This window comes from Vibrio sp. ER1A (assembly GCF_000733315.1).
Lineage (GTDB): Bacteria > Pseudomonadota > Gammaproteobacteria > Enterobacterales > Vibrionaceae > Vibrio > Vibrio mediterranei.
The window spans coordinates 1446463-1500534 of record NZ_JPJA01000086.1 but is presented as its reverse complement, the minus strand read 5'-3'; the positions used below and the strand labels follow the sequence as shown (position 1 = coordinate 1500534).

44 protein-coding genes (1 of these 44 only partly in view) are annotated in these 54072 nt (G+C 43.2%); 29 read left to right on the top strand and 15 right to left on the bottom strand.

Annotation, left to right across the window (positions count from 1 at the left end):
• Positions 1–191: 191 nt before the first annotated feature.
• Entirely contained in the window at positions 192–941 is a 750-nt protein-coding gene (locus HW45_RS13625; RefSeq protein ID WP_006070325.1) for an FCD domain-containing protein, read from the top strand.
• Positions 942–1037: 96 nt separating this feature from the next.
• Positions 1038–2219: a mannonate dehydratase gene (uxuA, locus tag HW45_RS13620; protein ID WP_038227448.1), complete on the top strand. Its 1182-nt coding sequence runs from the start codon at positions 1038–1040 to the stop codon at positions 2217–2219.
• Between the two features lie 61 nt (positions 2220–2280).
• Here the strand turns inward: uxuA and HW45_RS13615 are convergent, their stop codons facing one another.
• Positions 2281–3012 (bottom strand): sulfite exporter TauE/SafE family protein, encoded by a 732-nt coding sequence (locus HW45_RS13615; protein ID WP_006070327.1) that lies wholly within the window; start codon positions 3010–3012, stop codon positions 2281–2283.
• Between the two features lie 243 nt (positions 3013–3255).
• Positions 3256–3399, bottom strand: coding sequence for a hypothetical protein (locus tag HW45_RS29745; RefSeq protein WP_006070328.1), 144 nt, complete (start codon positions 3397–3399; stop codon positions 3256–3258).
• A 255-nt stretch (positions 3400–3654) separates the two neighbouring features.
• On the opposite strand from HW45_RS29745, the gene HW45_RS13610 reads away from it, so the two are divergent.
• Positions 3655–4311 (top strand): cupin domain-containing protein, encoded by a 657-nt coding sequence (locus tag HW45_RS13610; RefSeq protein WP_038227447.1) that lies wholly within the window; start codon positions 3655–3657, stop codon positions 4309–4311.
• A gap of 45 nt (positions 4312–4356) precedes the next feature.
• Here HW45_RS13610 and HW45_RS13605 read toward each other — a convergent pair whose 3' ends face one another.
• On the bottom strand, positions 4357–5076 hold the full coding sequence (locus tag HW45_RS13605; protein ID WP_038227446.1) for an SDR family oxidoreductase: 720 nt from the start codon (positions 5074–5076) through the stop codon (positions 4357–4359).
• A gap of 232 nt (positions 5077–5308) precedes the next feature.
• Between HW45_RS13605 and HW45_RS13600 the strand changes: the two genes are divergently transcribed.
• Positions 5309–5812 (top strand): L,D-transpeptidase family protein, encoded by a 504-nt coding sequence (locus tag HW45_RS13600; RefSeq protein WP_235225470.1) that lies wholly within the window; start codon positions 5309–5311, stop codon positions 5810–5812.
• Between the two features lie 87 nt (positions 5813–5899).
• Here HW45_RS13600 and HW45_RS29595 read toward each other — a convergent pair whose 3' ends face one another.
• Positions 5900–6040 (bottom strand): hypothetical protein, encoded by a 141-nt coding sequence (locus HW45_RS29595; protein ID WP_156020191.1) that lies wholly within the window; start codon positions 6038–6040, stop codon positions 5900–5902.
• A 185-nt stretch (positions 6041–6225) separates the two neighbouring features.
• Here HW45_RS29595 and HW45_RS13595 point away from each other — a divergent pair, with 185 nt between their 5' ends.
• Positions 6226–8004, top strand: a complete 1779-nt coding sequence (locus HW45_RS13595; protein WP_038227445.1) for an SgrR family transcriptional regulator — start codon at positions 6226–6228, stop codon at positions 8002–8004.
• On the opposite strand, the gene HW45_RS13590 is transcribed toward HW45_RS13595, so the two are convergent.
• Positions 7974–8600, bottom strand: a complete 627-nt coding sequence (locus HW45_RS13590) for a hypothetical protein (RefSeq protein ID WP_051868067.1) — start codon at positions 8598–8600, stop codon at positions 7974–7976. The two genes, HW45_RS13595 and HW45_RS13590, sit on opposite strands and share 31 nt — an antisense overlap.
• Before the next feature lie 98 nt (positions 8601–8698).
• Entirely contained in the window at positions 8699–9574 is an 876-nt protein-coding gene (locus HW45_RS13585; protein WP_038227444.1) for a DMT family transporter, read from the bottom strand.
• Positions 9575–9799: 225 nt separating this feature from the next.
• Here HW45_RS13585 and HW45_RS13580 point away from each other — a divergent pair, with 225 nt between their 5' ends.
• Positions 9800–10285 carry a GNAT family N-acetyltransferase gene (locus tag HW45_RS13580; RefSeq protein ID WP_038227443.1) on the top strand — a complete coding sequence of 162 codons (486 nt, stop codon included), beginning with the start codon at positions 9800–9802 and terminating at the stop codon, positions 10283–10285.
• Between the two features lie 20 nt (positions 10286–10305).
• On the top strand, positions 10306–11190 hold the full coding sequence (locus HW45_RS13575; RefSeq protein ID WP_038227803.1) for a LysR family transcriptional regulator: 885 nt from the start codon (positions 10306–10308) through the stop codon (positions 11188–11190).
• Between the two features lie 25 nt (positions 11191–11215).
• Here HW45_RS13575 and HW45_RS13570 read toward each other — a convergent pair whose 3' ends face one another.
• Positions 11216–11692, bottom strand: a complete 477-nt coding sequence (locus HW45_RS13570) for an SRPBCC domain-containing protein (protein WP_038227441.1) — start codon at positions 11690–11692, stop codon at positions 11216–11218.
• 280 nt (positions 11693–11972) lie between these two features.
• On the opposite strand from HW45_RS13570, the gene HW45_RS13565 reads away from it, so the two are divergent.
• Positions 11973–12851: an NAD(P)-dependent oxidoreductase gene (locus HW45_RS13565; RefSeq protein ID WP_006070339.1), complete on the top strand. Its 879-nt coding sequence runs from the start codon at positions 11973–11975 to the stop codon at positions 12849–12851.
• A 201-nt stretch (positions 12852–13052) separates the two neighbouring features.
• The gene (locus HW45_RS13560) at positions 13053–14075 is read left to right on the top strand and encodes an MBL fold metallo-hydrolase (protein ID WP_038227440.1); all 1023 of its coding nucleotides are present in this window, start codon (positions 13053–13055) and stop codon (positions 14073–14075) included.
• Positions 14076–14125: 50 nt separating this feature from the next.
• Here the strand turns inward: HW45_RS13560 and HW45_RS13555 are convergent, their stop codons facing one another.
• Positions 14126–14782, bottom strand: coding sequence for an HAD family hydrolase (locus HW45_RS13555; RefSeq protein ID WP_038227438.1), 657 nt, complete (start codon positions 14780–14782; stop codon positions 14126–14128).
• Between the two features lie 471 nt (positions 14783–15253).
• Between HW45_RS13555 and HW45_RS13550 the strand changes: the two genes are divergently transcribed.
• From HW45_RS13550 to HW45_RS13485, 14 genes are all read left to right on the top strand, one after another.
• The gene (locus HW45_RS13550; protein WP_038227802.1) at positions 15254–17146 is read left to right on the top strand and encodes a PTS mannitol transporter subunit IICBA; all 1893 of its coding nucleotides are present in this window, start codon (positions 15254–15256) and stop codon (positions 17144–17146) included.
• 131 nt (positions 17147–17277) lie between these two features.
• Entirely contained in the window at positions 17278–18426 is a 1149-nt protein-coding gene (locus HW45_RS13545) for a mannitol-1-phosphate 5-dehydrogenase (RefSeq protein WP_038227437.1), read from the top strand.
• A 50-nt stretch (positions 18427–18476) separates the two neighbouring features.
• Positions 18477–19010, top strand: coding sequence for an MltR family transcriptional regulator (locus tag HW45_RS13540; RefSeq protein WP_088879014.1), 534 nt, complete (start codon positions 18477–18479; stop codon positions 19008–19010).
• 268 nt (positions 19011–19278) lie between these two features.
• Positions 19279–20046, top strand: coding sequence for a DeoR/GlpR family DNA-binding transcription regulator (locus HW45_RS13535; RefSeq protein ID WP_038227436.1), 768 nt, complete (start codon positions 19279–19281; stop codon positions 20044–20046).
• A gap of 73 nt (positions 20047–20119) precedes the next feature.
• The gene (gene glmS / locus HW45_RS13530) at positions 20120–21952 is read left to right on the top strand and encodes a glutamine--fructose-6-phosphate transaminase (isomerizing) (RefSeq protein WP_038227434.1); all 1833 of its coding nucleotides are present in this window, start codon (positions 20120–20122) and stop codon (positions 21950–21952) included.
• Between the two features lie 134 nt (positions 21953–22086).
• Positions 22087–22908: a heteromeric transposase endonuclease subunit TnsA gene (locus HW45_RS13525; RefSeq protein ID WP_038227432.1), complete on the top strand. Its 822-nt coding sequence runs from the start codon at positions 22087–22089 to the stop codon at positions 22906–22908.
• The gene (locus HW45_RS13520; protein WP_038227431.1) at positions 22898–24979 is read left to right on the top strand and encodes a Mu transposase C-terminal domain-containing protein; all 2082 of its coding nucleotides are present in this window, start codon (positions 22898–22900) and stop codon (positions 24977–24979) included. Before HW45_RS13525 ends, HW45_RS13520 begins: the two co-directional genes overlap by 11 nt.
• Positions 24972–26555: an ATP-binding protein gene (locus HW45_RS13515; protein WP_038227430.1), complete on the top strand. Its 1584-nt coding sequence runs from the start codon at positions 24972–24974 to the stop codon at positions 26553–26555. Before HW45_RS13520 ends, HW45_RS13515 begins: the two co-directional genes overlap by 8 nt.
• A gap of 56 nt (positions 26556–26611) precedes the next feature.
• Positions 26612–28153 carry a TnsD family Tn7-like transposition protein gene (locus tag HW45_RS13510; RefSeq protein ID WP_038227429.1) on the top strand — a complete coding sequence of 514 codons (1542 nt, stop codon included), beginning with the start codon at positions 26612–26614 and terminating at the stop codon, positions 28151–28153.
• 481 nt (positions 28154–28634) lie between these two features.
• Positions 28635–29714, top strand: a complete 1080-nt coding sequence (locus HW45_RS13505) for a hypothetical protein (RefSeq protein WP_235225465.1) — start codon at positions 28635–28637, stop codon at positions 29712–29714.
• A gap of 95 nt (positions 29715–29809) precedes the next feature.
• Positions 29810–31420, top strand: coding sequence for a type I restriction-modification system subunit M (locus HW45_RS13500; RefSeq protein WP_038227426.1), 1611 nt, complete (start codon positions 29810–29812; stop codon positions 31418–31420).
• Positions 31417–32595 (top strand): restriction endonuclease subunit S, encoded by a 1179-nt coding sequence (locus HW45_RS13495; protein WP_038227425.1) that lies wholly within the window; start codon positions 31417–31419, stop codon positions 32593–32595. Before HW45_RS13500 ends, HW45_RS13495 begins: the two co-directional genes overlap by 4 nt.
• 35 nt (positions 32596–32630) lie before the next feature.
• The gene (locus HW45_RS13490) at positions 32631–36263 is read left to right on the top strand and encodes a DEAD/DEAH box helicase family protein (RefSeq protein WP_038227424.1); all 3633 of its coding nucleotides are present in this window, start codon (positions 32631–32633) and stop codon (positions 36261–36263) included.
• Between the two features lie 69 nt (positions 36264–36332).
• On the top strand, positions 36333–40181 hold the full coding sequence (locus HW45_RS13485) for an RNA-directed DNA polymerase (protein ID WP_038227422.1): 3849 nt from the start codon (positions 36333–36335) through the stop codon (positions 40179–40181).
• Positions 40182–40886: 705 nt separating this feature from the next.
• On the opposite strand, the gene HW45_RS13480 is transcribed toward HW45_RS13485, so the two are convergent.
• Together HW45_RS13480 and HW45_RS13475 are read right to left on the bottom strand one after the other, a co-directional pair.
• On the bottom strand, positions 40887–42440 hold the full coding sequence (locus HW45_RS13480) for an alpha-glucoside-specific PTS transporter subunit IIBC (RefSeq protein ID WP_038227420.1): 1554 nt from the start codon (positions 42438–42440) through the stop codon (positions 40887–40889).
• A 57-nt stretch (positions 42441–42497) separates the two neighbouring features.
• On the bottom strand, positions 42498–43826 hold the full coding sequence (locus tag HW45_RS13475; protein WP_038227418.1) for a 6-phospho-alpha-glucosidase: 1329 nt from the start codon (positions 43824–43826) through the stop codon (positions 42498–42500).
• A 184-nt stretch (positions 43827–44010) separates the two neighbouring features.
• Between HW45_RS13475 and HW45_RS13470 the strand changes: the two genes are divergently transcribed.
• Entirely contained in the window at positions 44011–44718 is a 708-nt protein-coding gene (locus HW45_RS13470; RefSeq protein WP_038227417.1) for a GntR family transcriptional regulator, read from the top strand.
• A 163-nt stretch (positions 44719–44881) separates the two neighbouring features.
• Positions 44882–46141, top strand: a complete 1260-nt coding sequence (locus HW45_RS13465) for a metal-dependent hydrolase family protein (RefSeq protein WP_006070347.1) — start codon at positions 44882–44884, stop codon at positions 46139–46141.
• Between the two features lie 106 nt (positions 46142–46247).
• Here HW45_RS13465 and ykgO read toward each other — a convergent pair whose 3' ends face one another.
• Together ykgO and HW45_RS13455 are read right to left on the bottom strand one after the other, a co-directional pair.
• A complete protein-coding gene (ykgO, locus tag HW45_RS13460; RefSeq protein ID WP_006070348.1) occupies positions 46248–46391 on the bottom strand; it encodes a type B 50S ribosomal protein L36 in 144 nt (47 codons plus the stop codon).
• A gap of 9 nt (positions 46392–46400) precedes the next feature.
• Positions 46401–46658 carry a type B 50S ribosomal protein L31 gene (locus HW45_RS13455; RefSeq protein ID WP_038227414.1) on the bottom strand — a complete coding sequence of 86 codons (258 nt, stop codon included), beginning with the start codon at positions 46656–46658 and terminating at the stop codon, positions 46401–46403.
• A gap of 179 nt (positions 46659–46837) precedes the next feature.
• On the opposite strand from HW45_RS13455, the gene HW45_RS13450 reads away from it, so the two are divergent.
• Together HW45_RS13450 and HW45_RS13445 are read left to right on the top strand one after the other, a co-directional pair.
• Entirely contained in the window at positions 46838–47281 is a 444-nt protein-coding gene (locus HW45_RS13450) for a DUF2753 family protein (RefSeq protein ID WP_006070350.1), read from the top strand.
• A 234-nt stretch (positions 47282–47515) separates the two neighbouring features.
• Positions 47516–47806 carry a hypothetical protein gene (locus tag HW45_RS13445; protein ID WP_038227408.1) on the top strand — a complete coding sequence of 97 codons (291 nt, stop codon included), beginning with the start codon at positions 47516–47518 and terminating at the stop codon, positions 47804–47806.
• An 81-nt stretch (positions 47807–47887) separates the two neighbouring features.
• Here HW45_RS13445 and HW45_RS13440 read toward each other — a convergent pair whose 3' ends face one another.
• Positions 47888–48454 carry a hypothetical protein gene (locus HW45_RS13440; RefSeq protein WP_038227406.1) on the bottom strand — a complete coding sequence of 189 codons (567 nt, stop codon included), beginning with the start codon at positions 48452–48454 and terminating at the stop codon, positions 47888–47890.
• Positions 48455–48593: 139 nt separating this feature from the next.
• The gene (locus tag HW45_RS13435) at positions 48594–50192 is read right to left on the bottom strand and encodes an isocitrate lyase (protein ID WP_038227404.1); all 1599 of its coding nucleotides are present in this window, start codon (positions 50190–50192) and stop codon (positions 48594–48596) included.
• A gap of 173 nt (positions 50193–50365) precedes the next feature.
• Here HW45_RS13435 and HW45_RS13430 point away from each other — a divergent pair, with 173 nt between their 5' ends.
• A complete protein-coding gene (locus HW45_RS13430) occupies positions 50366–51319 on the top strand; it encodes a LysR family transcriptional regulator (protein WP_038222008.1) in 954 nt (317 codons plus the stop codon).
• 113 nt (positions 51320–51432) lie between these two features.
• On the top strand, positions 51433–53619 hold the full coding sequence (locus tag HW45_RS13425; protein WP_038227403.1) for a malate synthase G: 2187 nt from the start codon (positions 51433–51435) through the stop codon (positions 53617–53619).
• 323 nt (positions 53620–53942) lie between these two features.
• Here the strand turns inward: HW45_RS13425 and recQ are convergent, their stop codons facing one another.
• A protein-coding gene (gene recQ / locus HW45_RS13420) for a DNA helicase RecQ (RefSeq protein WP_038227801.1) crosses the window boundary here: on the bottom strand, positions 53943–54072 show its 3' end. It continues 2003 nt past the right edge of the window; 130 of the gene's 2133 nt are visible here — the last part of the coding sequence; the start codon falls outside the window, past its right edge; it ends in the stop codon at positions 53943–53945.

Genomic DNA, 54072 nt, shown 5'->3' with positions numbered 1-54072 from the left:
AGCTCGCGGGTGAATAGTTACTCATCTCGAATGACAAATTTACGAAAAAAGAGTCATTTACGCTACTTGCTGACTTCTATGGCAAGTTGAAACAAGAAAGCTTGAAATGACATATAATTGGTCAACCAATTGGTTGACCAATTTAAACCAAGTGATATTATTAACCTAAGACCAATTTATAAGACGATGCTATGAATATCGCTATTACTGCACCTAAAAGACTGTATCAAGAAATCGGACTTGCGCTTCAAGAGCGTATTCAATCAGATGAATTCAAAATAGGGGACAGACTGCCTCCTGAACGTGATATCGCTGAAGAGATGGAAGTGAGCCGATCTGTGGTGCGTGAAGCGATTATCATGCTAGAGCTGCAAGGATTAGTTGAAGTTCGCAAAGGCTCAGGCGTTTACGTCAACGCAAAGCCCTCTGCTGATGCTCAGCAATCTCAATTGGCAACGCTTAGGGCAAATTCTGATATTGGTCCTTTTGAATTACTTCAAGCTCGACAAGTACTCGAAAGCCAAATCGCCAGTTTTGCAGCGATGCATGTGACGAAAAACGATATCAGTCGCCTCAGAGAGGCATTAGATACTGAGCGTCAACAGTTGGAAACAGGTCATGGGGATTACGATGGTGATGAACTATTCCATTTAACCATTGCAGAAGCGTCTCAAAACAGTGTTCTTAGTGATATTGTTAAAGATCTTTGGATGCGCCGCGATGAGAGTTCAATGTGGAGACAGTTGCACTCACGTATCACTAACATGAATTATCGTACCGCTTGGTTAGACGATCACGAAAAAGTGTTGCTTGCCCTTCAACGTAGAGATCCTGAAGGTGCAAGAGAAGCAATGTGGCAACACTTGGAAAACGTAAAACAAACGTTATTTGAATTATCTGACGTAGATGATCCGCAATTTGACGGCTTCCTTTTTCGTTAGTTAAAAATAACAATTTAGCTCTTCAATAATAATAACGACTAGTGAGTATGAAATTATTCGCTACGCACTAGTCTTGTCCAAAGATAGGTAATTAATATGGAACAAACATGGCGTTGGTATGGCCCTAATGACCCTGTATCACTAGATGATATTAAACAGGCGGGAGCAACTGGTATTGTAAATGCTCTACACCATATTCCAAATGGTGAAATTTGGACAAAAGAAGAAATACTAAAGCGTAAAGAAATAATTGAAGCAAAAGGCTTTGTTTGGTCGGTTGTAGAAAGTGTACCAGTACATGAAGAAATTAAGACTCGCTCTGGTAATTATCAACAGTGGATTGATAACTACAAGCAATCGCTAATCAATCTTGCTGAATGCGGTATTGATACGGTGTGTTATAACTTCATGCCGGTATTAGATTGGACGCGTACAGATTTGGAATATGAATTAGCTGATGGCTCAAAAGCACTGCGTTTCGACCAAATCGAGTTTGCAGCGTTTGAACTATTTATTCTCAAACGTCCAGGCGCGAAAGCTGAATATACCGAACAGGAGCAAGCGGATGCCAAGGCGTGTTTTGACGCTATGTCTCAAGCTCAGATCGATAAGCTAACGTCTAACATCATTGCTGGACTGCCTGGTGCCGAGGAAGGGTACACACTTGAAGAGTTTCAAGCGCGCCTAGATACCTATAAAGGCATCGATAAAGAGAAGCTGCGCGAACACATGGTGCTGTTCTTACAAGAGCTGATTCCAGTTTGTGAGCAGTATGGACTGAAGTTGGCGGTTCACCCTGATGATCCACCGCGTCCGATTCTTGGCCTACCACGCATTGTGTCGACGATTGAAGATATTGAAGCGTTAACGACGGCAGTGCCGAGTAAAATGAACGGTATCACGATGTGCACAGGTTCGTATGGTGTTCGTGGTGACAATGACTTGGTGAAAATGATCGAATCATACGGAGATCGCATTTACTTTACGCACTTACGCTCTACTCAGCGTGAAGATAATCCGATGAGTTTCCATGAGGCAGCTCATCTGGAAGGCGATGTCGATATGTACAATGTGATCAATGCGTTGTTGAAAGAAGAGAACCGTCGACTAAGCACCGGCGAGACTCGCATGATTCCAATGAGACCAGACCATGGTCATCAAATGATCGACGATCTGAAGAAACAAACCAACCCAGGTTATTCTTGTATCGGTCGTTTGAAAGGGCTGGCTGAGATCCGTGGTGTGGAACTCGCTTTGAAGCGCGCATTTTATATGTAATGGCTCCACCATTCGTATACTAAAAAAGAAGGAGGCGTTTGCCTCCTTTTTTGTTTTTTTGTTAATGAATTAGACCTTGAACAATAGCGGTAACACCACTGAGTGAACATAATGCCAGTGCGCCAATACGGATCTTCTCTTTTGGTAGAGAATGAGTAGTCATTAAAGCCAACTTATAGCCTAACCATGCTGCTGGGATAAGCGGTACTGTGATATACAAATGATGTAGTGTTAGGAAGCCTATCGGCGCTTGCACGACTAATGACATGATCGAACTGAATACAAAGAAAGCGGACAAATTGCCTCTTAATTGGTTCGCCTCTTGGTGCTGGAGTAACAAGGCCATCGGTGGCCCTCCAATGGCACTACTGGTACCAAAAAAGCCGGAGAAGAAGCCAGCGACCCCCATTCTGGTAGGTGTTGGTTCTATTCTGAAGGGCAGTAGGCTAACTACAACGGCGAATACTACCAATACCCCTAACCACAGGGATAAAACCTGTGTGGAAACGTACAGAAGCAACGCAGCTCCTGCAATCGAGCCCGGTACACGACCAATCATGGCCATTTTTAATCCGCCGATTGCAATATTAGAGCGATGTTTCGCAGCATTAAGTAAAGAGATAAATAAGGCAACCAAGCAGATAGGGGCCGGTACATAGTCAGGAGATACTTGGAACAGCAGTGGTGCAGCAACGATCGCTAACCCAAATCCAATGGCAGTTTGTACAAACGAACCCAAAAAGATCAGCAACATCGCGATAAGTGCCGTGTGACTAAACCAGTCAGCGAGCATGGGACTTCCTTTATAAAGAACAACATTACAACAGCGGTGCTGCTATTGTATACAATTGTCATCACGTAGACACGCTAAAAGTAACAAAATATTTAAAATAGATGATGTTAAGAATTATTATACGAAGTGATATGAAAAATAAAAAAGGGAGCAATAATGCTCCCTGAAATATTAAGCAACTAAAAGAAGTTAAAAATGAATGCCGCTAATATTCCTTTATTCCTTGCGAAGTATAGTTATGTCCTATTCAGAGCTTTCTAACCCAGTGCAGAGTAGTAATTCTGTCGCTAAAGCACCAGTACTGAAAGTAATACCAGCTACAAGTAGTACAATGGCATATTTGCTTGCTATGATGCATAGGCCAATGGTATTAATTATCTTCTCCATATCGCTTCTCCTTTGAAACGTGAACAGTATTTATCTGCTATCTATTTTATGTCATTGGTAGAATATTAATTGCGACGTCAAGCTATATATTGAACTTTATCTTTGAACTAATTGTATAAAAAGCGAGTAGGTCATAAATTTACAACTGCTTACAATGACAAGTCTGGGAATGTAATTTGATATATTGAAATGTTTGTACGTGTTTTGAAACAAATATCTTATAATTAAATCATCAATCAACAAGGGATACGTTGTATGTTGAATATGGATTTCTCCCAAAGAGTTGTTATCGATACATTGACTATGGAATGGATCGCTTCTCCTGCAAATGGTGTTAATCGGAAGCCTTTAGAACGAGAAGCCGCTGAGTCAGGTCATGTTACTAGCATCGTTGAATACCTCCCAGGAACTCGGTTTAGCCAGCACTCGCATCCACTGGGTGAAGAGATATTTGTATTAGACGGTGTGTTCTCGGATGAAATGGGAGACTACCCAGCAGGCACATACCTTCGAAACCCACCGGGTAGTTCACACGCGCCATATAGTAAGCAAGGGTGTGTCATCTTGGTGAAACTCAATCAGTTTGACGAGAATGATCTTAAGTCTGTCAGAGTTGATACGACCCAAGCAGAATGGCTGCCGGGGATAGGTCAAATGGAAATTTTGCCTTTGCACTCCTTCAATCAGGAGAATGTTGTGCTACTGCGTTGGAATGGTCCGGATAACTACCATTCACATGGTCATTTTGGTGGTGAAGAACTGTTTGTTATAGAAGGGGCGTTGATAGACGAACACGGAGAGTACCCCAAAGGAACATGGACGCGAAGCCCTCACGAAAGCCAACATACACCTTATGTAAAACAACCGACAACTATTTGGTTTAAGACCGGCCATTTACCAATCAAAAAATAAGGCGACAATAGATTGCCGCCTTACGCTTTTCAACAGCAAGTCTTATTAAGGCTGTTGACGTGTTGGTGCTAATACGATTTCACGAATACAGACATTTTGAGGTTGTGAGTAAGCAAACTCAACCGCACGAGCCACATCATCTGCAGCTAACACGCCACCCATCACTTCTTTCCACTCATCGTAACCGTCTTTAATCTCTTGAGAAGTAGTATGTGAAAGAAGCTCAGTTTCTACAGCGCCGGGTGCAATAGTAACAACACGTACGTCTGATTCTGCTACTTCTTCACGTACGTTTTCTGATATTGCGTGAACGGCAAATTTAGTACCACAATAAGCAGCGTGATTGCCGAACGTCTTGCGACCTGCAATGGAACTGATGTTGATAATAGTGCCAGAGTTACGAGCTTTCATTGGTGCTAGCACCGCTTGCATGCCGTTTAGTAGACCTAGTACATTAACGTCAAACATGGTTTTCCATTCTGCAGAGTCTTGCGTATCGATCTGGCCAAGTAGCATCATGCCGGCATTGTTGATAAGAGCATCGGCAGGACCAAACTGTTCTTCAGCTTTAGCGATTGCAGCTTCAAACGTAGCTTTGTCAGTGATGTCGACTTTTTCACACAGCGTGTTAGGGAGTTGCAGTGCTTCAAGTTTTTCTACACGACGAGCCAAAAGCAATAGTGGGTGACCAGCGTCACTTAAACGACGAGCAATCGCTTCACCAATACCAGAACTCGCACCTGTAATTACAATCAGCTTTTTCATTTGTTCACCCTCTAAGTGTTATTTGTGATTAGACTTCTTTTTCGAAGATTTGTGTATTGTAGTAGATGAATTATTGTTGATATATGGGGATTTAATTGAAACTGTGTTGCCATATGGCAACAATAAAAACTAACCTTCTGTTCCTATACTAAAAAGATATGCACCTAAACACCGCGTTGGATCGTGTGTCAGAAAGGGTTAAAATTCCTGTCAGTTGTTAGGGGACGAACTGATGTATAAGTGGTTATTAGTTGTATTGGTTATAGTGGGGCTACCATTTCGATCTTTTGGTCTGGAGATCTCTCCAGATGTCAACATTGATAGAGTAGAGGTAAAGAAATCAGCAAGGCGAATGTACTTGATGGATGGCGATACTGTTATCCGTGAATATAGGATAGCGCTTGGTAAGAATCCGAGAGGACATAAAATCCAAGAGGGTGATAATCGAACGCCGGAAGGAAAGTACTATCTCGATTTTGTTATGGACGATTCCGCTTTTTATCGCTCCATGCACATTAGTTATCCTAACCTAAGAGACAAAAATCGTGCAAAGAGTTTGGGTGTCGCGCCTGGCGGCAACATTAAAATTCATGGGTTGAAAAACGACAATACTAAGCCACCTCAATTCGTACAGAGTTTTGATTGGACTAATGGTTGTATTGCCATTACTAATGATGAGATGGATGAGCTTGTTTCTTTAGTGAAAATAGGCACGCCTATTTATATTCGATGGTAATGAAGTTAGTCGGAATAGCGGCAGCAAGCTTATGATTGCGGGGGTGGAGCATAAACATAATGGATCTTGCCGCCGCTAAATTCTTGGTTACATGTAGTTGCAGGTTTGTGCCAGTCGAATCAGTATTTCTGATTTGAATTTAGATTTACTGCCGGCAAGTTGAGCCAAGTAGTAGTCTCGCAATGGGCGTTTTGCATCTTGTTTTGCTTTAGGCGTAGTGTGTTTCATTATGTTCCTCCAGCCTGAGTTTGCTTCAGAATCTGAATTCATTGTCGGTTAAAATACGGCAGTTAAAAACAGAGTAAATTTTCTCTTAAATATTCCCTATAAGTGAGTTTTTGGCGATTAACCTATGAATGCGGGTTTAAATTGCTAAAATAAGGAACATTGCTAAGACGAATTGGTACCTGTTTTTGGAAAGTATTAACCTTTACCGATACTTTAAGCGCCTAGAGGCTTTTGAAGTCGGTCATCAGCACGCAGTGACGCTTTCCGACGTCGCGGAGCGTTTCTTTTCTAGCCCAAGGCACACGCGTTCGATCCTAAAACACCTAAGTCAAGCGGAATGGATTACTTGGGTGCCCAGAGCGGGCCGAAACCAGCGCTCTACACTCATTCGATTATTGTCTGAAGGGGAGGTTAAACGTCGCATTGCTTCTCAATGGGTTAAAGAGGGTAAGTATGATCGGGCTCTGGAATTTTTAGAAAATGATCGTGTGGTGTTTGGTCAACTGCTGCAACAAACCTCAGGTGCTAAGATCACTGAAGGGCGTGTCAATGTCCAACTGACCTATAATCGGCCATTAACTCGATTAGTTCCTCATATTCCACATCGAAATAGCGAACGATTCTTGAATCGTCAACTCTATAGTTGTCTGGTTTCAATGGATAAATCTGGAGAGCTAAAGCCAGATGTAGCGCATCATTGGGAAGTAGATCCGTCGTTTCAAACGTGGACGTTCTATATTCGACCCTCCGTGTTTTTTGATAACGGTGACCGGGTTGATGCCGAGACGATTGAAAGCCTATTATTGCATCTCCAACAACATCGCTACTATGCGAATGAGCTCGACCATTTGGAATCCATAGACGTTAAGCCCCCCTATGTGATGACCATCAATCTCAGCCGTCCTGACAGAGGGTTTGCCGCACTGCTCACTGATCTTAAGTATTCGATACAGCCGCCTGAGCAATTGACACAAAATGATCGAAACATAGTCGGTAGTGGAGTCTTTTCTCTAAATAACCATTCAGAACAGGTACTCTCTCTCGTTGCCAATGAGCAATACTTTGGATTAAGAGCCTTAACCGATAATGTTACGATTTGGTCTTTGGATGGCAGTGTCGAGAAAGTAACGGAGCGTGACGCAGCATGTGCGCACAGTGTTTCTCCTACCATAAAGCGTATAGAGCCCTCATCTAGGTCGACTATCTCCCATCCCGCCATTGACTTTGATCAGAATGAATTGGTCAGTACTACTTCACGAGCAAGAATTGAAGACGGTTGTCTATTTCTCCTCTTTAATCAGCATGGTAGAGCACTGACTTACCCGCAACGACGTTGGCTTAGCGAAACCTTGAGCGGTGAAAATGTCTGGCATCAGTTAACACTGGATCAGCGTACCTTCGGTGCGGAAATTGCGAGCAATTTCTTTCCTTTCTGGCACAACGTGAAGCGAATTCAAAGTACCCAGCCAGTTGACCTACCTGAAACTATTCAGATCGCATTCTATGCTCATCCCGGTGTTTTACGAAGCGCTGATGCCGCGAAGAAAATTCTTGAGCGACAAGGGGTGAAAGTACAACTCAATTTGTACAAGTTTCATGAGTTTATTGAAAAAGCTATGGCAGAAGGGTTTGAAGAAGAGCTTATTATGAGCAGCTTAAACTTAGATGATAATAGGCAGGTATCGGCTTTATTGTTTTTCCTTAGTGACCCCGTACTTCATTCTGCAATTGGTAAACAAGCCAGTGATTGCCTTATCTCGGAAATTGACAAGATTAGGGCGAGTTCAAAGCCAAGTGATTATTTAAAGCAGTTAGAGCAACTGGGTTCGCTTTTAATACATGAAGGGTTAGCCAGCCCAATGTTTCATCATCGTCAAACATTGAGCTTTCATGGCATCTTGAAAGGTGTGGAAATCACAACTTGGGGCTGGCCTCAATTACGTGATGTTTGGTCTGTAGATTGAACCTCGTGCGCTGCTAAGCGTTCGGTTAGCACTTTTTGATTGGCTGTGGTCGTTTCTAACGATTCTGCCGTTTGATGAATCGCACTGGCCATTTTGGACACGTTTCGTGTGGCGTGAATAATGGTGCCTTGCATGGGACGAAGAATTAACCAGTACGCTGCAATTAAAGCCAGAACAATGGCTAAGACAAGCAGAGCAAGCAATAACAACACATTAAATCGAACGTCGTAGGCAAATTTTTTGGTGCTGCTGGCAATGGAGTTTTGTGATTGCTCTAAAGCGCCCGGTAAGGCAATAAGCGACTGTTTGGACATCTCAGTGAGTTCGTTGATGTTATCCATGGTATCAACGAGCACTTGTCGTTGTTCCTCATTCAGGCTTTCATTTTTTGACAGTAAAGTTAACGATGTCGCCAAATTATCGATGGCAACTGCAGAGCGCTCAATGGACTGTTCGATTCCCTTAAGATCTAGCATCATTTTAATATTGACTAATGGCTCGTCTAGCTCGCTCGGCTCTGTAGTTTCTGAGGTCGCGGCAAAGACGCTTTGCAATGGTAATAAAAGGGTCAGGGCGATAGTTAATAACGTTTTCATGGGTATCCCAAGCAGAATAAGTGACTATTTTAATGCTACTAACTTAGTTCAACTTTAAGGTAGATACCAATTAACGTTTTGTATCCTATCTGTATTTTCTATTTACGTTGCAACTTAAACCAAGACACTAAACCTATTCCGCCCAATATAAGAAAGGTTGATAGGAGTGACATGGCAGACACGGTTTCACCGATAAATAGCCAACCAAGAACCATAGCAATAACAGGGACTGTTAGTTGCAGTAATGACGCATCAAGCACATCGATCTTCGGAAGCAGTGAGTACCATAAAAAGTAACCCACAGCAGAGGCGAGTGAACCCGATAAAGCGGCGTAAAGAACGCCAGACGCATTAAATAGAATCGATTCTGAACTAACAAATAGGCTCAAAATAAAATAGAGAATCATGAATCCACTGGCCACGAGAAAACCTTGTTTAGTGGCTAAGATAGGAGATGGGACGCTTTTCCCTAATACTGTGAAGATACTCCAGCAAACCCCAGATAAGACCATCAACACAGTGCCGACAACAGAAGGTTGAGATGCGGACGGCAATAGTAATGAAGCAAAACCGGTTAACGCGATGGCAATACCCACCATCTCTAACTTGGATATTTGATGGCCACTGATTCGGTGATAAGCGATCAGTGCCAATTGTACGGTGCCAAACAAGATTAAGGCGCCAGTCCCAGTATCAAGCGTGATGTAAGCAAAAGAAAATAGTAATGCATAGCCAAAAAGTGACAAGCCTAGGGAGAGTGATTGACATTGACTGAGCTTGGGTGAACTTTGGTTTTGTCGTTGGTCGTCCAATAGATAGCTAAGGGCAAGCAAGGTGACGGCTCCACTGACTAAGCGAATTAAAGTAAACCCTACTGGATCGATGACCTCGGTTCCCAAAGCGAATCGACAGAATAGAGAGTTAAGCGCAAATGCCGTCATGGCAGTGAGCGCCAAAGGGAAGTTTTTGTTCATCGGGCTTCAATCAGTTATAACCAGTCATTATCCTAACGGTCAGACTCCTTTCACGGAATAACCAATAACTTATATATTATGTTTTTCACTTCCATCTAATCAGAGTTACTCTGCTTAATCGTATAACTATCACTTTTTATCATGATTAACTAAACTAAATATCACTTTTATTGGCCTTTTAAGCGGCATACAGTGAAAGGACATTTAATAGAAGTAGAGAACATTATGAAAGTCGAAATAGTAAGTGCAATGCCAAAGTACGATGAGGCGTTGTGTGCTGTGATTCAGTCCGTGGGAGCCGAGTTTGGCGCAGTGGGCGAAGGGTTTGGTCCTTCGGATCCAGAAGTGTTAGCAATGAGCGAAAACTACAGTGAAGTAAATCGCAGTTTGTATCTTGTTGCGTTGGTGGATGGCAAGGTAGTTGGAGGTTGCGGATTAGCACCATTTGGTGAGCATCAAGACGTATGCGAGCTAAAGAAACTTTTCTTACTACCTGAAACTCGCGGGCTTGGATTAGGTAAGGAGTTAGTGCAGCAATGTTTAGCGTTCGCGACTGAACAAGGCTACGCATCTTGCTACTTGGACACACTCACTTCCATGTCGGCAGCAGTAAGATTGTACGAGAACTTTGGTTTCACACATTTAAACGCACCCTATGAAGGTACGCTGCATAACGGCTGTGATGTTTGGATGCTCAAATCTCTACCGTAAAAAAGGAAATCGCGTTACGGATGATAGGACACAACTACAAGTTATTGCGACCACTGCAAGCACTGCTTGAAACATGCAGCCTTACTGAAGCTGCAGAACGGTTGCGAGTAACGCAGTCAGCGATGAGTAGAAACCTCACTCAACTAAGAGCGGAGTTTTCTGACCCTCTGTTAATTCGAGAGGGAAAAACATTCGTGCTCACGGCGCGTGGGGAGTCGCTTAAACGAGCGCTACCTCATGTTCTTAGCGCCATTGAAGGCTTATATTCAGACAGTTCGATTGAGCCCAGTGAAATAAAGCGCACCTATCGAATAGCGTATTCAAGTTTTAGTTCATTATCGCTGGTAAAAGACTTGAGTTTGGCGTTGATGAGTCAAGCGCCGAATGCCTCCTTCAGTATGGAATTGTGGCAACATCGGGATATTGATGAGTTGTCCACGGAGGATGTCGATATACTGATCACCCCAGCACACCGGATCCCGTACAACATCTATGGGAAGCGAATTGCTGACAACGACTATGTTGTTGTTAGGTCTAAAGAGCATCACAAGTCTCAACAGACGCTTTGTCTTGAGCGATACCTTGAGTCTCGGCATGTCTTACTGCATTTGGTGGCGAATATTGATCTTGAGGTGAACGAGTTTTTTGCCAACTTATCGGTAAAAAGAAATGTAGCGTTAACGTTGTCGAGCGCTCGCGAAGCTCTGGACGTTGTACGAGAAAGTGATTTATTGGTAACGCTGCCTAAGTATCTTGTAGAAAGATTGCCAGACAAATCCGACTTTGACATTCACCCGCTGCCATTTTCATTGCCGTCACACTGTTACTATTTACTGTGGCATGCTAAATGGCAAAATGATGTGGCTCACCGTTGGTTACGCGACACAGTGTTTTCGCTGTTGTAGACGCTGCGTGTCTTCTGTGATTTGGTTATCCTTTTGCTTGCTCGCATAGTAGATGCAACCATTGTTGGTGATGAGCCGCCACTTGTTTGGCCACGAATCTACCGGTTAGCCAACGGAGTCCACCTCGCTGAGTTGATTCAGTGACAATGCGGCAACCGTTGTCGCAAGGACTTAATAGCCAAGCGTGGTACATATCAACGTCTCCACATTTCCCTTTCCAGGCAATACGCTCGTGAGGGATATATTCCACTACCGTACATTCAAAGCTCATGGTCTTGGTGACCCAGTCAAACATCGTTCCTTTGTGAAGCATACGCGTGTCACCTTTTGTTATCTGAACCGCAGTTTTTCTGTGGTGCCAATTAGGCCAACAAGGCGCTTGAACGATACAAGCCCATATCCGTTCACATTCTGAAGGTACGACAATCTCTTCCTTAACGTGTACGGATGAGTTTTTAGGATGGTAATAGTCAGGCCAATGAATCTCTGTTAACTCGCTCATGCCTATCTGTTTTCCCGTGTTAATGAGCCTTTGTTAACTATAGTCACGATATACAGGCCGTCATAGAAATTGGCTAATGTTGAACGGAGTCTTCATAAAGATTCTGTTATCAGAACGTAATGAAAAACTGCTTTTGTATGATTATATGCGCAATTTTCGAGTGGTAGATCTCATTATCTAGCATTGATCACAAAATCTCACCGGAGATTGATTGCTTAACCCAAACAGAGCATATATGATTAACTCAAATAGTCATACAATAGTATTTTAGGAGTCACACATGACAAAACCAGTCATTGGTTTCATCGGCCTAGGCCTTATGGGCGGTAACATGGTTGAGAACCTTCAAAACCGTGGTTACGAGCTAAACGTAATGGACCTAAACAAAGACGCTGTTGCAGCTTGTGTAGCTCGTGGCGCTAAAGAAGCAACAACGGCAAAAGAGCTGGCTGAAAACAGCGACATTGTAATGCTGTGTCTAACCACTTCTGCAGTAGTAGAGAAAGTCGTTTATGGTGACGAAGGCATCCTAGCTGGTATTAAAGAAGGTTCAACACTTATCGACTTTGGTACCTCTATCCCTGCTTCCACTCGCAAGATTGGCGAAGAGCTTGCAGCTCGCGGCGCTGGTATGATCGATGCGCCACTGGGTCGTACTCCTGCTCACGCGAAAGATGGTTTACTAAACATCATGGCTGCCGGTGATATTGACACATTTAATAAGGTAAAGCCTGTTCTTGATGAACAAGGTGAAAACGTATTCCACCTTGGTGCGTTAGGCTCAGGTCACGTGACTAAGCTAGTGAATAACTTTATGGGTATGACCACTGTAGCAACGATGTCGCAGGCATTCGCTGTTGCGAAACTAGCCGGTGTTGATGGCCAACAGCTATTCGACATTATGTCAGCAGGCCCATCTAATTCTCCATTTATGCAGTTCTGTAAGTTCTACGCCGTAGACGGCGAAGAGAAATTAGGTTTTTCCATTGCTAATGCAAACAAAGATCTAGGCTACTTCCTAGAAATGGTATCTGACCTAGGTACTGAGTCTTTGATTGCTGAAGGGACTTCTAAGAGCCTACAAGCAGCGGTTGACGCAGGTCTAGCTCAAAACGACGTGCCAGTAATCTTCGACTACTTTACTCAACTTAAGAAGTAACGGTTTGCTACTAAGTTAATTGAGCCCCGCTATCAAGCGGGGCTTTGTCATTTTTACTTGGGAAATAATATAGACTCCACCTCTAGCAATTGTTTCAGTTTGGTCAATTTAACGACATATAATGTTCGTGTATTTTGCATCTCGATGTCATTTTGGCAGGCAACACTGAATGAACATAATCAGCTACAAGGAAAGTCATGTATGCCAGTGTTGTTATCTCGCAGTGTAAAAGCGCTGCCATTTACCCGCAAAGCTAAGCTTCAACCATTCACCAATACCGAACTCATCTACAATCCCTCTTTCAAAGATACGCTAGCGACACTGCGTTCATATTTAAATGTGGATAAGCTAATCTACTCTCAGGTTCCTAGCATTCCGGTTGAAACGATTAGACGTGACAGTATTGAGTCAGATACAGGCGATTGTGTATTTCGCTTAGGGCACTCTGCGGTGTTAATGAAAATAGACGGTAGAGTGTTGCTCACTGATCCTGTATTCAGCGACAGAGCATCGCCTTTGTCTTGGGTTGGTCCTAAGCGTTTTCACCCCTTACCTATCTCTTTAGAAGATCTTCCTCGCATTGATATCTGTTTAATCAGTCATGATCATTATGATCACCTTGATAAACAAACCATTAAACAACTTCATGAACGAGTTGATCAATTTCTTGTGCCGAAGCGTGTCGGACACTATTTACTTGGCTGGGGGGTGGCGCGAAATAAAATCCAAGAATTGGATTGGTGGCAGTCGGAGAGAATTGGGACATTGACGTTTGTTTTCACTCCAACTCAACATTTCTCTGGTCGTTCCTACAAAGAGCGTGATTTGTCGTTGTGGGGAAGCTGGGTGATACAGGGTAGTGAATCAAACATTTACTTTAGTGGTGACTCTGGTTATTTCAGTGGTTTTCGCGATATTGGTGAACGTTATGGTCCCTTTGATTTAACGTTGATGGAAACGGGGGCTTATGATGATAGGTGGGCCGATATTCACATGTTTCCAGAGCAAAGTGTTCAAGCGCATATCGATGTAAAAGGGAGTGTCATGTTGCCCATTCATAACAGCACCTTCGACCTCTCTTTCCATGCTTGGAATGAGCCGTTAAAACGCCTAGTTCGAGAAGCTAGTGAACGCAATGTAAATGTCGTATGTCCGAAAATTGGAGAAAAGGTACTCATACGAGAGTTGAGTGCAACTGAGAATCAACAGGTTTGGTGGGATTAACCAATGGTATCTTGGTTGACACCATTGGTTTGCGTAATCACCGACGTTGTTTAAGAACTCGTTTGGCTACGAATGAGGTCGGTGACCTGTTCCAATGACTCGAATAAATAGTCAGCTATTTCAGCGATGTCTTTTTGGGGTGGTGTGATGTCTGGAATCATCGCTGCCTGGCATCCAGCATCTTTTCCTGCGCGCATGCCATTATTCGAATCTTCCAGTACCAAGCATTCACTTGGAATCAGGTTAAGGCGTTGGCATGCCATGATGTAGCAATCTGGCCTAGGTTTACCATTTTGTACATCTTCTGCGGTAATTATGGTATCGAATTGCTCAAGGTAGTCTGAGTTTTGAAAGTTATGTTTTACTTCAGGCAAATGAGAGGAGGTGACGAGTGCAGTGATAAGATTGAGTTCCTTAGCCGTTTTGAAAAGCTGGTGGAACCCATGTTTGTAGCCTATTCCTTGTTTTCTTGTTTCATGAAAATGTTGGTCGCGAATGACCTTGTATGCGGCTAAGTCAAATCCTTCACCAAAGTGCTCACACAACATTCGTTCACAGTCAGGGTCTTGCACGCCAATAAAACCTTGATAGTAGTCGTCGGTTAATTCATACCCCATCTGGGTAGCCGCGTATTGCCAACTCTTTTTGTAGACCGTTTCCGTATCGAATATCAATCCGTCCATATCAAATAAAAGTGCGGAGATCATTTAGGTAATCCTCTTAGGTTTCACGTTTTGTTTTTATAGCGCTACTTTGTCAGAGATTAAATGAAAGTCAAAAAACATATCTGTAATAAAATTACATTATGGCGATTTTCGACTATTTGTTGAGCTATATTGGTCGGCTTTAAGTAGGGTTAGATGAGCATTCTGAGTGGTAATTTAATCAAAGTGTGACTTGAGTCTCTAATTATTTTATGTGTCACGGGCTAATAAATGTGACGTCTATCAACAATAAATGATATTCATTATCAATAAAGGTGCTGTGTAATTTATCAACGCTGCAATTACGTGATCTACATCACTTGTTATTGTTGTTTGTGGTTTTTGTGTGGTGATTTGGATCACAAAAATGCCGTCATGCTGACTTTTGGAAATCTTGTGTTACTTTTTAATGGACTTTTGAATAACAACTTTTGGTCCAAAGGGACTACTTTTTCTGATAACGAGGATGACCTTATGCTATCTCCTGAAGCGAAAATCAAAGTACAGAACTTTGGTCGTTTCCTCTCCAACATGGTGATGCCAAACATTGGCGCATTCATCGCTTGGGGTTTGATTACGGCACTATTTATTCCAACCGGATGGATTCCAAACGAAACTTTGGGTTCGATGGTCGGTCCGATGATTACTTACCTTTTACCGCTATTGATTGGTTATACCGGCGGTAAAATGGTTGCTGGCGACCGAGGTGCGGTTGTTGGTGCTATCACAACAATGGGTGTGATTGTTGGTACAGATATCCCAATGTTTATGGGTGCAATGATTGTAGGTCCACTTGGTGGTCTAGCGATTAAGAAGTTTGACCAAGCAGTTGAAGGTAAAGTTAAGAGTGGCTTTGAGATGTTGGTTAACAACTTCTCGGCTGGTATCGTTGGTATGCTTTGTGCCATCCTTGCTTTCCTAGTTATTGGCCCAGCAGTTAAGGTACTCTCTACTGCACTTGCTGCGGGTGTAGGCGTAATGGTTAACGCAGGTCTTCTGCCTCTAACCTCTATCTTTGTTGAACCTGCGAAGATCCTGTTCCTAAACAACGCGATCAACCACGGTATCTTCTCGCCACTTGGTATCCAACAAGCCGAAGAAATGGGTCAATCAATCTTCTTCCTGATTGAAGCGAACCCAGGTCCAGGTCTAGGTCTACTACTTGCTTACATGTTCTTTGGACGCGGTAATGCTAAAGAGTCAGCACCAGGTGCGGCGATCATCCACTTCTTTGGTGGTATCCACGAAATCTATTTCCCATACGTGCTAATGAACCCACGTCTGATCATCGCAGTGATTGCTGGTGGTATGACGGGTGTGTTCACACTAACGATGTTCGACGCTGGCCTAGTATCTCCAGCGTCTCCAGGTTCAATCTTTGCTGTACTTCTGATGACTCCTAAGTCTTCATTTGTTGGCGTGATTCTATCTGTAATTGCCTCAGCAACAGTGACATTCTTCATCGCATCGCTACTAATGAAAACATCTAAACAAGATGACGAAGAAGAATCTCTAGAAAAAGCTGCAAGCCAATTGGCAAGCATGAAAGCGTCTTCAAAAGGTCAAACTGGTGCAGCTCTAGACTTAGCAAAAGTTCGCAAAATCATCGTAGCGTGTGACGCGGGTATGGGTTCAAGTGCGATGGGCGCAAGCATGCTTCGTAAGAAGGTAGATGCTGCTAACTTAGACATTTCGGTAACTAACTTAGCGATCAACAGCCTACCGGATGACGCTGACATCGTCATTACTCATAAAGATCTGACTGACCGTGCACGTAAACATGCCGCAAACTCACATCACATTTCTCTAAGCAACTTCCTAGATGGTGCTTTGTATGATGGTCTGGTTTCTGACCTTGTGAATGCACAACAAGCGGGTGCTGAGCCAAAAAAGCCTGAAGCACCAGCAGACACTAGCTCAAGCGAAGAAGGAACGCTTAAGCTTTCGAATGAAAATATCTTCTTAGGTATGGAAGCAAAAACCAAAGAAGAAGTTATCAAGTTTGCTGGTGAGCAACTCGTAAAACTTGGTTATGTAGAACCGCAGTATGTTGAAGGCATGTTGGCTCGCGAAGAGTTGGTTTCTACGTACCTTGGTGAGTCGATTGCAGTACCTCACGGCACTATTGAAGCAAAACAGTTCGTCAACAAAACCGGTATCGTGTTCTGCCAATTCCCTGAAGGTGTTCAATGGGGTGAGGACGAAGATGATGTTGCGAAGATGGTCATTGGTATCGCAGCGCAAGGTGATGAACATATTCAAGTTATCACAGCGATTACGAATTCACTTGATGACGACGAAGCTGTTGAATGTTTGAAGTCTACCACTGACGTTGAGGATGTACTTCGCATCCTAAGTGGTAAGTAGCATAAATGGTGATGATCACCATGGCTTTAAGTCATAGCTCCTAAGTGAAACGAGACCAACGCTCCCCCTGTTGGTCTCATTTTTGATTTTGTTTTTTTCTTTTTTTAATGAGTTATTTAGGAAGACGTCTTATGAAAGCACTACATTTTGGCGCAGGTAATATCGGTCGTGGCTTTATTGGTAAACTATTGGCAGATGCGGGTATTCACGTAACATTTGCCGATGTAAACGAAACAGTGGTTAATGCCCTAATCGAACGTCAATCCTACCCAGTAAAAATCGTTGGCGAAGATTGTGTTGTAGAGCAAGTTAACAATGTGACGGCCGTAAACTCAACGAGCGCAGACATCATTGAGCTCATTGCGACTGTTGATATGGTAACAACTGCAGTTGGCCCTACGGTTTTAAAAATCATCTCTAAATCTGTTGCTCAAGGTATCGAAAAGCGCCTAGAAAGTGGCAATACTGCACCTCTTAATATCATTGCATGTGAGAACATGGTTCGCGGCACTAGCCAGCTCAAAGAGATGGTGTTTGAGCATTTATCAGATGATGCTAAAGCGTTTGCTCAAGAGCACATTGGCTTTGTAGATTCTGCGGTAGACCGTATCGTTCCTCCTGCTGAGGAAGGCGAAACCGATCCTCTGGCAGTAACGGTAGAAACGTTCAGCGAGTGGATTGTTGATGAAACTCAGTTTGTTGGCGACATTCCTGCTATTAAAGGCATGGAATGCACGGACAACCTAATGGCGTTCGTAGAGCGTAAGCTGTTTACATTGAATACTGGCCACCTAATAACGGCTTACTTGGGTGTGCTTGCAGGCCATGAGACAATTAAAGATTCTATTGAAGACCCTGCGATCTTTGCAGATGTTCAAGCAGCTATGCAGGAAAGTGGTGAAGTATTAATTCGTCGTTACGGCTTTGATGCAGAAGCGCACGCGGCGTACATTCAAAAAATACTTAACCGTTTTGCCAACCCATACCTACGTGATGAAGTAGATCGTGTTGGTCGTCAACCAATTCGTAAGTTAAGCCCACAAGATCGTTTGATCAAACCACTCAACGGTACGATTGAATACGGTTTACCTAACTCTCATCTAATCAAAGGTATTGCGGCTGCGTTTCTTTATAAGAATGACGATGACCCACAAGCAGTAGAACTTCAAGCTATGTTTGCTGAACAAGGCTTTGCTAAAACACTCGCTCATTATTCAGAGCTGAATGTTGATTCAGAAGTTGTTACACTAGCGCACGAAGCGTATCTAGCGCTCAAATGATTCAAGCTGTTGGTGCCACGCAAGTGGCACCCTTTGTATTAAGAGATGTTATGCCACTGCACCCACCTAATGAAACTGAACTTTTAGAGGCGCTGTCTGAAGCGAAAGACGCGAGTGAGTGCCTTATGGCGGCTTATGATGCGATTGATGACACGTTAGATACGTTGATCAATAGTATTTTTCATAAAGACGACTATGCAGTGAAGTACGTGGTGGATCCTCTCCTGACCAACGATGGTCCGCTGGGGGATATTCTTGTTCGGGCTAAGCTACTTTTAGGTCTAGGTGTTATCTCTAAGGAAGTATTCGATGATATTGATATCTTCGTAACACTGCGCGAATGGACCAAACATCAAGAGAACGATGTGAGCTTTACCGAAAGAGACGTGTTGTTTGAGTTGAACAAAATCAGTGCTATCCAAAAAATGATGCCGATCGAATACGATGAAAGCATGACAGATGGCCTAGACGCAGTGATGTTGGAAATGTTCTTAGAGCGCCACTATCAACGCGTTAAATCCACCATTATTTTGGCGATTACCGAGCTGGTTGAAACACTGTGTCGAGATAACCCGCTGGTTTAAATAGTGATGAACTTCGGCACTATCCTGTGTCGAAGTTATATTTTGTTTCTGTCTCTCCTTCTTTTCTTCTTTATTATTCTCAATTTCTCCTCGGCTTTTTTCGCACAATTCTATCCATTCTTGTGATATTAACTTTCGAAACGAAACTTATTTGTGTATTTTTTCATCAAACAAACCCGGTCTTAGATTTAATACAGCGGATTTCTTGCGTGATAACTTACGTTGTGAAATAATTTTGCTACCAGTTAAGTTTTGAATCGAAATTAAAGTGCGAAAACGAAATACTCAAGTCAGACGTCATTCCATTGCTCAGCTTGTTAAAGAGCGTGGAGAGGTGAGCGTAGAAGAGCTATCCGCTCTGTTCGATACCTCTGAAGTGACGATTCGTAAAGATCTTACTTCTTTAGAAAAGAACGGCCAGTTACTAAGACGCTATGGTGGTGCTGTAGCGCTGCCCCAAGAAGCCGTAGATGAAGTGCTTAATGAGTCGAGTTTGACGTCCGCCTCGAAAGAGAGCATCGCAGAGGCCGCAGTTGGTTTAATCAATGATCATTATCGAATTGTTATTGATTGTGGCAGCACAACAGGCGCTTTGGTTTCAAGGCTTGGTAGTAAGAAAGGTTTGGTGGTAATGACAAATTCACTGTCATTGGCGAATGCCATCAATGACTTGGAAAATGAACCAACGCTATTAATGACAGGCGGTACTTGGGATAGTCATTCAGAATCATTCCAAGGGAAGGTTGCCGAGTCGGTACTTCGTTCTTACGACTTTGACCAGTTATTTATCGGTGCCGATGGTGTCGATTTAGCGCGCGGCACCACCACATTTAATGAGCTGATCGGTCTTAGCAATGTTATGGCAGAAGTCGCCCGCGAAGTCGTGGTGATGATTGAATCCGAGAAAATAGGCCGAAAAATTCCTAATCTAGAATTAGCGTGGGATGCCATTGACGTCGTCGTTACTGATAAAGGCTTAACTAACGAGCAGAAAGCTCAAATCGAATCGAACGGCGTAAAGGTGATTTGCGCTTAACAAAATTACTCCCTCCATTATTGATTTGCTTGCACTCAGAGAGGGAGACAGAAATGAGAAACGGAGAATTGATATGTGTGGAATCGTAGGTGCGGTAGCACAACGAGACGTAGCGGAAATTTTGGTAGAGGGTTTACGCCGTCTGGAGTACCGTGGATATGATTCAGCGGGTGTAGCCGTTGTTGATGCAAATTCAGAACTGAAACGCGTTCGTCGTTTAGGTAAAGTTCAAGAGCTCGCGGATGCGGTTGACTCTCAAGATGTGACTGGTGGTACGGGTATTGCTCATACTCGCTGGGCAACACACGGCGAGCCGTCAGAAGCGAACGCTCACCCACACGTATCTGGTGATATCGCTGTAGTTCACAATGGCATCATTGAGAACCATGAAGAGCTACGTGCAACGCTTCAAGAGCGTGGCTATGTATTCCAATCTCAAACCGATACAGAAGTTATCGCACACTTAGTTGAATGGGAACTGCGTACTTCTGCAACCCTAGTGGAAGCACTGCAAAAAACGGCGGCTCAACTTGACGGTGCGTACGGTACGGTTGTGGTTGACCGTAAAGACCCAAGTCGTATTGTGGCAGCTCGCTCTGGCAGTCCAATCGTTATTGGTTTTGGCGTTGGTGAGAATTTCTTGGCTTCAGACCAATTGGCTCTATTAAGTGTGACACGCCGTTTTATGTATCTTGAAGAAGGCGATGTGGCAGAAATTACTCGTCGCGAGGTTACTGTTATCGATGTAGACGGCAACCCAGTTGAGCGTGAAATCACTGAGTCTAATGCGGAACATGATGCTGGCGACAAAGGACAATACCGTCACTTTATGCAAAAAGAGATCTTCGAGCAGCCTCGTGCGTTGATCAACACTATGGAAGGTCGTATTACCGACAAAGCGGTAGTCACTGAAGCAATTGGTGTTAACGCGGTAGATATTCTTAAGAAGGTCGATCACGTTCAAATCATCGCTTGTGGTACGTCTTATAACTCAGGTATGGCAGCTCGCTATTGGTTTGAGTCGATCGCAGGCGTAAGCTGTGATGTCGAAATCGCTTCTGAGTTCCGCTACCGTGATTTTGTGGTTCGTCCAAACAGCTTGTTAGTGACATTGTCTCAGTCTGGTGAGACGGCTGATACTTTGGCTGCTCTTCGTTTAGCGAAAGAAAAAGGCTACATGTCGGCAATGACTATCTGTAATGTTGCTGGTTCATCGTTAGTTCGTGAGTCTGACTTTGCCTTTATGACTCGTGCAGGGACTGAGATTGGTGTGGCATCGACGAAAGCCTTTACGACTCAACTAGCAGCAATGTTAATGATGGTAGTGTCTATCGCTCGTTTGCAAGGTCGTATGACTGAAGAACGCGAAGCTGAAATCGTAAAATCTCTGCATGAACTTCCTGCAAACATTGAAAAAGCGTTAGCGTTCGACAAAGAAATCGAGGCATTAGCAACTGACTTTGCAGATAAGCATCACACACTATTCCTTGGCCGTGGTGAGTACTACCCAATTGCTATGGAAGCGTCGCTGAAACTTAAAGAGATCTCATACATTCACGCAGAAGCTTATGCAGCAGGTGAACTGAAACACGGTCCTCTAGCACTTATTGATGCAGACATGCCAGTGGTAGTTGTTGCGCCAACTAACGACCTTCTAGAGAAGCTGAAATCGAACATTGAAGAAGTACGTGCGCGTGGCGGTCTACTGTATGTATTTGCTGATGAGAAAGCAGGCTTTGAAGGTGATGAGAACATGAAGATCATCCAAATGCCACACGTTGATGACATCATCGCACCAATCTACTACACCGTACCAATGCAGCTACTGTCTTACCATGTTGCATTAATCAAAGGTACTGATGTGGACCAGCCACGTAACTTAGCGAAAGCGGTAACGGTTGAGTAAGAGCAATTAAAAGATCGACAAAGATGTCGGAAGACAATAAAGTTTGATCAGTTACAATAAAGTCTGATCATATACAATAAAGATTGATCGTTTTTTGACCTCCTGCTAAGTTTAGCTTAGTCGGAGGTTTTTTTATGTCAGATGCAGATAAGCCACTCAATAAGAAAGACCAAAAGCGTTTAGATGAAAAACGAGGCGAAGGGACGGGGAAGGACTATGTTCCTTTCATTAAAGTCGGAGAGTTCAGCAGTTCTGGCGAAAGCGTTCGTGTTAAAAGTGCCACTGTTGGCCGAGTCCATCACTTATTCTCTGGAAATGAGCTTGCCGCATTTTTGGTGTTCGATTGGTGTGAAGAGGTCATCGACATTCGAGAGCAGTTTCCTATTCCTCTTGCTGACTCTTTGATTATTTGCCGCCAACTAGGTATTCGCCATCCTCAAGAAAAGGGTGAGCTTAAAATAGTAACCACGGACTTACTCATCGATTTTGCTGATGGTTCTCAGATAGCGATTCCCGTAAAACCCGCTTTAAAGCTTGATGACAAGCGCATTGTCGAAAAGCTTCAAATAGAGAAATCGTACTGGGAAGCAGTAAAAGTACCCTGTCCCATTTTTACCGATCAAGAAGTCTCCAACGATCTCAAAATGAACCTGAAGTGGATAAAACCACTTATCGATATAGATACTGAAGTCGAATACCCATTCTCCAAGCAAGATGTCATTGATCTTGCCGCTAGACTCGCGAAGCAACCCAAAGCTTATGTAGCCCGATATTGTGCAAAATTGGATGATCAATACCAATTAGAGGAAGGCACTCATATCGGAATATTTCGCTATGGTATCGCCAACCAATATTTAAAAGCATCACTTGAAACTCCGTTTACTGAGTGGAAGTGCGAAGATGTCGAACTCTTAATTAATGGTAATAGAGATTTGGAGGTCGGCAATGCTTCTTAATCAAGTCTATCAATACACAGATTCAACCGAGCGAATACGTGTGGTGTACGAAACGTTAGAGTTCATCTGGCTGATCAGTCTCGATGATGAATCGGCTTGGCCCATACTCATGCCTGTCTCTGAGTTACATGAATTGATCGCAGCACAAACGATAGAGTGCATCAGTGAACCTTTTACTTTCTCTCATGTTGAGCTCGACGGTGCACAAACTCTCAAGCGAGATGAAGCCTATGCGATGCTTAAAATTCTACTAAAAGACCACAGTGAATTATTTGATAAGACGTCGCGCAACCGTCTAATTAGAAACGCGGTTGAAGCGACCGAAAAACCTCGTATTTACTTCATTCGCCAACTTCGTCGATATTGGCAAAGAGGAATGACACCCAATGCATTGCTGCCTGATTATCATAAGTCTGGCGGGAAAGGTAAATCTAGACGTGACGTGGGCAATAAGCTCGGGCGGAAGCGAACAACTGCCGAGGGCGTAGGTGCCATCATTACCGATGATGTTGCAGAAATTTTCAGTCTAGCAATTGATGGCTTCTTTCTTCAAAACGATAAGTTCTCTATCAAAGACGCCAAAGACAAAGCAATTGGCTTGTATAAATCCAGATATCCCGACTCTGATAAGACTTCCATACCGACTCTTCGTCAATTCCGCTATTTCTATGAATCTAACTACAAGAAACATGATGTAGTAAGACAAAGAACGCCATCCAAAGCATACGACAAAGATATTAGAGCGCTAACAAGCACATCAGCCTTTATGAATATCGGACCAGGAGGGCGGTATGAGATTGATGCAACGATTGCGGATCTCTATTTAGTTTCTGAGAAAGACCCGAATAAAATCATCGGTAGGCCAGTGGTTTACGTGGTTAAAGATGTATTTAGTCGCATGGTTACAGGGCTTTACGTCGGTTTGGAAAACCCATCATGGGTTGCGGCGATGATGGCCATGTCCAACGCCTTTCTTGATAAAACAGAGTATTGTCGGAGCTATGGAATAGAAATCGATCCTAGCATGTGGCCTTCTGTTGGTATTCCTGCGTCTATCATGGCGGATAAAGGCGAACTTTTGCATAGGCAAGCTGACGTTCTCGTCAATGCATTTAACATCCAATTGAGTAACTCGCGCTCCTATCGAGGGGATGATAAAGGCGGCGTGGAACGCTATTTCAATACTCTTCAAACAAAATTCAGACCCTATGTCGGTGGTATTGTTGAGCCAGTCAACGGCAAGAAGCGCTTAGGGCGCAGATACGAGCTAGACGCAGAATTAACCTTGCATGCATTCACTGAGACCGTGATTCACATCATTATCAACTACAACACTAGGCATGTAGTTAAAGATTATGATTTTGCCGAAGATATGCCTAATGACTTACCCGCAGTTCCCATTCAGCTTTGGAATTGGGGAATCAAAAATCGCACCGGTAAGTTAAGACCATGCAGTAAAGAGATGGTTGAAGTGAACTTGTTACCCACTGAAAAAGGGACAGTGTCTGAGGTCGGTATTGGTTTCAAAGGGCTGAAATACACTTGTCGTGAAGCAATGGCTGAAGGTTGGTTTGACCGATTTAAACAGACAAGACCAAAGAAAGTTGAGGTGGCCTTTGACCCGCGTCGAACCGATGTTGTTTATCTGAGACCCGACAAAAGTTATCAATCCTACTGGATATGTGAGCTTTCAGATCGTAGCCGTCGATACAAGGGAATGAGTTTTGTGGATGCTGCAGGTATTCTCAAGTCTTCTAAAGTTGCAGAGGCTTCAGCGAATCAAGATAAGGATTTTGAGGCTCCTGACCTACAGGAAACGATGGAGCGTATCGCTAAACGAGAGCGTGACAAAAAGGCGAATACACCTAGATTAACGGACTCACAAAGATTGGCTGGAATTAAGGGTAATCGAGATGAAGAGAGGGAATTCGAGCGAGACAATACCTCGGTCAACCTCAAGCCTGAGTCAAAGCAAAGTACTGCTGAAGTCATTGATATTCATACGGCTCACAACTCAGAAAGCATTGAATACCCGTCACTGGATGATTTTTTAGGAGATGACGATGATTAAAATTCACCATGCGGAATACGCTGAACCTGAAATTGAAGATTATCGACATCAGCCTTTGATCAATGCGCTACCCTTATTGAACTCACCTCAGAATACGGCCAAAGAATTAAATCGTTATCCTAAAGTGCGAGATTCGGAAAAAACCTTACCTGGATATATCCGTCGCCATGCGATGATGCGAATACTTGATGGCTTTTTATACCCGACAAAAGCTCACCTTCAACTGGAACAGATGATTTCTGGGATGATTCGTCGAGGATATCTTGGTCGAAACATCGCATCAACTGACTATCAGCGTAACCTTTTAGATGTCGACAATATCGACTTTTCTGTGGCATCAAGAAATGCGGGTAGCGCAGCGTTGGCAACGACGGTCATTGGTTGCTCTGGAACAGGTAAAACTACTGCGGTACAAGCGATCTTAGATTCATATAAGCATCAGGCTATCTATCATCCAGAATATCAGCATACACAGTTGGTATGGCTAAAGATTGATTGCCCTCATGATGGTTCGGCAAAGAGCCTATGTATCCACTTTTTTCGTGCGGTAGACGATGCAATTGGAAGCGACTACGAAATGCTCTACGTTAAGTCGAGATCATCGGCAGAGTCTATGTTGGGTGACATAGCTAGAGTATGCGCCCTTCATTCTATTGGTATCTTGGTCATAGATGAAATCCAACATCTCAATGCAGCGCGCTCCGGTGGTGCAGCCAAACTACTTAATTTCTTCGTTACGCTCACTAACGTAATCAAAGTTCCAGTGTTGTTCATAGGTACTCCAAAAGCCCTCGAGCTTTTTTCTCCTACACTGAGGTCTGCTCGCCGTGCTGCGCAGTTTGGTAGCTTGAATTGGAACCGATTTGAGCACTTATCGAATACAACGGATGAAAGCGAATGGGAGCGATTTTTCAATAGAATGTGGAAGTTGCAGTGGTTTCAATCACCGACACCTATTACGACACCAATGAAGGACTTGTTTTGGGAGCTCACTCAAGGTGTCGCTCATGTAGCAGTTTCATTGTTTTACCTTTGCCAAGCAAGAGCAGTGGTTGCGGGTAAAGAAGTGATTACCCTAAAGTTAGTCGAAGACGTGTTCAACGAAGAGCTGTCGATCATTCATCCGATGATCCGAGCGCTCCAAAGCGGTCGAAAAGAAGAAATCGTTAAGTATGCTGACTTAGACTTACCTGCCGATTCAATTCGTATTATTGGACAAGCTAGCGATAGCGATGTTGATGAGATTGAAGCTACTGGTGAGGTAACTGATGATAAATTGGTGGAACTTACAGACATGTTGATTCTCATGGGACTTGGTGAGGATGTGGCTAAACTAGCGGCAAGACAAGCCATTGATGAAAAGCCTAGTGAGGATCTATTTGGGTTAGTTGCTCATATAAAATCGTTAGAGGATAAACCAGCGACAAAAAGTAAGCCTGAAAAATCAAAAGTAGCCAAGCTAGAACCTCGTTATGTGGATAACGACCTTCGGCTACTGAGAAGTGACAAACCAATGTCTACCTACAATTACCTAAAACGTGAAGGTATGATTCTTGACATCACACCATACCTCTAGGTTCCAAGCCGCCAACTATACTCTAATAAGCGAAACGAGTTGTTTGGTGGTTGAAGATGTTGACCCACTTTCCAGTCGCTCAGAAAGATGAGTTGCTCACTAGTATTATTGCTCGGTTTATCCAGCAAATGGGAATCAAGGATGACAAGATTGCATTAGACATTCTCTTTGGCAATAGAATGATCGTTCCTTCGCCTATTTTACAAGGTCACATTGCGCAGCTTTTGGACCATGTAGGGCACGTATGGGGAGTTCACCCTAAGCAAATCGCAGAGCGTCATACGTTCCTTCCGTTGTTTAAACCCTTCGTTGAATCACACCGCTATAAAGCGTTGCAAGCCAATTTAATTTATAGCCGAGTGAACCCCTGCTTGTCTTGTGCAGGTATACCAGCTTCGGTTATCGAGTGGCCTACGACGTACAAGATTTGCCCTCTATGTTGGCAAGAACAAAGTAAGAACCTTGGTTTTACCTACTGGCAGCGATTGTTTCAAGTACCTGGCGTCAACGCATGCCCGCTGCATCAGAGCATTCTCATAGATACATACATACCGATTCATTCCACACACCGGCATCAGTTTGTGGGTGCAAGTAGCTATCAATGTCAAACATGTTTTTCTGAAGCGGCTGACCCCTGCGAGCTAAGATTATCGGAAATGGTAGAGAACTTGCTCAGCTTGAAAAGTAGTTCGATTTCACCAGCGCAATGGACGCTCTATTATCAAAAACTTGCAAGAGATGCAGGAATGATGATTGGCGCACGAATTAACCATAAAGAGATTTCAGATTCTGTGCGAAGGCTTTGCTCAGATAAATGGCTGTGCCAACAGGGTTTAGCGCTTAGTGGAACAAATACATGGTTAGTAGCAATGTTCAGAAAACATCGTAGAGTATTCAGTTACCTGCAACACTTCATTGTTTGGTTGTCACTCCGAGATAGTAACGTGGATTTGTTGGAAGAGTTAGAGAACGCTTGTGCGTTTCCTAAAATAGAGAGGAGAGAGCGGCCTATGAGAACGACCAAAAATCTAGAAAAGCGCACTCAAAATAGAAACCAATGGCTTAGTATTTTAAAGTCTTCACAAGCTGAATCTTTAAAAAAAGTCAGAGGTACAGTGATTGGTGCCAGGCTGTATTCTTGGCTTTATCGATATGACCGTAACTGGCTCAATATTCACAAACCCAAGCGAGCTTCAAATTACCAGAATTATCGTGTTGATTGGCAGGCTCGAGACCGTCAGATAGCAAAAGAGCTACTTTCTATAAAGAATGTAGCAGAGGGAAGAATATACGATCCTCGCCATTCAAAATCATGGTTTGCGTCGAAAATAGCCAAAAAGAGCTTGATCGAAAAAAAATTGTACAAACTCCCACTTTGCAGCTTGTTTTTTGATCGATATAGCGAATCGGTTGAAGAGTACCAAACAAGACGATTAAGCCGTGTTATGGTTCAACTTATTGAGTGTTCAGATGTTTTAAGGCCCGTATGTGAGATTGAACGACTTGCTGGACTCAGCCGTACGCGTAGCAGGAAACCTGCACGGGAAATTCTCCGATTGGACATCCCAGCCTGGCAGAGAGCTGCGGCACTTTCCTGAAAATGTACCGTTAATCAACATTGGAAGTATCCACACCAAGCGCGTCCTCAATAATAAAGTCCGGCCTTATATCAACGTTCAGTTTTCAGGTTTCCCGAAAAGTCGTGTTCCGGCGGAACTGATACCAATGTTGGTTGTTAATTCTCACTATTCGAACAAAGAACGCACGGTTCCACATAAGCGCGAAATCATCGACATAAAAATATCAGATAATTTTCAAAGAGCCTCTTCAAACAAATCGCATTCGATCATTTTGAGGGAGGGCAACTTAAAGGCTGTTGTCCCTTGTATAGAGCTCGCTCGAGCACTTTTTTTACACAATGTACATCTAACACGTACAGCCTTAAGACCAAACGGGTTATTGGGGATGGCCGTTGTGGATGATACTGGAAAAGAGTGTGTTATCCGTTTCAACAGGTCATCGGATTACCCATTAAAGAATTTGAACTCCAAGGATGCATGCAAACACTTGAGGTGGTTGTTGCTTAATCCTGAGGCAACAAGAAGCTTCAACAGCATCTATGACAAGTTACAACAAGATGAAAGTTCGGGGTGGAACTTTAACTTTGAGCCACCGCCACTTAAAAGTTGGCGATTTAAGCTTGCTGGTGAGTATGATGAAACCGACCCAATGTTGTTCCATGTTGAAGAAATCAAGAGAGTATGCTCCCCAAGTTTTAACTATGGAAAAAAAGTCTCGATATACCATCCCAAAAAAATTGATGTTATTCCTGTTGAGCCAAGTAACGGCAAGCGCCCAGAAATTAACCGGACAGACCCAGATCCGCAGTTGGACTTTGAAGCCACGCCAGGTAGTCACCGAAAAAGAGATATCTTCAGTGAAGAAGGTTTCCGATTTGTCTGTGATTCTGAAGATGAAGTAACCGTTTCCCCAGGAAAAGCACTATCGAGGGTAGCGCCCAATTTGAATACCACAGAAGAACCAAAACCTGATGTTTCAGGTGTCGGGCATGGAACTGCTAACGGAACGGCACAAGAGCTAGACTGGGCGATCAATCGCAGTGACTGCGACGATCCAACTAGTCCTGAGGTACCGAAAGTCGTCGCTCCTACAGGTAATTTTCAAATTTTTGAAAAGGTTATCAAGCAGCTCATGAAGCTTCCTGATTATGAACACAAAGGTACACAGTGCTTGGCAATGCCAAAGCCGGACAATGCTTCCCTGATATACAAGAACAAGCTCACACAGGAGGCTCGAACCTTTCATTGTGCCTATTTCTATTACCGGCAAACTCCTTTGGTCATTATTGAAGTGGATATCAGCGATATTAACGACAAGCATAGTCTAGGCTCTAGACTATTTGGGTTCTCTGAAAGTGGTAAAGATGGGCTGGCTCACGTAATGAAAGCCTGCTCCGAGAAAGGCGTTCGATGGGACGCTAAAGCAAACCAAGAACACTGTTCAGTAGTGGTTGAAATTAAGCACCCTTCTAGAACCAAAAAAGTCGATGGTGAAATGGTGCATAGAACCGACAGTGAGTATGAAACCGCGTGGATAGAAACTCTGGATAGGGCTGTTAAGAGAGCATTGACACAATAACTAAGGAAAGTAAGTGTTTAAGCAAAGGTGATGAAGTAAAATGAAAGTAATATAGGTCAAGTTCTTGGCCATCGTTTCATATCAAGAGAATCACCATGCTAACAGGCAAAATTCGTAATCAGATCGACCAAGTTTGGGAAATGTTTTGGACCGGCGGTGTCGCTAACCCAATCTCAGTTATCGAGCAGATCTCCTACCTACTATTTATCCGTCGTTTAGATGAGCTGCAAAAGACCGCTGAGCGTCGCAGCCAAGCGACAGGTCTACCGATGAACAACCCAACCTTCTCGCCTGAAGAGCAAGCCCTTCGTTGGAGCAGTTTCAAAGACAAAGATCCAGACGTAATGATGGAAATCGTTCGTGATCGCGTGTTCCCTAAAATCAAAACGCTGCAAAATGAAGGCAGCTTTGCTGAACACATGAAAGATGCGATTTTCATGATCCCATCGGCTAAATTATTAGATCAGGTCGTGCAGCTACTAAGTGCCATCGACATGAACGACAAAGATACCAAAGGTGACCTGTACGAGTATCTGTTAAGCAAGTTACAACAATCAGGCGTGAATGGTCAGTTCCGTACTCCGCGTAACATCATCCAAATGATGGTCGAGTTGATGCAGCCAAAAGTAGGCGACACCATTTGTGACCCATCATCAGGGACATGTGGATTCTTGATGGCGGCGGTTGAGTACGTTGAAGAGCATCACGCAAAAGAAGTGAACAAGCCCGATAACCGGAAGCACTTCAACAATGAAATGTTCACTGGCTTTGATTTTGATAAACACATGCTACGCATTGGTGCGATGAACATGCTGCTGCATGGGATTGAAAACCCAAGTGTTCACTACCGTGATAGCTTGCAAGACCAAGGTGACGAGAATATCTCTGAAGCTTACAACCTGATCCTTGCTAACCCACCGTTTAAAGGCTCAGTTGATTTCGATATCGTTGCACCAGACTTACTACGAGCATTGGGTAAAAACCCTGTAGTCAAGCAACCTAAGCCTACATACAAAATTGAAAAAGATGAAAACGGTAACGATATAAAAGTTGAGGTCAAAAAGAAAAAGCCGACTGAAAAATCAGAGTTGCTGTTCTTAGCCTTAATCCTTCGTATGCTTAAAGTCGGTGGTCGCGCGGCAGTTATCATCCCTGATGGTGTGTTATTTGGTTCAACCAAAGCACATAAAACCATTCGTCAAAAAATCGTGCAGGACCAAAAGTTGGAAGCGGTTATTTCGCTTCCTTCAGGCGTCTTCAAACCTTACGCAGGGGTAAGTACCGCCATTCTTGTCTTCACTAAAACGAACAGTGGCGGTACAGATAACGTTTGGTTCTACGACATGCAGGCTGATGGTTACTCTCTGGATGACAAGCGCTCACAGCTGTTCAAAGATGGTGAAATACCGACTCACGAGCAGAGCAACATTGCCGATATCATTGCACGCTTTAAAACGCTAACTAATGAAGACAGCACACCGAACAGCGACAGCTCAGAGTATAAGCGCAAGAAGACGGAACAGAGTTTTATGGTTCCGGTCGCGGACATCACTAATAACGACTTTGACCTAAGCATCAACCGTTACAAAGAGGTGGTGTACGAAGAGGTGCAATACGATGCGCCAAAGGACATTTTGAAGCGCATTAAAACGTTGCAAGACAAGATGGCGAAAGGTGTGGTTGAGTTGGAAGGGTTGCTGAAATGAGTTGGCCTTTAGTTGCTCTTAAAGACTGCTGTACTGTTGTTGGCGGTGCAACCCCGAAAAGAGAAGTTGAAGCTTATTGGGATAATCAAGATATTCCTTGGGTCACTCCTAAAGACATATCAAAAATCAAAAGTATCTACTTTGATGATGCTCCCGAATACATCTCGCAAAAGGGGTTTGATAGCTGCGCCGCTCATAAGTTGCCTAAAGGTAGTCTATTACTGACATCTAGAGCCCCTATCGGCAATGTAGCAATTACAACGAGAGAGTTGTGTACAAACCAAGGTTTCAAAAGTCTAGTGCCAAACGAAAATGTGGACATTAAATATCTATATTTTTGCATGCTTTATTCGGCAAGCCGTCTAGACAATGAAGGCAATGGGGCAACTTTTAAAGAGGTATCGAAGAAAGTTGTAGAGGCATTTAAAATCCCACTCCCCCCACTAGAAACCCAAAAGCAAATTGCAGCGGTGCTAGAAAAAGCCGACCAACTGCGTAAAGACTGCCAGCAAATGGAGCAAGAGCTAAATAGCCTCGCTCAGTCAGTGTTTATTGAGATGTTTGGTGATCCTGTGACGAATCCTAAGGGATGGGAAATCAGTGCACTAGACTCAATTGCATCCGTCCAGTTGGGCAAGATGCTATCTAGTAAATCGAAGCAAAACGTTAATCCCAAAAAGTACTTACGAAATGCCAATATTCAATGGAGAGAAGTAGGTATAGATGATTTGCTTGAAATGGACTTTAACGAAAAAGAAATGAAAAAGTTCCGACTTCAACGTGGAGACTTGTTAGTTTGTGAAGGAGGAGAGATTGGGCGTTGTGCTATTTGGAATGAACAAGTCCAAGATTGTTATTACCAAAAGGCTCTTCACCGAGTACGTATAAACCCGCAATTTCTGACCTCTGAGTATCTACAAGAGTATTTTTTCTGGATGGCGAAGTTGGGAGGGTTAGTTAACTCAACTAACGAAGTAACATTCAAGCACTTAACTGCTGAAAAGATGAATAAATTAAAAGTTCCGCTTGCTCCAATTTCAAAGCAAAAAGAGTTTAGTGAAATTTATACCTCAATCAGAAGTGAATTAAATAATAACGCGGAATTGATGAAAGAAGCCGATGCTGCGTTTGGTGCAATCATGCAAAAAGCCTTCAAAGGCGAGCTAAACCTATAACGAATAATAACAATATGATGTAAAAAGGAAATTCAATGTCAGATACGGCTAACTCTTCGTCTAGCGCTGAAGGCAACTCTTCTCAAAAGAGCAACTTTGCGTTTATGGACGTTGCCCTTAACGGTGGCAACGATGTGTACACCACGCGTTGCACAGAGATTCAAACTCGTGCCAAAAATGCGGAAAGCAACATCGAAACCGATCCGCGTATTGCAGGCTTCTATGCTCGCAATGCATTGGAGTTAATGGTTGAAACCGTATTTGACATTGATACCTGGTTAGCCCGTCCTCGCCATGATGTGACCTTAATGTCGCTCATTCATGACAAGGGCTTTAAGCAAAACCTCACCACAAATTTATTCCCTAAGCTCAAGCTGGTGATTAAGGTTGGTAACGAGGCAGTGCACAGCAAAACCACATTGCCGCAGCGTGATGCGTTACAAGCGGTGAAAGAGCTGCACCATGTGCTGTATTGGTTTATTCGTACCTATACTCCCAATCTTGAACGCAGTAAGTTTGTGGTTCAGTCATTTGATGAAGCGCTTATCCCACAACAAGTATCAATTGATGCGGCTGTAGCGACCAAAGCGCTAAGCAGCATCAAACGAGTTCAAGAGTTAGAGAAGCAGCTAGAGCTAGAAGACAAAGTTGAGCGTGACGCTTATCTCAAGCAGTTAAAAGAAAACGAGGCGCTAAAAGCAGCAAATCAAGCCTTACTTGAACAGATCGAGCAAGCTAAGCAGAGCGCAGAAAAAGTTACGGATACGCACAACTATAACGAGGCAGAAACTCGCACTTATCTTATTGATGTACTTCTGGAAGAAGCCGGTTGGAAACTAGAGCATAAGCGAGACCGTGAATACCCAGTATCAGGTATGCCAATTTCTCAGGCAAACCCTAACGGCAATGGATTTGTTGATTACGTGCTATGGGGTGACGACGGTACAGCGTTAGCGGTTGTTGAGGCAAAACGCACTCATCGCCGAGCCGAAGACGGGCAACAACAAGCGAAGCTTTACGCTGACTGCTTAGAAAAGCAGTGTGGGGTGCGCCCAGTTATTTTCTACACTAACGGCTATGAGACGCATCTGTGGGATGACCATTTCTACCCGCCACGCCAAGTTCAAGGCTTTTACACAAAAGCCGAGCTTGAGCTTATGGTGAAGCGTCGTACCGACCGCAAACCTTTCTTTGAAAATGGTATACCTAACAGCAATTTTGTTATTAACAACGAGATCACCAACCGTCACTATCAAAAGTCAGCCATCACCAAACTGCTGCAAGACTTTGAGCTAGAGCATGAGCGCAAAGGACTATTCGTTATGGCGACGGGTACGGGTAAAACTCGTACCGTGATCAGCCTTGTCGATTTGTTAGTGAAAAACGACTGGGTTAAGAATATTTTGTTTCTTGCCGACCGTAATGCGCTACTCACTCAAGCCAAGAAGAACTTCGTTAAGCTACTGCCTAGGGTAAGTTGTTCTATTTTGGATTCTGGTCAGAGCAAAAACAGTATCGACAGTCGCTTGTACTTCTCGACATACCCGACCATGAAGAATCTACTGGATCGAGGTGCAGATGAGCGTCCATTTGGTGTCGGTCATTTCGATTTGATTGTTGTTGATGAAGCGCACCGTTCCGTCTACTCGAAATACCGTCAAATCTTCGAGTATTTTGATGGCTTCTTAGTGGGGTTAACAGCGACACCAAAGGATGAAGTTGAAAAAGATACTTATGGCATTTTTGACCTGCAAAAGGGGATGCCAACCTACGCTTATGAAGACGACAAAGCGTATGACCAAGGCTACCTTGTGCCACCAACTAAGATTTCTGTCGCAACCAAGTTTTTACGTGAAGGTATTAAGTACAAAGACCTATCACCTGAAGAGCAAGAAGAGTGGGAAAACAAAGCTGAACTCGAAGATCGAGATGAAGTATTACCATCTGAAGTGAATAACTTCTTGTTTAATACCGATACTGCCGAGAAGATGTTTGCTCAGTTAATGAGTAAAGATGAGCGCGGTGGTATTCACGTTGAAGGTGGCGATGTCATTGGTAAAACCATCATCTTTGCTGCCAATAACCCTCACGCACAGTTTCTGCAAAAAGTATTCAACAAGAATTACCCTAAATGGGCGGGTAAATTAGCTCGTGTGATCACATGGAAAGAAACCTATGCACAAAGCCTAATTGATGAGTTTGGTGGCGACGAAAACAAGATTGACGAATTCGACCCTAAGAACCCTACTTGTCGCATTGCAATCTCCGTAGATATGCTCGATACCGGTATTGATGTACCTGAAGTAGTGAACCTTGTTTTCTTCAAAGTCGTTCGATCAAAAGTGAAATTCACCCAGATGATTGGGCGTGGAACACGTTTGTGTAAAGACCTGTTTGGTCCAAATGATGATAAGAAGACATTTAAGGTTTTCGACTATTGCCAGAACTTTGAGTATTTCGATGCGAATCCTGAAGGTATCGCGGTCGGAGTGGCGAAACCAGTGACTCAACAGGTATTCGAGAAGCGCGTACTACTCAGTACATTACTTAACAGCAGGTTGAATAATGAAGAGTTCCGAGAGCAACATCCAGAAGACTGCGAGCGCTATTCTGAGCTAAATCGTTACCAACTGGATATGTTGCACCATATTGTTAGTGGTATGAATCTCGATAACTTTATTGTAAGACCGAAGCGTCGAGCGATAGAGCCATTTTTAGAGCGTGAGCATTGGGATAACATCGATGATGCTAAGTTTACAGAGCTAGAGAGTCAGATCTCTGAACTGCCAACTGAAGCAGACGCTTTTAACTCTGATGAGCAGCTTAATCATCTATCACACCGCTTTGACAGCCTTGTGCTGACCATGCAGTTAGACCTTTTAGAAAAAGGTATGATTTCTGAGACGAGCCGAGGTCGTGTCATTGAATTCGCGGAGCAGTTAGAAGCCAAATCAACCATCCCAGCAGTACAAGCGCAACTACAACTGATCCAAGACATCCAGACTCAAGAGTTTTGGCAAGATATCCACCTAGTCACTCTAGAAGAGCTACGACGTAAGTTGCGAAATCTGATGTTTGCTTTAGACAAAGATAAAAAAGAGATGGTGTACACCAACTTTGAAGACGAAGTGCAAGGTGTCCATGATGTGACAAACGTGTACAAGAATCCAAGTGTCGACTTAGCCCAGTATCGCAAGAAGATTGAGCTCTATATTCAAGATCACCAAGACCAATTAACCATCCAAAAGCTAAAGCGCAATAAAGCCATTACACAAGCGGACTTAGACGTTTTGGAAGGCTTGTTACTGGAAGCTAGCGGTATGAGTGATGTGGAAACGTATCGCGAAAAAATCCTACAAGAGAAGCCTTTAGGTACGTTTATCCGTGAGCTTGTCGGTTTAGATCAGAATGCCGCCAGGGAAGCATTTAGCAGCTTCCTTGATGAAGAAGCTTATAACGCTGAGCAAATTGAATTTGTCGACCAAGTGATCGACTACCTCGTTAATAACGGCATCTTAGATATGTCGCAACTCTTTGAGCCACCATTTACTGATAATCACGGTGAAAGCGCCTACGGTTTCTTCGATGAAGGTACCGTAGTGGAGTTGTTCGGAGTGATTCGCACAGTAAACGCGAATGCAGTGGTTCCTGAAAGCCAGAGTGCTTAGAGCTTGATTCTTAAGTAAAATTAAATTTAGTCATCAAGAGGATAACTCCTTTTGAATCCAAGGGTATGTATGCCAATTATCGATAAAAAATATGAAGAATTATCACTTAAAGATGAGCATTTAGGTGATCCGTTACTCCTGGCGTTGGCTTGGAAAAAAAGCCATCAATATATCCGGACGACTAACTGGTATGCTGATAATTTTGAATTAGATTTATCAGCTCTTAACTTGGTAGAACAGTGTAAAAATTGGGCTGATGAACTAAACAACGAGGTTGTATTCAAACCATTAGACTTAGTGCCTGCTCCCAAGACCTGTGCTTGGGAGTTTGTCCAAGATGATAGCGATGGACGCCATAAAATTAAATGGCAACCGAAGCCCGTTGAGTGCGAGAAAGATACCACTCCCTCTGAGCCTCCCCAAAGTCCAGTTAAACTGAGGCCGCTTGCTCATATCCCAATTCGTGAACAGTCAATGTTGTCGTTGCTGATGATGGGGTTGGCAAACAAAGTTGAAACTATACAAGGTAACCCAAGCACCGAGTTTACGGATGTGCATAAGCAAGGAGTTGTGAGTTATGGCAATCGACTTTATTGTACCTATGATGCTGATGGCAATGCTCAACACAGTTATGGTTCAACCACTATCTACAGCAAGTACTTTGTTGATTATCGCCGTTTTCTAGACAGACCACATCACTTTGCACTTGAGCAGCTAGGAGAGATATCTCCTGATGAAAGGATTTACATCGTTGAACTCGATTTAGAGAAATTTTTTGATGGGATTAGTCGTCAGAAATTAATCGAGCAAATTGACAAGGTCATTAAACGAAAATCTTCTGATAAAGACTACGATAAACTCACTCAGCTGCTTGCGGCATTTAATGGTTGGGAGTGGTCTAGTGAGGCTGAAGAACAATATAGCAATTTATGTGCATCGGATAAGGTTCCCACTGCACCTAAAGGCTTACCTCAAGGGTTGGTAGCTTCAGGATTTCTTTCAAACCTCTATATGCTGGATTTTGATCGTGAATTTAGTGGCAAAATTGGTTCGGAATTTGTCGAAAATAAACAGCTTCGACTAATTGATTACTGTCGCTACGTTGATGATTTACGTTTAGTTATTGTGGGGCCTAAATCATTCGATGGTTTTGACCGTATTCAACAAGTAACCAATCAAGTAGTCGAGTTGGTTCGCGGGCTAGACTCATACAAAACATTAGGATTATCTATCCAATCAGATAAAACTAATGTTGATGTTTTTCATGGGCTTAAAGTTGGTGTTTCTAAAAACTTGAATGAAATCCAAGGTAGGTTGAGTGGACCCATTTCTTTGGAAGAAGCGGATAATCAGCTAGGACAACTAGAGTCATTGTTATCGTTACAAGCGCCACCTAAATCCGTTGTAGCTGCAAGCAAGAACTCTTATGCAGTTAATGGATTAGCCTCAATTGAGGCAACTCGATTTGATGTTAGAGAGGACACGCTTAAACGATTTGCTGCGAATAAGCTATCTAAAATATTGCGTGAGAAACGACATTTCGCCACACAAGTGCCAGATGAAAATGGGGTATTACAGCCTGGGGAGTGGGACTACTCCCAAGAGCGAATAGCTAGAAGGTTTATAGCTTGCTGGAGTTATGATCCGTCTTTAGTGCTTTTACTTAAGAAAGGACTAGAACTGTTCCCTAGTACCAAACTGTTAGAGCCTATACTCGTTCAACTTGAAATGTTGTTAGATGAAAAAGATGATAAACAAGTTGCGGTGGCAAGTTATTGTTTAGCAGAGGTCTATCGCCATTCTGCTACTGTTATCCACAAAAAGGATTCTCTTGCATTTCCAGCGCATGCGGATTTAGATGCGTACTTTGAGAGATTGCAAAGCTCGGCGGCAAAGCATAGCGTCCCTCAGGATCAATCTTTTGATTTACTTTCTGAACAAGCAAGATTTTTGATGCTCGTTCGAGCAGATACCGTACTAGAGCAGGAAGTTGGGGAACCAAAGTTCGATGTCATTTCTAAGTTAACGCATGGCTTTAGGGAGATTACACTTCCAGATAATTGGAGCTCTCAAGATATAGCTGTAGCTATTATTATGGCAAATCAAATGTCGGATATGAGCAAAGACTGCATTAGATCTTGTTCTTGTTTGCTTGAGAAAATTCATGGCGATATAGATCGGCTGTTTGATTCCTTTAAGTTGCTCCTTGTTCAAGATAGAGCCTTGGGTATCGCACTGGTTCGCCATGCTAGAGGAGTAAAGCACCAATGGGCAGCACTAGATAAAATCAAAGAGGAATTGCTTACACCACTGAATCTTGAAACGAAGCCTTACAGCAAACCTCTAAATAAGATCAGCACGAAAGTTAGCATTCTTCGACTTATCTTGCGTGATGATAATCCGTTCTCTAATGAAATAATGGCTTTGAAACTCTTGCAAGCTGTTTTGAGTGAGTATGAGTTGCTTGCGAAGCATCGAGAGCAAAGTATCGATCTTGCAGAAACTACAATCGAATTTGATGGTTTTAGTTCACCGGTAGCATTTTCTGTATTTGATAAAGATTTAAACCTAACTCTTGAGTTCAACGATAACAGTCACTTAATTGCTTCCTGGGATGATTTTAATTCTACAGTATCTGATGATGTGCGTGTGTTACGAAACGTAGGGGAATTTATTCGGGCAGTACTAGTTGGTAATCAAGATTGGACTTCATTCGGTTTGGGTGTTGTACCTAAACCAGGATATCGAGGTATTCGTTCTAGCTTCTATAAGCGACAATTAGGACTAATGACAAGCCCTGAATCTATCTCAGGAGTTGGTTCTCAAGTTTCAGGTTGGTTAACGGGATTACTATCGAAGCTATTGAAGTGGCCAGGTATTCGAGTTAATGACCATGGTTATGATTGGCCTATAAACTGGTCGGTATCAGCTGTTAAACAGTTAGTTAACGCACGACTGCATGAATTGAAAACTGCCTATTGCACTCAGTCTGGCATCCCAAGTTTACTTGAGAAGCAAGCTCTAGACTGGAATGATGGTAAAGAATCCCTTTCTGTTGTAATGGTACAGTCTAAGCTACCTGCTCTAAAAGACTTTGGTGAAGCTGGTCTAATGCTTGATAAGCCGGAGTATCGTGCTAAGCATCGTAGGCACGTAGCAAGGGTGGCTGAGCTAGTTTTGAAGCATCTTGAAGCACAGCGGGTTGAAATAGGTAGTAAAAAGCTAAATGCTGACCTGATAATTTGGCCGGAGCTTGCTGTTCATAATGATGATCTAGATGTACTTATCGCACTTTCTCAGAAAACTAAAGCGATGGTATTTTCAGGGCTTGGCTTTATCGAGCAAGATGGTGTTAAAGGGCCGAATAATTGTGCTGTTTGGATTATTCCAACAAAGCATAATACGAATCAGCGAGAGATAGTGCGTCTTCAAGGCAAGCATAATATGACGGCAGTTGAAAAAGGTAAGATTCAGCCGTGGCGACCATACCAATTAATGCTAGAGCTTGTACATCCCGCTTTCAAAGATGAAAAAGGTTTTATTATCACAGGCTCTATTTGTTACGACGCAACTGACATTGCTTTAAGCTCAGATCTTAGAAACAAATCTAACGCATATGTGATTAGTGCTCTGAACCAAGATGTAAATACATTTGATTCGATGGTGGAAGCATTACATTACCATATGTATCAACACGTTACGTTGGTTAATTCGGGTGAGTTTGGTGGCTCGTATGCAAAAGCTCCTTACAAAGATGCTCATAAACGTCTAATTGCTCATGTTCACGGTAATGATCAGGTTTCAATAAATACGTTTGAAATGAACATGTTTGACTTTAGACGAGATGGTGTTGGTGAGGGTATGAAATCAGCACTGAAGAAGAAAACAGCTCCGGCAGGCGTTGAAGTAGTACGTTAATCAGAAAATGATCAATCTTTATTGTTTAATATAGTGATATACAGTAAGGGACTCGGTATGAAAATGATCAAACTTCACGTAAATGTGTCTGCGAAGTTATGAGGAAATAGCTCTAATTATGATCAAACTTTATTGGCTTCCGACAAAAGAGCTGTCGGTGGACAATAAAGATCGAAACTCGACAATAATGATTAGAACTACGACAATAAAGTGCGAAACTTTTCGATGCTTTTTGTCGTAGTTTGCCTTCTTCCCTGAGAAGGTTTTGCCCCTTTTCGTGTTCACAGCATCCCCAAAAATTACAGTCATCCCCTTGAAAAAGGGGATCTCATTCAGCGCGTCCCGCAGCCGAGTGACGTGACTTAGTCGCCAATTTTCAGGCACCTACACGCGGTAGGAGATCCTCACTTTCGTGAGGATGACGGCTATAGGGGGCATGTTAGAAATGAAGGGATGTAGAGCATTTCTTTCCAAAAGTGAGTTTCAAACTTTGTTGTCACAATCTGTTTGGATAGCAACGATGATGGAGTCAAAGTTTCGATCTTTGTTGTCACTTCTTGGCTGTTACATCAGGCAGTAATCAGCCCTGTTTAGGAGAAAAGTTCTTATCTTTTTTGCATCTTAAGAAAATTAATTGTTATGTCCTCAAAATAAAAGCCTCCGTATAAACAGAGGCTTAGTAGAAGTATAAAAATAGTAGGGAAGTTAGGCTTGAATGAGTTGGCTCATCTCTTCTCTAACTTGTGGTACAGTCAAGCCAACAATAATTTGGAAACTCTCTCCATTACGAACCACGTTAACAGCACCTTGTTGTTGGAAATAGGATGTTGGTTGAACCAACTCAGCGTTTTTGACTTTCACACGTAGTCGTGTAGCACAGTTAGTTAGTAACTCGATATTGTCGCGCCCACCTAAGCCTTCAATGAATGCATTGGCTTGGCCGTCTTCGCTACCGTTTACAGTATTTCCTTTTTGTGATGCACGATACTCTGCCTTAGACACAAATTTCACTTCCGCATCATCGCGCCCAGGAGTCATTAAGTTGTACTTCAGAATAATTGCACGGAAGCTGAAGAAATATATAGCCGTGAAGGTGAGACCTAGTGCTATCTGAATCACATACGTACCCATGTGGTTTGCACCTAATGGCAGCCAGTTCTGGAAAACAAAGTCGATTAATCCAGTTTGGAAGTTACCCGAGACACCGAGCATAAAGGCAAGCGTAGCCATTGTTGCTGAAAGTAGTGCATGTAAAACAAATAAAGCAGGCGCAATAAATAGGAATGTGAACTCAATAGGTTCGGTTATCCCTGTCAGAATTGCGGTAATGGCTGCACCTAGAACAAGTCCTAGTACCATCTTCTTCTTTTCTGGTTTCGCGGTTGAGTAAAGGGCTAGTGCGATACCTGTACATCCAAACACTTTGCCCATACCAGTTAACATAAGGCCGCCCTGAGGGAATTGTTCAGTTAAGGGTGCGCTGCTTTCTGCAAATTGCTGAATGTGCTGGATCCAGTAAGCAACAGTACCACCATCAACCGCGACTGGACCATAGAATACGGGACCATAAACAAAGTGATGCAAACCAGTAGGGATCAACAGACGCTCAAGAAGAGTAAATGCCCAAACACCGAACGAACCTGAGTTGACTAAGAACGTTTGTAGACCATTGATACCACCTTGGATAGTTGGCCATACAAAGCATGTGATAACGGCAAGTGCAACCATCATAGGGAAGCTAATGATAACCACTAATGGGGTGCCATTGAACACAGAAGCCCAGTCCGGTAGTTTACGGTCAAAGTACTTGTTATGAACCCAAACCGATACACTCGCGATAACGATAGCACCTAAAAGGTTGGTATCCAGTGTTAAGATACCGCCAATTTCAGTTAGACCACGCTCACCAGCAACATAATTGACGCCAAGATCGGTCCCCCAAAATTGTAGTATTCCACCAATAACGTAGTTAAAAGTGATGTAAGAGACGAGGGTGGCAAGTACCGCACGACCTGACGCTGATTTTGCTAGCGCGATGGGTAAGCCAACTGCAAAAATAAGAGACATATTTTTGAAAACAGCTAATGACGCTTGTAGCAAAATGGTGGAAACACTGTGCCATGTTGAACCAGGAACTGCCCAAGGGAACAGATCTTGGTTTAGGAGCATAACGGTAAATCCAAGCAGCATACCTGCCGCAGGGAATAGCAAAACAGGGACAAACATGGCTGCCCCAAATCTTTGTATCATGTCTTTCATAGTGACCTCAAAGGTACCTCTAAACAGGAGTTCCTTCCTGCTTAGAGGTGGTTCAAGTTATTGGGAAAATTGTGGCAAATAGTTTTTATTTTCTTCTAGAAGATCGTTAACGATAGCTTTAGCTTTAGGGACATTAATAACGGTACGGTTGAGGGTTAATGCATTGATTAACTTCTGTCTATTACCTTCATACCATGCATCTACGACTAATTTTTCGTATCCTAACTGACTTTCAATCATGGCCTTCTGGAATGTTGGAATGGTGCCAACTGCAAACGCTTTAGGGCCGTCATTAGTTAGGGCACAAGGCACCTCAACCATGGCATCATCCTGAAGATTTGAAATCGCACCATTGTTTGGCACGATGACCAAATAAGTGTCGCCCATGTTGTATGCTAGGGATGCTGCTACTCGAACCATATAGCGCCCATGAATGTCAGCGTGTAAGGTCTCATTAGCGGTTGTCCCAGCATCAATAATGCGTTGGTTTAACTCAAACACTCTCTTTTCACGACCGTTGATCACTTGGCGTGCTCGAGTGTTGTTGATCTGCTCTTTTGCGACCATTTTTTCTGGATACAAGTAGTACTGGAGATAGGTATTTGGCAGATACTCTGGGTTATCCTCAAGCATTGTTTTCATATTTTGGAATGTGGCTTGCCATGACGGATCATCAGCAATTTCAGGATCAACGGCACTAATTCCTTGGTGTAGGATAATGTTCTTGATTTCATCCGTCAGATCTTGGCCTTGTTTATTTTTGATCTTAGTAAACCAACCATAGTGGTTTAGGCCAAAGTACTCAGGTACTAGATCCCAGAACTCACAACCTAATAGGTTTGCGTAGCTCACCATGATAGCGGCTGGCATATCGCAAATATTCAGGATGCGCTTATCATCTGGGAATTCACGGTTAAGTGCTTCTGCAACAATCGCTGCTGGATTGGTGTAATTAAGGATCCATGCTTCTTTTGAGTACGAGCGGATATCGTTAACCAACTCAATCATGTCACCAATAGAACGAAGGCCGTAAGCCATACCGCCAGCACCACATGTCTCTTGACCGACACAGCCGTGAGTGAGCGGAATTTGCTCATCTCGTTCGCGCCCTTCTAAGCCGCCAGTACGAATCTGAATAAAGAAGAAGTCTGAGTTTGAGAATGCGACACTTTTATCTGTTGTGTAAATGAATTCTTCAACTTCCGGATAGTGCTCTTTAAATAGAATCTCTGTCGCTTTGGCATTTGATTCTTGGCGCTCAGCATCAATGTCATAAAAAACAACACGCTTTAAAGGAAAGGTATCTTTTTCTGCAATTAGGCTGTTCATCATACCCAGCGTGTAGGTACTGCCTGCGCCAACAACGGTTAGGTTTTGCTTGTTCATTGAAATGTCCTGATGTTTAACTTGATGGCACAAAAGTATCTTAAAAGTATTATATTGGGCAATACATATAAGATACTTTGAGTGTAAATTATAATATCCTTCACAATAATTGAGCTTAAAAGTATTTTAAATGTATCGTCGATCACAGTTTACTTTTATCATGCATGGAGATTAAGGAGATGAGATGAGTAAACCTAGATACTTGCAGATAGCTGATACTTTGATTGAAAAGATCAGTAATGGTGAACTGTCAGCAGGCTCTATCTTGCCAACTGAAGGCGAGCTGCAAAAAGAGTTTGATGTAAGCCGAGTGACTATTCGTAAAGCAATGCAACTACTGGTGGATAAAGATTTATTGTTTCGCCAAAGGGGCAGCGGTACTTATGTTAAAGCACCTAAGGCGCAACATAATGCTCTACAGTTGAGCGGCTTCGTAGAAGAGGTTTCGGCACAAGGCAAGACGCCAAGCTCGAAGATAATTACGTTTGAACTTATTGAATGCAATGAGCTAGTGGCAGATAAGCTTAACGTTTCAATTGGAGAAGAGGTGTATTCAATCCGCCGTTTACGAATGATAGATGATGAGCCTGAAGTGCTAGAACACACGTATTTACCCGTTTCTCTATTTCCCGATCTTAGTATTAAAGCCATGCGCAGCTCCAAATACGACTACATAGAAAAGACGAAAGGACTAAAAATCAAACTTTCTCGTCAATCGATCAAGCCCGAAATATTGAATAAAAAAACCGCTGACGAACTCAATATGGATATGGCCGATCCGGTTATTCGCGTCGATTCTGTTGGTGAGCTAGAAAGTGGTATCGTGTTTGAGTATACGGTGCACTATTTTAGAGTAAATCAATACAGCTTTGACTATATAGCCTATCGGTAACTTAAGAAGCAAATTGCGTGGCAGTATTATCAAGGGTGAAACCCTTTAGGTATATTTAGCCTGCCTAAATAATCAACAGTTATGTCGCCAAATGGCAATTCACTAACCTTTGCTTTGTCTATGATGCCTCCATCAACTTAATAGTGTTCTAGAGGAAGCCATCATGAAAAAAGTGATTATCAATACAAATGTATTTAACGGTGTCGATGACAAGCTGATAGAGAATGTATCGATTCTCATTGAAGACAATTTGATAGTAGAGATTGGTGATATTGATCTTTCAGTTGCTGATGAAGTTATTGATGCGAAGGGTGGCACAGTTATGCCTGGTCTGATTGATGCCCATGTACATATTACTCTCTCTGCACCGTTTAATGTTATTGATACCATGACACGTGAGGAAGTGGCGATTCGTTCGGCCAAGATTTCCGAAGAGATGCTAATGCGTGGGTTCACCACCATTCGTGACGTGGCTGGTAATACGCTTGGACTCAAAACCAGTATCGATAATGGTTACGCATTAGGACCTCGCATTTTGCCGTCTATGGCGGCTATTTCTCAAACGAGTGGTCATTCTGACTACCGCCAAAACCGAGCTCAAGAACGCAAAGGTGACCACGAAGATTCACCGATGATGAAGCTGGGAGCGATGAAAGTCGCGGATGGCCGTGCTGAAGTATTAAAAGCAGTACGCGAGCAGTTGTTTATGGGCGCCTCTCAAATCAAGATTATGGCCGGTGGTGGTGCTTCCTCAACATTCGATCCACTAGATACATTGCAGTACACGTTGGATGAAATGAAAGCGGCTGTTGAGGCGGCCTCTGATTATGGAACCTACGTAGCGGCGCACATTCATACCGCAGATGCGATGCGCCGAGCTGCTGAAGCGGGAGTCATGTCTTTTGAACATGCGACAATCATGGATGACGATATCGCACAAACTATCAAAGAAAAGGGGATTTGGGTTATCCCGTCATACTTCACGTCGTCCTTAATTGCAGAGCGAAAAATACCGCTGCCAAATGAAGAAACTTATCGCAAAACTGAGCGAGTTGGTAAAGCGATGTTTCACTCCGCTGAGCTTATTAAGAAATATGACATCCAAAACTTGGCATTCGGTACTGATTGTGTGGGTGAGAAAGATGTGCACGCGACTCAACTTAATGAGTTGGCGGCTATCGAGCAAACGTTCGATACGATAACAGCGCTGCGTATGGCAACTTCAAACTGTGGGCGCTTGTTTGAGATGTCAACGTACCAGCACCCATACCCGCAAGGGAAACTGGGTCAGATCGTTGAAGGAGCTTACGCGGATCTATTGATTATCGATGGTAACCCGCTGAATGGCGTGGATTGTGTTATGAATTGCGATAGACAAAAAATCATCATGAAAGATGGTGTCGTTTACAAAAACACTCTTTAGCCTTATGAAAGCGGGACTTTCTTCAATGTAAAAGAACGAGCAAATATACAAAAAAGGGCAGTGAAGTCATCATTCATTGCCCTTTTTTATTACCAATAACTTGCAGTCAGGCTTTCTTCTTCACTTTTCCTTGAACCGCTTTAAATCTTGGGTTGGATTTGCATATTACATAAATGCGGCCGCGGCGCTTAACGACTTGGCAATCATGGTGGCGCTGTTTAGCACTTTTGAGTGAGCTAAGTACTTTCATTTGTGTTCCTTACTTGTTGGTAGCGACATGGCCGAAGCGGCGATTGAAATTAGCCACTCGTCCTTCTTTATGAATAACTCTTTGTTTTCCCGTGTAATAAGGATGTGATTCCGATGACACTTCAATAGTCATATACGGATAGGTTTTACCATCCTTCCACTCGATCGTTCGGTCTGTTTCCAGCGTTGAGCCAACGATAAAGTACTTGTCTACGCTCGTATCGTGAAAAACAACCTGACGATAATTTGGATGAATATTCGGTTTCATAATACCTCTAATTGTTATGTTATAACATTGCAAATGATAATCGTTATCGAATGAAGAATGCAACAGAAATTTCAATGGTGGTTTGTGTGATGACTAATCCATAACAAAGTTACGGTTGATATTTAAATGATAATCAATATCATCTAATTTCTTGGTATGGAGAGTTGAAGGTTAGACCGATGGATATGAAAAAATGGGAAAGACATACACTGTTAGCCGACGAAGCGGAGAAACAAGGGGAGTTGATGGCAGCGGTCGCCCATTACCAAATCGCGCTGTCTGAATCACAGCAGATGAAATTTGATACATCAGACCTTGAAGAGTTGGAAGATCTACTGGCGGTTAAAGTAATGTCCTGCCATAACCTTGCTGACTTTTGGCGTGCACAAGGAGACAGTGAATATGAACTGAAGTACTTACAACTAGCTTCAGAAGAAGTGATGACCTTGTTACCCCAATGTCCGCGTACTAGTTGTGATCGTTTTATCTCTTCATTGGGGTGTTGCAAGTCTGCATTGGTCGAATTTCTTAAACGCCATCCGAATCCAAAGGTTGCAAATCATATAGCTGACATGCAAACGACAAATGATTGTGAGTTGATTGTGAAGTTTAAAATTCATTGATCGGCTTAAGTTGTCTCTCCTATATGCAATTCTCCTTTAATCTTCGGCTACATATGAGATGTGATGATAGTTCATTGTTCTCATTGCAAAGAAACAATGACTTATGAAAATGTATCAGTTTTCCTGATGGTACGTGTTTTTTATTGGTCAAAAAAACGCCTTATAGTGTTCGACATGAGCAGAGTAAAGGAGTATTCGGCTATTCGCTAACGATTAACGTCAAGGGGAATTACCATGAACAAACTTACTCAAATCATATTGGCTTCGATCCTTCTTTCACTCTCATCATTCTCATTTGCTAACGAGCAAACGCCGCGACATGGTGAGTATGTTGGTGAAGCGGAAGTATTGGTTAGGAATGTAGTCAGCACAAAAGTAAAAACCTGCCTTTATAAAGGCAGTACCGAAGAGCCCGTAGAGCTTAAATGGGGCAAAACGTTGACCTGTCCAGACTCGATAACCATCAATGGCAATGTGATTCATGAAGGTGATGGGCTTAATACATCAGGCCACAAGCGAATGTAAGGCGAAATCTATGTTCGTTAAATGAAAGAAACCGAGATTTGATATCTCGGTTTCGAAATCTTGGGGGAAAACTAGCAGGCGTTATGCTTCAGAAACAACGCTAACACAAGCAAGGCTGACGTCTTGATCGATATAGGCCATGCCGAGCTTATTTAAGTAATCCATTCTATCCGCGGTTCGCAGGTCAATATCGGGACCTTCAATATTGTTGCTTTGATAAATCTGCGCTAAGTGCGCCATAAACCGCTCACCTACGCTCATCATTAGTAGGCTCATCGCCCCCACATCGGGCTTTACTTTGGCACGTTGTTTTTCTGATAAATTTACCGCAAGGACGATAGGTTCTTCTTCACCTTCAAAACGAACGCAGCGGTCTCGAACGGTTTGCTGTGCCCAATAATAAGCCAATTCTTTACTTTGAGTCAGAAAAACAGGCTCGACAGATTCGGTGTAATTGTTACCTATCGTTGCCATGGTCTTTTTCGCGGCTTGGTTAAGAGCTTTGTCGCCGGAGCGCTTAAGCCCTTGTCCTTGGATTGAGCTCAGTAGCGCCGATGAGGTGCCGTGGTACCAAACATCACTGGTTGCAAAGCCATCTTGTGATAGTAACTCTTTAGCATCTTGGAGATAGGAAGGAACTGTAGTCATAGGCATTCTCAACAAACATGAATGAATTTAGTCTAACAGAAGTGGAGAGTGAGACTGCGTCTTGGGGCGCAATTCTCACTCTCTAGGTGTGTTATCAATTTACTCTCATAAGTGTGTAGAGAGCAAATCGCCACCTTAATTAGTCGAACTGGTGAGAAGTATTAAGTTCACCGGCTGCTTTCAACGCGTTTTCACCTGCAAAGTATTCTTTGTGGTCATCACCCATGTCTGAGCCAGACATGTTTTGGTGTTTCACACAGGCAATACCTTGACGGATTTCTTTACGTTGAACATTGGCTACGTAGCCCAACATGCCTTGCTCACCGAAGTACTCTTTCGCTAGGTTGTCAGTTGACAGTGCAGCAGTGTGGTACGTTGGTAGCGTGATTAGGTGGTGGAAGATCCCCGCTTCACGAGAGGCATCCGCTTGGAAAGTGCGAATCTTTTCGTCAGCACGCTTAGACAGTTCAGTTTCGTCGTACTCAGCGCTCATTAGGTTAGCGCGCTCGTATGCTGATACATCTTCACCTGCTTCAACCATTGCATCATAAGCTTGCTGACGGAAGTTAAGTGTCCAGTTGAATGATGGTGAGTTGTTATAAACTAGCTTAGCGTTCGGGTGAACTTCACGTACGCCGTCCATCATCTCTTTGATTTGACCAATATGTGGTTTCTCAGTTTCAATCCACAGTAGGTCGGCACCAGCATTAATCGCCTCGATACAGTCAAATACGCAACGGTCTTCACCAGTGCCTTGACGGAATTGATATAGACCTGAAGGTAGACGCTTAGGACGTACCAGCTTACCTTCACGGTTGAAACAAACGTCGCCTTGCTTCATATCGGCTACATCGATCTCTTCCACGTCTAGGTAAGAGTTGTAGATGTCGCCTTGGTCGCCTGGCTCTTTAACTACTGCGATTTCTTTTGTTAGGCCAGCACCTTGTGAGTCAGTACGTGCAACGATAACACCGTTATCGATACCTAGCTCAAGGAAGGCGTAACGTAGCGCACGAAGTTTAGCGTGGAAATCAGCGTGAGGTACCGTTACTTTACCGTCTTGGTGACCACATTGTTTCTCATCCGCTACTTGGTTTTCGATTTGAAGACAACAAGCACCAGCTTCGATCATCTGTTTTGCCATTAGGTAAGTTGCTTCTGCGTTACCAAAGCCTGCATCAATATCCGCGATGATAGGCACAACGTGCGTTACGTGATTATCGATTTGGTCTTGAATAGAATCTTGTAGATCCACATCACCCGCTTCACGAGCAGCATCAAGAGCACGGAATAAACCACCCAGTTCACGAGCATCGGCTTGGCGTAGGAAGGTGTAAAGCTCTTCTACTAAACCAGCAACCGATGTTTTCTCATGCATTGATTGGTCAGGCAGTGGACCAAACTCTGAACGAAGTGCTGCAACCATCCAACCAGAAAGGTATAGGTAGCGACGGTCGGTTTTGCCACCGAAGTGCTTTTTAATAGAAATCAGTTTTTGTTGACCGATGAAACCATGCCAGCAACCCAATGATTGAGTGTACTTAGAACTGTCTTCATCGTAGGCCGCCATATCAGCACGCATAATATCTGCAGTGTATTGCGCGATATCTAGACCCGTTTTGAATTTGTTTTGAGCACGCATGCGAGCAGCAGATTCTGGGTTAATAGCATCCCATGGAGCACCAGCAGCGCGTTTTGCAACTTCTATCATTTCGATATCTTGAGTGATTTGCGACATAACTATTCCTTAGTTTCACGTTGGATATTATTGGCCAAATGGCTTAGTCGTCTTTCTCCAAGGGCTTCATGTTTTAGATTGGACGACCCGTTTAATTTGTTGTTATGGACAAATCGTAGCCGCATGTGTGATAATTTTGTTAATTTATAGTTATTATATTCGGTATTTTTTATATGAATATTGCTCGTATAGACCTTAATTTACTTGTGTATTTAGACATGTTGCTACGGGAAAGAAATGTCACCAGAGCAGCAAATCAGTTGGGTATTACCCAACCCGCAATGAGTAATGGTTTACGCCGATTACGTGATCTGTTTGAAGATCCGTTGTTGGTTAGAACGAGCGAGGGAATGATCCCGACAGAGCGTGCGCAAAAGCTGCAACCAGTGATTCGTAATATCTTGGCAAACGTTGAAAAGACACTACAGCCGACCACTGAATTCCATGCCGATGACAGTGAGCGGGTGTTTCGAATAATGGCTAGTGACTATGCGGAATCCACCATTATTCAACCTTTGCTTAAGCGGCTAAGTGAAATAGCGCCGAAAATCCGTCTAGATATCATGACGCCTAGTGATGTTAGCTACCAAGATGTAGAGCAAGGAACGGTGGATATCATCATCAACCGCTTTGATGATATTCCTCAGTCATTCCACCAAATGAGCTTATGGCATGACGGGTTCTCATGCTTATTCAGTTGCGATAACCCGATTGCAGATAATTTTGACTTGTTGTCGTATTTGAAAGCGCAACACATTTGGGTAAGTAAAACCGGGATGGGGACTGGGGTTGGGATTAATCCAAGTGAAGCACAAAAGCTTGGTTGGATTGATGAAGCGCTGATGCGTATTGGTAAGACCCGCAACATTACGGTGTTCACTCGACACTATTTGTCGGCCATCCTATTTGCCCAGCAGAAAAACTTGATCCTTACCATTCCAACCAAAGCGGCGCAGCTTCAGCGTCATAATCCTAAGCTTCTGATAAAGCCAGCACCATTTGCGATTGAGCCTTTTGAAGTGAAGATGGCATGGAGCCCACTTTTGCAAAGTAATCCGGATCACCAATGGATGAGACGCTTGATTAAGAGTGTGGCAAACGAGTTAGAAAGTGGTGTAACAGAGTAGTGAAATTGGGTATTTATTATGTGAATGTTCACTATAAATGGCATAAATTAGCTAAATTTTCGTCTGTTACGTAAATTTATTGAATAGTCATCGATTCATTCGAGAGAGATTTTATGAGCAATCGTATTCAACAGGGAAGCTTGAACATTGATAGCACCCTCTACCAATTAGTTAATGAACAGGTGATGCCTGGCACTGGCATTAATGCTGACGACTTTTGGCAATCTTTTGAGTCCATTCTTAAAGACTTAGCGCCTAAAAACCGCGCGCTGTTAATTAAGCGTGATGATCTACAGCATCAGATTGACGCTTGGCACCAAGAGCGGGCTGGGCATGCAATAGATGCAACAGAATACAAACAGTTCCTACAAGAGATTGGTTATCTAGTACCAGAAGGCGATGACTTCCAAGTCACCACTGCCAGTGTTGAACCTGAGATTGCAACGCAAGCAGGTCCTCAGTTGGTTGTTCCTATTATGAATGCTCGCTTTGCCTTGAATGCTGCTAATGCTCGTTGGGGAAGTCTTTACGACGCGCTTTATGGAACAGACGTCATCAGTGAAAATGATGGTGCAGAGAAAGGTGGAAGCTTTAATCCGGTTCGTGGAGCAAAAGTGGTGGCTTATGCCCGAGAGTTTCTTGATGAAGCAGCACCGCTAAATGGTGTCTCTCATAAAGACGTGACTAAATACAGTATCAGCAACGTCAGTATCGGCAATACGTTAACCGCAACGTTGGAAAACGGTGAGGAAGTTACGTTGATCGACAGTGATCAGTTCATTGGATACCAAGGGGATGCAAGCGCACCATCTTGCATCTTGTTGAAGCATAATAATCTGCATATTGAGATTCAAATCGATCCGACAGCTCCTATTGGAAGTGTTGATGCCGCGGGTATCAAGGACGTGCTGGTGGAAGCGGCACTGACTACGATTATGGATTGCGAAGATTCAGTAGCTGCAGTGGATGGTGAAGACAAAGCGCTTGCCTATCGAAACTGGTTAGGGCTGATGAAAGGCGACCTACAAGAGTCGCTTGAGAAAAATGGTAAAACCATTGTTCGTAGTCTCAATCCCGACCGTCACTATACTAGCGTGTCAGGCGGAGAAATTTCGCTCAAAGGCCGCAGTATGTTGTTTATACGAAATGTGGGCCACTTAATGACGAACCCGGCTATTATTGATGCGCAAGGTAATGAAGTGCCTGAAGGTATCATGGATGGCATGATTACATCGTTAATTGCAATGCATGACTTGAAAGGCAACAGCCAGTATCAAAACTCAACCGCTAACAGCATTAATATCGTTAAGCCTAAGATGCACGGCCCTGAAGAAGTAGCATTTACCAATGAACTGTTTGGTCGTATTGAAGATGCCCTAGGTTTAGAGAAATACACCATCAAAGTTGGCATTATGGATGAAGAGCGCCGAACGTCGGTTAACTTGAAAGAGTGTATCCGCGCTGCGAAAGATCGTGTGGTGTTTATTAACACTGGGTTCTTAGACCGAACTGGTGATGAGATTCATACCAGTATGGAAGCTGGCCCCTTCGCTCCTAAAGCACAGCTGAAGAGTATGACTTGGATTGGTGCATACGAAGATCAAAACGTTGACCTTGGTCTTGCCTGTGGACTGCAAGGTAAAGCACAGATCGGTAAAGGGATGTGGCCTGAGCCCGATAATATGGCCAAGATGATGGAAGCTAAAATTAGTCACCCACAAGCTGGTGCTAATACCGCTTGGGTTCCATCACCAACAGCGGCAACACTCCATGCGCTGCACTACCATAAAGTGAGTGTGCCTAGCCGCCAAAAAGAATTACGCGAGCGAGTTCGAGCGAATGTGGACGACATCTTGACGATTCCGTTGCTAGGCAATCAAAAGTTGACGGCGAAAGATATCCAAAGCGAGTTAGATAACAATACGCAAGGTATCTTAGGTTATGTTGTACGCTGGATTGACCAAGGTGTTGGCTGTTCTAAGGTACCGGATATCAACGATATTGGCCTGATGGAAGACAGAGCGACACTACGTATCTCTAGTCAACATATCGCTAACTGGCTGCGTCACGGCATTTGTAATGAGGCGCAAGTTATGAAAACCATGAAGCGTATGGCTGCAGTTGTTGATGAGCAAAATGCAGGTGACCCTAACTACAAAAATATGGCGCCTGATTTTGAAAGTAGCATTGCGTTTTCAGCCGCATGCCAGCTTGTATTTGAAGGCTGTGCACAACCTAATGGTTACACGGAGCCTGTTCTTCATGCGATGCGCTTGAAGCTAAAAGCAACCCAACACTAAACAATCAACTATAAAAAATACACCCCCAATTAAACCGAGCCCAAGGTGCCGCGCTTTAGAGCGCGGTTTTTTTTATCTTGCGATGAAGGGTTTTGAACGTAGGGGGAATATATGACAGATAAAAAAACACCGAGAACATAGTCTCGGTGTGAAAGATAGTAATAGTAAACTCGGGAGGGCTGAGTCTCCCAATACAAAAATCTTAAGGATCGTTGGCTACATAATGATGTAGAAACAGTTTGATCATATATTCACCACTCCGATTGGAACATTAGACTAAAGTGGTAAAGCGAATAGCAAACTTGAAAACTGATTTTTCATTTTTATTTCACAGAATTTTTTGCGTTTGATGAGATTTTTGCTACGACGCACTTCAAAACCGCATAGTCGTAGTTCTGCTCAAGGTACTCATAAAGCGGCTTGAGTTTGTAATCTTGCAATGTCTTTAAACTT

What these genes read in the sequence shown, in the direction of transcription:
- HW45_RS13625 (WP_006070325.1), top strand. Translation starts at nt 192, where the DNA reads ATGAATATCGCTATTACTGCACCTAAAAGACTGTATCAAGAAATCGGA.
- uxuA (WP_038227448.1), top strand. Translation starts at nt 1,038, where the DNA reads ATGGAACAAACATGGCGTTGGTATGGCCCTAATGACCCTGTATCACTA.
- HW45_RS13615 (WP_006070327.1), bottom strand. Translation starts at nt 3,012, where the DNA reads ATGCTCGCTGACTGGTTTAGTCACACGGCACTTATCGCGATGTTGCTG.
- HW45_RS29745 (WP_006070328.1), bottom strand. Translation starts at nt 3,399, where the DNA reads ATGGAGAAGATAATTAATACCATTGGCCTATGCATCATAGCAAGCAAA.
- HW45_RS13610 (WP_038227447.1), top strand. Translation starts at nt 3,655, where the DNA reads ATGTTGAATATGGATTTCTCCCAAAGAGTTGTTATCGATACATTGACT.
- HW45_RS13605 (WP_038227446.1), bottom strand. Translation starts at nt 5,076, where the DNA reads ATGAAAAAGCTGATTGTAATTACAGGTGCGAGTTCTGGTATTGGTGAA.
- HW45_RS13600 (WP_235225470.1), top strand. Translation starts at nt 5,309, where the DNA reads ATGTATAAGTGGTTATTAGTTGTATTGGTTATAGTGGGGCTACCATTT.
- HW45_RS29595 (WP_156020191.1), bottom strand. Translation starts at nt 6,040, where the DNA reads ATGAAACACACTACGCCTAAAGCAAAACAAGATGCAAAACGCCCATTG.
- HW45_RS13590 (WP_051868067.1), bottom strand. Translation starts at nt 8,600, where the DNA reads ATGAAAACGTTATTAACTATCGCCCTGACCCTTTTATTACCATTGCAA.
- HW45_RS13585 (WP_038227444.1), bottom strand. Translation starts at nt 9,574, where the DNA reads ATGAACAAAAACTTCCCTTTGGCGCTCACTGCCATGACGGCATTTGCG.
- HW45_RS13580 (WP_038227443.1), top strand. Translation starts at nt 9,800, where the DNA reads ATGAAAGTCGAAATAGTAAGTGCAATGCCAAAGTACGATGAGGCGTTG.
- HW45_RS13575 (WP_038227803.1), top strand. Translation starts at nt 10,306, where the DNA reads ATGATAGGACACAACTACAAGTTATTGCGACCACTGCAAGCACTGCTT.
- HW45_RS13570 (WP_038227441.1), bottom strand. Translation starts at nt 11,692, where the DNA reads ATGAGCGAGTTAACAGAGATTCATTGGCCTGACTATTACCATCCTAAA.
- HW45_RS13565 (WP_006070339.1), top strand. Translation starts at nt 11,973, where the DNA reads ATGACAAAACCAGTCATTGGTTTCATCGGCCTAGGCCTTATGGGCGGT.
- HW45_RS13560 (WP_038227440.1), top strand. Translation starts at nt 13,053, where the DNA reads ATGCCAGTGTTGTTATCTCGCAGTGTAAAAGCGCTGCCATTTACCCGC.
- HW45_RS13555 (WP_038227438.1), bottom strand. Translation starts at nt 14,782, where the DNA reads ATGATCTCCGCACTTTTATTTGATATGGACGGATTGATATTCGATACG.
- HW45_RS13550 (WP_038227802.1), top strand. Translation starts at nt 15,254, where the DNA reads ATGCTATCTCCTGAAGCGAAAATCAAAGTACAGAACTTTGGTCGTTTC.
- HW45_RS13545 (WP_038227437.1), top strand. Translation starts at nt 17,278, where the DNA reads ATGAAAGCACTACATTTTGGCGCAGGTAATATCGGTCGTGGCTTTATT.
- HW45_RS13540 (WP_088879014.1), top strand. Translation starts at nt 18,477, where the DNA reads ATGCCACTGCACCCACCTAATGAAACTGAACTTTTAGAGGCGCTGTCT.
- glmS (WP_038227434.1), top strand. Translation starts at nt 20,120, where the DNA reads ATGTGTGGAATCGTAGGTGCGGTAGCACAACGAGACGTAGCGGAAATT.
- HW45_RS13525 (WP_038227432.1), top strand. Translation starts at nt 22,087, where the DNA reads ATGTCAGATGCAGATAAGCCACTCAATAAGAAAGACCAAAAGCGTTTA.
- HW45_RS13520 (WP_038227431.1), top strand. Translation starts at nt 22,898, where the DNA reads ATGCTTCTTAATCAAGTCTATCAATACACAGATTCAACCGAGCGAATA.
- HW45_RS13515 (WP_038227430.1), top strand. Translation starts at nt 24,972, where the DNA reads ATGATTAAAATTCACCATGCGGAATACGCTGAACCTGAAATTGAAGAT.
- HW45_RS13510 (WP_038227429.1), top strand. Translation starts at nt 26,612, where the DNA reads ATGTTGACCCACTTTCCAGTCGCTCAGAAAGATGAGTTGCTCACTAGT.
- HW45_RS13500 (WP_038227426.1), top strand. Translation starts at nt 29,810, where the DNA reads ATGCTAACAGGCAAAATTCGTAATCAGATCGACCAAGTTTGGGAAATG.
- HW45_RS13495 (WP_038227425.1), top strand. Translation starts at nt 31,417, where the DNA reads ATGAGTTGGCCTTTAGTTGCTCTTAAAGACTGCTGTACTGTTGTTGGC.
- HW45_RS13490 (WP_038227424.1), top strand. Translation starts at nt 32,631, where the DNA reads ATGTCAGATACGGCTAACTCTTCGTCTAGCGCTGAAGGCAACTCTTCT.
- HW45_RS13485 (WP_038227422.1), top strand. Translation starts at nt 36,333, where the DNA reads ATGCCAATTATCGATAAAAAATATGAAGAATTATCACTTAAAGATGAG.
- HW45_RS13480 (WP_038227420.1), bottom strand. Translation starts at nt 42,440, where the DNA reads ATGAAAGACATGATACAAAGATTTGGGGCAGCCATGTTTGTCCCTGTT.
- HW45_RS13475 (WP_038227418.1), bottom strand. Translation starts at nt 43,826, where the DNA reads ATGAACAAGCAAAACCTAACCGTTGTTGGCGCAGGCAGTACCTACACG.
- HW45_RS13470 (WP_038227417.1), top strand. Translation starts at nt 44,011, where the DNA reads ATGAGTAAACCTAGATACTTGCAGATAGCTGATACTTTGATTGAAAAG.
- HW45_RS13465 (WP_006070347.1), top strand. Translation starts at nt 44,882, where the DNA reads ATGAAAAAAGTGATTATCAATACAAATGTATTTAACGGTGTCGATGAC.
- ykgO (WP_006070348.1), bottom strand. Translation starts at nt 46,391, where the DNA reads ATGAAAGTACTTAGCTCACTCAAAAGTGCTAAACAGCGCCACCATGAT.
- HW45_RS13455 (WP_038227414.1), bottom strand. Translation starts at nt 46,658, where the DNA reads ATGAAACCGAATATTCATCCAAATTATCGTCAGGTTGTTTTTCACGAT.
- HW45_RS13450 (WP_006070350.1), top strand. Translation starts at nt 46,838, where the DNA reads ATGGATATGAAAAAATGGGAAAGACATACACTGTTAGCCGACGAAGCG.
- HW45_RS13445 (WP_038227408.1), top strand. Translation starts at nt 47,516, where the DNA reads ATGAACAAACTTACTCAAATCATATTGGCTTCGATCCTTCTTTCACTC.
- HW45_RS13440 (WP_038227406.1), bottom strand. Translation starts at nt 48,454, where the DNA reads ATGACTACAGTTCCTTCCTATCTCCAAGATGCTAAAGAGTTACTATCA.
- HW45_RS13435 (WP_038227404.1), bottom strand. Translation starts at nt 50,192, where the DNA reads ATGTCGCAAATCACTCAAGATATCGAAATGATAGAAGTTGCAAAACGC.
- HW45_RS13430 (WP_038222008.1), top strand. Translation starts at nt 50,366, where the DNA reads ATGAATATTGCTCGTATAGACCTTAATTTACTTGTGTATTTAGACATG.
- HW45_RS13425 (WP_038227403.1), top strand. Translation starts at nt 51,433, where the DNA reads ATGAGCAATCGTATTCAACAGGGAAGCTTGAACATTGATAGCACCCTC.